Below are 57,671 nucleotides of genomic sequence, written 5' to 3'. Positions count from 1 at the left end.
TGGGGGCGGTCGTCGTGGTCATGCTCGTGGGAGCGGGCGTTCTGCTCCACGCCGCATTCGACCTGAACTCCGGCGGCTCCGTCAAGACGCTCGGGAAGTCCGCGGGGACGATGAAGGTCGCCTGGGCGTTGCCCGTGAATCAGGGCACCGAGGCGATCGAGGGGTTCCACGGCAGTTGGTCCACGCCGAACACGGTGCTTTACGCCCGCGCCGACGGCATCATCGACTACTCACTGAAAAACGGCGCCCAGGTCTGGGGCTGGCAGGTCCCGTCGGGGCAGGTCGGATGCGCGATGAGCGCGAACACGGCCAACGGTGTCGGCGTGCTCGCCTACGGCTCCACGAAGAGCGACTGCGACCAGCTCATCGCCTTCAACGTGGACACGGGCAAGCAGATCTGGTCTCACCCGCTCGACGTGAAGGACCGCACTGAGGACATCCAGCCGTTGGAGGACGACCCCTTCATCTCGCTGGACGGTAACGTCATGGCGGTCGAGACCCCGCAGGCCACGTTCGGGGCGTACGACCTGACGACCGGCAAGCAACTGTGGCACACGCCCGTGAGCACCTCGCTCAGCCAACCGACCTGCATTCCCCAGGGAACGGCGGTTGTCGAGAACACGGTCTATGGGCTGTCCAGCTGTCAACCCGAGAGCGGACCGGAGTACGTCAGCCTCATCGGATACAACGCCCACACGGGCGCCAAGACGTGGACCGGCGACGCCTCAAGTGCCAAGGGCCTGGACGCTGTGATGCTGTGGAGCGATCCCGCCCAAGGGTCTCTCTTCCTGGTCGACTCGGCCTCCGGCGGCCAGAAGACCCTGCTGTCCTACTCCGTGCCCCACGGCTCCGGCCCCACCAAGCCGGTAAGCTTCAAACTCAACGGCTACGACGACGATTCGTTCGACGTCTCGACGGATGCGCAGTATTCGCCGCACGGTTACGCGATCTACGGACACACGCTCTACATCCAGGGAGCCAGCGGCAGGGGCTCGCTCGCCAACAGCCTCAACGCGGTGGATCTGACCACCGGCAACGTGCTGTGGACCCAGTCGATCCCCGACTATTCGATCACGGTCGTCAACGCCGATGCCAGCGGCGTGCACACCATCGTCTCGACCGAGGGGCAGAGCGTGTACCAGTTGGTGACGTTCTCGGCTGCGAGGGGGAGCCGGGCGTACGGCTCCAGCATCAACGATGCCCGGATCTCCTTCCTCGCTCAGGACATGCTCTACCTCCAGGGCGGATACCTGATCAATATGCCGGCGTCGATCGGCGCGGCCAACCCGGAGTTGTTCGTCCTGACGGGCGCCAAAACCTCCTGACCGGCTGGCATCCCCTGAAGCGGCGTTTGCCGCGTGGGCCGGCGGACCTTCGGGTTCGCCGGCCCACGCGCCACACAGAGGTGCGGTGCGCTCGACTGGCCGAGCAACTCGGGGGTCTGGTCGGCTAGCTCGGAGTGCCCGGGCCGGTCGGGGCTTCGGTGAGAAGGTGCATCCTGCCCGCGGCGATGTCGAAGTAGCCGCCCACGAGTTCGAGGTCGCCGCGGCGTACCCGGTCGTCGATCGCGGGCAGCGTGCGCAGGTGGTCGAGTTGTTGCAGGACGTTGGCCTGGCACAGCAGATCCAGCTCGTCGCGGCTGCCAGCGGCGGTGGCACGCATCCGTTCTACGCTGGGCTGGCCGTGGCGCAGCCAGCCGCGCAGGTGAGGCAGGTCGTCCGCGGTGCCGGGGCGTAGCAGCGCGGCCATGGCTCCGCAGCCGGAGTGCCCACACACCGTGATGGTGCGTACCGGCAGCTTGGCCACGGCGTATTCGATGGCCGCGATCGTCGAGTCGGGCTCGGTGGTGCTGGCCGGCACCAGGTTGCCCACGTTGCGCACGGTGAAAAGGTCGCCGGGCCCGCTCGCGGTGATGAGGTTGGGCACCAGACGGGAGTCCGCGCAGGTGAGGAACAGGTGAACCGGGCGCTGCCCGGTTCGGGCGAGCGTGGCCAGCAGTGGCCGTACCTGTGGGGCCAGCCGCCGGTGGAATTCGCGGGTACCGTCCTCCAACAGGCGCCGGGCCGCGATGCGGGCATCACGCGGTCGAGCCGGGTCCGTCGCTGCCGTGGTGGCGGACCACGATTGGGCGAAGGCGAGCTGGGGCACGGGTTTCCGGGCGGGTACGGTCCGACCCGCCATGGCGTCTCCGTACCACTGGTGGTGCAGCTCGTTGATCGTCACCACGCCGCCGGAGCGTTCGCGGTCGGCCCGCCAGTCATCGACCGCGACGATCCCGGAGTGATCCATGTAGTCGATGTTGAGTCGCAGCTCCACCTCGCCTCCGTCGGGGAGCTTGCTGAGGGCGCGGTGCAGTGCGGGAACGCTGAGCAGCGTGAGAGATCCGCCGACCGACACCAGCCATCCGCCTTCCTCGCGCGGCTGCACCTCGACGGTGACGTGCGCGAGCCGGCGTACGGTCAGCGCGAGCGCGAACGCCATGCCGATGAGTACGCCCTGGAACAGGCCCCACCCGATGACGCCGCAGGCCGTCGCCGCGTAGGCGAGCAGTTCGCCGTGGCGTCGGGCGCTGCGCAGGTGCCTCACATTCACCATCTGCAGGCCGATGAACACGAGCACCGCGGCGAGCGCGGCGAGTGGGATCAGCTCGATCGCCGAGGCCGCGACGCCGACCACGAGCAGCACCCACACACCGTGCAGGATCGCGGAGGCGCGGGTGCGGGCGCCCGCGGCGACGTTGGTGCTGCTCCGAACGATGACACCGGCGACGGGCAGGCCGCCGAGCAGACCGGCTACCACGTTCGCGGCGCCCTGGCCGGCCAGTTCCCGGTTGAGGTTGGCGCGGGGACCGCGATGCAGTCGGTCCACCGCGACCGCGCACAGCAGGGATTCGACGCCGGCGACCAGCGCGAGGGAGCCGACCGCGCCCAGTATGCCGAACCAGTCACCCTGCGGCAGCCGCGGGAAGGCGAACGCGTCGAGCGGCGCATCGGGCAGGTCCACCCGCGCGATGTTCGAGTCGAGCACGACCGCGAGCACGGTACCGGCGGCCACGGCCACCAGCGGCGCGGGTACGGTGCGCAGCCGGCGCGGCAGCCGTGGCCAGGAGATCAGTACGGCGACCGTGAGGCCACCGACCACGGCCGAGGGAAGGTGACCGGCCACCAGTTGCCCGGGCAGCTCCAGCAGATTGTCCAGGGCCGAGCTGTGCGGCTGGCCGCCGAGCACAATGTGCAGCTGAGAAAGCGCGATGACCACGCCGACCCCGGCGAGCATGCCGTGGATGACGTTGGGAGACACCGCCAGCGCGGCGCGGGCCACCCGGAACAGCCCGAGTAGCAACTGCAGGACACCGGCCGCGGCGACGATGGTGCAGGTGGCTGCCCAGCCATAGGTCTGCACGAGCCCGGCCACGATGACGGTCAGCCCGGCGGCTGGCCCGCTGACCTGCACCGCCGATCCGCCGAGCGCCCCGGCGACGATGCCGCCCACGATCGCGCTGATGAGACCGGCAATCAGCGGTGCCCCGGAGGCCACCGCGATGCCGAGGGAGAGCGGGACCGCGATCAGCATGACGATCACCGATGCGACCAGGTCGTCGCGCCAGGCGGACGGCCGACGCCGAGCCGGACCGGCGGGTGTTGGTGCGTCGGCGGGTGTTGGTGTTTCTGCGGGCTGAGGTGTTCCGGCGGATCGTCGGGCGTCGGTGTCCGAAGTGGAGTGTGACATTACGAATCGTGGGGAGTACCGCATAGACATGCCTCTCGCGTACGTTCCCTGCGGTGCCGTGGAGAACGCATACGGTAGCAGCGGATTGTTGGAGAACAGCCTTGTACGCCCGAGGATGTCGGCTTATGGACGTAGGGGTGGCAATGAGTCGGATTCGTCTTCATTCGCCGAGGCTGGGATCGCGTCCCGACCTGCCGGTGGGCAGCTTGATTCGGACGGTGGCGCCGTGTCCAGACCCCGGGGATTCCACGGCGATGGAACCGGCGTGCGCGGTGACGATGGCCCGGCTGATGGTCAGGCCGACCCCGGATCCCTGGTCGTCATGTTGGCGTGAGGAGTGCGCCCGATAGAACCGTTCGAACAGGTACGGGAGGTGTTCGGGCGGAATCCCCTCGCCGGTGTCCCGGATCGTGATCTCCGTGGTGGCCGGCCCGGTTGCGGTGTCGATGGCAACCTGGCCGCCCGGTGGGGTGTGCCGCAGGGCGTTGTTCAGCACGTTGATCAGCACCTGGCCGATGCGCGCCGGGTCGGCGTTCACCGGAGTGTCCGGGGCGCCCGCGACGCGCAGGGTGACACCCTTGGCGGAGTAGGCCGGGCGCAGCGATTCGGCGGCGCTCTCGATGATCTCGACGACGGGGGTCGGCCGGATCGCGAGTGCCAGGCGGTGTTCGTCCGCGGCCGAGACGGCGTTGATGTCGTCAGCGAGCCGGACCAGCTTCTGGAGTTGACCGCGCAGGATCGCGATGGTGGGCGCGTCGGCGGTCTCGATGCCGTCGCAGATGGCCTCGAGGTAGCCGTCGATGGCGGCCAGCGGGGTGCGCATCTCATGGGCGAGATCGGTCAGCATGCGGCGACGCGTCGCTTCGGTGTTCTGAATCTTGGTGGCCAGACCGTTGATGGTGCCGGCCAGCGTGTGCACCTCCCTGCTGGCCCGACCGGGTACCAGGCGGGCAGCGTAGTCTCCGTGGGCGAGGCGCGCCGAGGTGGCGGCCATGGCGGTGATCGTTCGGCTGACCGGGCGGGTGATGAGCAGGCTCAGCCCGACCGTCAGGACGGCGGCGATCGCGGTGGCGAGCAGGACCTCGAGCAGGTTGGCGATGTGGAAGGCCTGTTCGGCGCGGTCGAGCAGGCCCGGCGGAAGCGCTTGGTCCTGCTCTATGTGGTCGCGAAACAGTGGCGGGCCGGCGACCGTGGCCACCGTCCAGGTCACGGCGAGCGCGGCGGCGATCAGCACCAGGTTGCCGACAACCAGCCGCGTGCGCAGCGTGGCGGGCGGCTGGCGCGGAGGGGCCGCGGTCATTGCCCGGTCCCGATCCGATAACCGGCACCGCGCACCGTACGAACAAAGCGGGGTGAGGCGGCGTCGTCGCCGAGCTTGCGGCGCAGGTTGCGGATGTGCACGTCGACCATTCGCTCGTCCCCGCCCCAGCCGGTACCCCAGACGGCGTCGATGAGCTGGCGGCGGGACAGGACCGCGCGCGGGTTCGCGGCGAGGGTGGCGATCAGATCGAACTCCGTGGGGGTCAGAGTGACCGGCTGGCCGTCGAGGTGGATCTCGCGGGCGGCCCGGTCCACCCGCAGCGGACCGACGCGCAGGGCATCGTCGTCGTCGGGTCGATCCGGGCGACGCGGCCGGCGCAGCATCGCCCTGACTCTCGCGACGAGTTCCCGGTGGCTGAACGGCTTGGTCAGGTAGTCGTCGGCGCCGACCGCGAGGCCAACGAGCTTGTCGACCTCGTCGTCGCGGGCGGTCAGCATGATGATGTAGCAGTCGCTGAACCGGCGCAACTGCCGGGCGACCTCGAGACCGTCGAGCCTCGGCAGCCCGATGTCCAGGATCACCACGTCGGGCGCGGAGTTGCGGGCCTGCGCCACCGCCTCGACGCCGTCGGGGGCATGCTCCACGGCGAAGTCTTCCCGTTCCAGGTACTTCACGACGAGCCGCGCGAGGAGCGGGTCGTCTTCCACGACCAGTACCCGCGCGGCGCGTTCTCCCCTGTCCATCAGCAGATTGTCGCTGACCCGGGCCAGCCTTCATCGCTTCTTCATGGTTCCTGTCGGCGACCCTGCACGCGGGCGATGCAGAGTTGCCGGTGTACCGGTTGGCAGCGTCGATGACGAGGGAGGTGGTTGATCATGATGCCGGTGGCGGACCACGGGTTCAATCAGGCGTCGATGGCGTGGAACACGGTGGCCCGGTACGACGACTACGCCGCCGCTCAGGCCGCCGTGAACCGGTTGTCCGAGGACGGCGTCCCGGTCGCCGCGCTGAGCATCGTCGGGTCGGAGCTGCAGCTGGTGGAGAAGATCACCGGACGGCTCACGAAGGCCCGAGCGGCCCTGTCCGGGGCCGGTACCGGCGCCTGGTTCGGTCTGTTCGTTGGCATCCTCCTCGACCTGTTCGCGTCCCGACACCGTTGGCTGGCGATGCCGGCGGCCGGTCTGCTCGCGGGCGCCGTGTGGGGCGCGGTGTTCGGGTTCCTGGCACACGCCGTCACCCGGGGCCGCCGCGACTTCTCCGCGGTCCGGTCGCTGGCCGCCGCGCACTACGACGTGATCGCCACCGGCGGCCAGGCCGAACGGGCCCGGATCATGCTCGGTCAGGCCGGGCTCCTCCCCCGCCCCTGACCCCAAAACCAGGATCAGGATCAGGAAGGAGCCGACGTGGACGTAGCGCTGTGGACCTGGGTCGCGGTGCTGGCCGCCATCGTGGCCATGCTGGCCGTCGATCTGCTCGCCCACGGCGGCCCACATCGGGTGGGAGCCCGGGAAGCCGCGGCCTGGAGCGCCCTGTGGGTAGCGCTAGGCCTCGGGTTCGGCCTCGTCGTGTGGGCCTTCTGGGGTGCCGAGCGAGCCGGCGAGTACTTCGCCGGCTACGTGATCGAGAAGAGCCTCTCCGTCGACAACGTCTTCATCTTCGCCCTGATCTTCGCCGTGTTCGCGGTACCCCGGGTCTTCCAGCATCGGGTGCTGTTCCTCGGAGTATTGGCCGCGCTCGTGCTGCGGGCCGGATTCATCGCCGGGGGCGCCGCTCTGGTGGCGGCGTTCCACTGGGTGCTGTACGCCTTCGGCGCGCTGCTCGTCTACTCGGCGTGGACGATGTATCGCGCCCGGCACGAGCAGGCCGACCCGTCAACCAGCCGCAGCTACCGGCTGCTGGCCCGGATCGTGCCCAGCACCGACACGTATCACGGCCAGAAGTTCCTGGTACGCCAGTCCGGCCGGCTGCTCGCCACGCCCCTGCTGCTCGTGCTGCTGCTCGTCGAGATCACCGACCTGATCTTCGCCGCCGACTCGATCCCGGCCGTCTTCGCGGTCACCACCGAACCGTTCCTGGTGTTCACCTCCAACGCGTTCGCGATCCTCGGCCTGCGGGCGCTGTACTTCCTGCTCGCCGACCTCATGCATCGCTTCACCCACCTCAAGACCGGTCTCTCCGCGATCCTCGGCTTCGTCGGGGTGAAGATGCTGCTGGTAGACCTCGTCGAGGTGCCCATCGTGGCGTCGCTGGCCGTCATCGTCACCGTGCTCGCGATCAGCGTGATCGCCAGCATCCGGGCAAGCGGTACCACCCGGCGCGCCACCATCGACCGCGGCTCGACGCCGCGCCTATGAGTCACCCATCACCGCCCGTACCCGAGGAGAAACCGTCATGTCTGGGCAGACAGGCACCTTCTGCGGCGGCACGCCGTCGGCCGCTCAGATTGCCGCGCTGCAGAAGATCCGTGAATATCCGGCCATCTCGGTGCTGGTCACGACGACCCCCGCCGCCGTGCTCGGCGCCGAGGACGCGCTGCGTCTGGACGCCCTCGCCGGTCGCGCCGTGCACCGGGTACGCGGCGAACTGTGCCCCGCGACCGCCGCACCCGCGGTCGAGCGGCTGAACGCTCTCCTCGCCCTGGCCCGGCGCGGGCCCGCCGCCCGCGCCCTGGCCCTGTACGCCTCCGCGTCCACCCAGGCGCTGATCCGACTTCCGATCCCGGTTCACGACCGCGAGGCCGTGGACCCGACGTTCGCCACCCGAGATCTGGTCCGCGCCCGGCAACGCATCCCACCCTACTGTGTACTCGCCCTGAGCCCCTCGCACGCGCGGCTGTTCGAAGCCGTCAACAACATCCTTCTGCCCGCACCCACCTGCGCCTTTCCGATGCACGTCGCACACCGGATCCCCCACCGCGGCTCCGGCCCCGCCGACCGGCCGACCCACACCATCGATCACGACGACTTCTACCGCGACGTCGACGCCGCCCTCTCCGCGTACCTCCGGAGGCACCCGGTCCCGTTCGTGCTCGTCGGCGACGGTCGCGCCGCGGCCGGGTTCCAGCTGGCCTGCACCAACCACAGGCGCCTCGTCGGTACCGTACGGGGCAACCTCAGCTCCACGCCGGCGCGCGAGCTGAGTACCCGGATCCACAGTGCCCTCGACGCCTACCTCAACCGCCGGCAGGCCGAAGCCGTCGCCCTCATCGCGCGCCGCGCGTCCGCCGGCCGGGTTGCCTCCGGCATGCCCGCCGCGTGGCTCGCGGCGCGTACCCGGCGGCCCGAGATGCTCGCCGTCGACGAGTCGCTGTTCTATCCCGCCCGGATCAGCGACGACGGAGACACGCTGATCCCCGCCGTCGACGTCGAGCACCCCGACGTCATCGACGACGCCGTCGACGAACTCATCGAACTCGTCCTCGCCCGTGGCGGCCGGGTCGCCTTCACCACCCCAGGCGCCCTCGCCGAACACCATCACGGGGTGGCCGTCACCATCCGATGACGCGGCAGCAGACGCGTCGTTCCGAACAGAAGGAGCAGGCTGTGGACCTGATCTGCCCGAAGTGTCACGCGACCATGCGGACCTACGAGCGCGGCGGCATCCATATCGACCAGTGCGCCGAATGTCGCGGCGTCTTCCTCGACCGAGGCGAGCTCGACCTTCTCATCGACGCGGAGGCTGGACGGTACCCGACGACCGACTACCCGGCGACCGCCCCACGACCCGGGCCGGGCTACGACACGTACCACCGCCCCGAGCAGTATCGCGAGCGGCATCATGACAAGCACCGTCGCGGGTTCCTGAGCGACCTGTTCGACTGAAGGGCGGTTCAGAATCCGATGGCGTCGCGGCATCGACGACGCCGGCCCGCCCCTCGCTGGGCATCCGGCCCGCGGTGCGCATGGCGGCGAGGCGCGGGCCGACGCTGCTAGCCGGCCAGGTTCGCGAATTCGATGCCGGCTGGATGACCTCCAGGTCAGCTAAATCCTCGATCGTGACGACTGGTCGCTGGGTCAGTGGGTGGGCGCGGTCACCGACGTGAACCAGGTCGTCTGGGCGTTCGCCACCCGCACCCACCCCGAGCACGGCGAGGTTCACTTCCCCGCCGAGCCCACCGCGGCCCTGTCGGTCTACCCCAGCGAGCAGCAAAAACCCACCTACCGCGCCGACAAAGTGCTACAGCTGCCTGCTCGCTGACCGCTTCAGCAAGGAAGACCGTCCCGTCAAGGGCAGCTTCGAAAACGGCTGGCCGGCCCACATCCAAGAGCGCGTCCCGACCAGCTGGCACAACTACGGCTACCGCTAGATCCGGGCGCCCGCTGGCGTGGGACCGTGGCCCGCGCCAGCGGGCGTGGGACCGTGGCCGTCGTTGAGCCATCGCGGACGGCGGCGAATTCGGTGTGGCATCACGGGTTCCAGGTCCAGATGGTGCCGTCCCAGTGGCCGGAGACGACGAGGGCCCGGCCGCCGATCGCGCCGATCGCGCCGACCGCGAGGGATTCGGCACCCTTGTCGGGGCCGGTGAGGCCGTTGCCGTAGGGGCTGCCGGTGGCCAGGTCCCAGATCCTGATGGTGTTGTCGTCGTTGCCGGAGACCGCCACGGTCCTGCCGTTGATCGTGCCGATGGCGACCGTCTTGACCGCGTTGCGGATCCGGCTCAGCGTGGTGCCGGACGGCTTGGACAGGGTCAGGTCCCACACTCGCAGCTCGCCGTCCTCGCTTCCCGACACCGCCAGGGTCCTGCCGCGCACACTGCCGATCGCGACGGTCCCGACGATGTCGGCGTGCATGCCGAGCAGTCGGACGACCCGCCGCGCGTCCAGGTCCCAGAGCCGGACGGTGCCGTCCGCGCTGCCCGAGACCGCGATCGTCGCGCCGTGGAGGACGGCGACGGCTACGCTCTTGACCTCGGCGTCCAGCGGCTCGCCGACGACCCTGCCCGCGAGGTGCGGTGCGGCGGGATCCCAGGTCCGCAGGGTGCGGTCGTCGGCGGCGGACACAGCCACGGTCCGGCCGCCCATGCTGCCGAGCGCCACGCTGTTGATGCCCGCGGACAGTCCCTCCCCCAGCCGGACGCTCATCGGTGGGTCGGCGGTGAGGTCCCACGCCCGCAGCGTGCCGTCGGCACTGGCCGACACCGCGAGGGCAGCGCGCAGGCCGATGGAGTACACGGGCTTGTCGTGACCGGCGAGCGGGCCGCTGCGCGCCTGGCCGGCGACCAGGTCCCACAGTTGCACGGTGCCGTCGCCGCGGCCGACGACCGCGACGGGCGCGCCGTCCAGCACGCCGGTGGCGACGGCCCAGACCGGGTCGTCCACGGCGATCGGCAGGCTGAGCAGTTTTCCCGCGGAGCGGTAGACCCCGGTCGGATCCCCCGTCGCGGGCACGGATCCACGCAGCCAGCGCAGAACCACGACGCCCCCGGCGGCCACGGCCAGCACGGGGGGCGTCGCCATGATGACCCGCCTTCTGGTGAGAATCGGCCTCCGGCGCTCCACCGACTCGTACGCCACCTCGGCGGGACCCGGCTCGGGCAGGGAGACGGTGAGCCTGGGGGTGGGAATGGAGCGGGGCGTGGCGCGGCGTGGATTCTGGTCGAGTCGCTCGCGGAGCTCACGATATGCCCCGTCCCAGGCTTGGCGGTCGCCGAGATCAGGTGGCAACGAAATGTTCTTGTCAGCGGCGACGCGTAGGCAGGTGTCGACGAATACCTCGAAGTTTGCCAACTCCGGCCGGACCGGGCGTTGTTGACTTGTCATTCCGGCGATCGTGGCGCGCTTGAGCCGGATCGGGTCCTCTTTCCGGCGGCGAAGAGTCCGTTCGCTCTCGATCTCAAGCTGTCGGACAGAAAGACCCGTGGCATGCCGCAATGCCTGCAGCCTGCGGGCGAACTCCACACGAGGATCCGTTATCTCGTCCACGTGTCCTCCTGATCTCCCCGGGGGGTGTCCGGCGTCGCCGGACACCCCCGTTCCCCAAATATAGGGCCACTGACCAGCTCTTCCTTCGTCGCGGACGGGAATGCGTCCGGATCGCTTGCCGGACACCGGCCCGGACCGGGACCGTTTCCACGTGATTCCAATCGGCGAAGGAGGCGACAGATGAGAAGGTGAGACAGACGAATGTGTGAAAGTCATCAGAACGATTCATCACGATCGTGGCCGCGACAATCCTGGCGACCATTGCCCTCGTCCACCCGCGGATGCGGCCGAATGGTCTACCTCCGGTTCCCGGCTGGGACCGGCGACCTCGACAACGACGGCAACCAAGACCTCGGGTGGCTCACCACCACGAGCGGCGAGGTCTCGACCTCGCCGATGAGTGCCAGATCGGAAACCAACCAGTGACTCTTTAATCCGAAGGGATCATCATGCGGAAGCGTTTTCTGGGACCTGCCCTCGCTCTGCTCACCGTGGCCGCGACGGTGCTCGCCGGGACCGGCCCGGTAGCCGCGACACCCGGGCCCATCGCCCCACGGGCCGTCACGTACTACGAGGTCCGCGCCCAACATAGCGGCCAGTGTCTGGACGTGAAGGACGCGAATCCCGCCTGGGGAACCCCGGACCAGCAGTGGCCCTGCTGGGGAGGCTCCGGCCAGCTGTGGATGAAGCAGCCGGTGTACTCCAGCGGGGGCCACGTGTTCTACGCGCTCCGGGTGCAGCTCAACGGCCTGTGCCTGGACGTCAGGGACGGCAGCACGGCGGCCGGGGCCATCGTCCAGCAGTGGGACTGCAACTCCAGCCTCGGCCAGCAGTGGGAGGTCTGGGCCGTCGGCGGTAACTACGTCAAGGTCGTCAACCGGAACAGCGGAATGTGTCTCGACGTGAAGGACATCAGCACCTACAACGGTGCGACGATCCAACAGTGGCCCTGCTGGGACAACCCCGGACAGCACTGGTGGTTCGCCTGAGCGGCGCCGGCGTGGCCCTGGGAGCATGCTCCCAGGGCCACTCCCATGCTGACAGGCCACAACATTCTGGTGGTGCCGCACTACGATGACGTGGCAAAGCCGGCACGACCGGATGCGGGCTAGCGTCTAAGAAGGCGCATGTCGGCATCCTCGTGGTGGGCGCCGGCCGGCGGGGGAAGCTGGTCGAGCCGATGAAGCTGCTCGGAGGTCAGCTCGATCCGGTCGGCGGCCAGGTTCTCTTCGAGCCGGGACACCCGCTTGGTACCAGGTATCGGAACGATGTCGTCGCCCTTGGCCAGCAACCAGGCGAGGGCTGTCTGAGCAGGGGTGGTGCCGGCATCGGCGGCCACGGCCGCGACCTCATCGGCGATGCGCAGGTTGTGTCGCAGGTTGTGGCCGGTGAACCGTGGATTGCTCGATCGCCAGTCGGTGGAGTCGAACTGCTCGGTGGAGCGGATCTGTCCGGTGAGGAAGCCGTGGCCGAGAGGCGAGTAGGCGACGAAGCCGATGCCGAGTTCGCGGGTGACGGAGAGGATGCCGTCCTCGGGGTCTCGGGTCCAGAGGGAGTATTCAGACTGGATTGCCGCGATCGGATGGACGGTGTGGGCGCGGCGGATGGTGGCGGGGCCGGCCTCGGACAGGCCGATGTGCCGGACTTTGCCTTCGGCGACGAGATCGGCCAGCGCGCCGACGGTCTCCTCGATCGGCGTGCCGGGGTCGACGCGGTGCTGGAAGTAGAGGTCGACGTGGTCGGTGCCCAGGCGATCGAGGGAACCTTCCAGAGCGGTGCGGATGTTGGCCGCGCTGCTGTCGAGGACCCGGGTACCGCCGCGTGAGTGGGAGAGCCGGCCGAACTTGGTGGCGAGCACGACCTCGTCGCGGTGGCCTTTGATCGCTCGGCCGACGAGTTGCTCGTTGGTGAAAGGGCCGTAGGTCTCGGCGGTGTCGATGAGTGTGATGCCGAGGTCGATGGCACGGCGGATGGTACGGATGGATTCGGCGTCGTCGGTGCCGGCGCCGGTGTAGGCGGCGGACATGCCCATCGCGCCGAGGCCGATCCGGGAGACGTCGAGTGTTCCGAGTCTGACGCGCCGCACGGGTCACGATCCTTCGGGGAAGCTGGTGCCGAGGCTGGTGTGCCGCCAGGCGTCGACGTCGGCGCTGAGTTCTTCGACCGAGCGGTGGAACCAGTCGAGCGCGTCCGGGCCGAGCACCAGGAGCCGGGGAGGGGTGGGGCTGCGCATCGCGGTGATGATGGCCTCGGCTGCCCGCGCCGGGTCGCCCGGTTGCGAGTCGTACTCGGTGAGGTCTTCTTCGCGGCGAACGCCGACGGTGCCGGAGTAGGCGTCGATCGCCTGCCGGACCTGGGCGAGAGAGCGCTTGTAGTTGGTGCGGAACGCGCCGGGCTCGACGGTCATCACGGAGATGCCCAGGGGTTTGAGTTCCTTGCCGAGTGAGGTGGTCAACGCCTCCAGCGCGGCCTTCGTCGCGACGTAGTGGCCGGCTCCGATCGGACAGCTCCGAACGCCGCCGGAGGAGATGGTGACGATCATTCCGGTGCGCCGTTCTCTCATCGACGGAAGTACCTCCCGGATCAGAGCAACCGGGCCGAGGAAGTTGGTCGCGAACAGTTCTTGAACCTGGTCGTCGCTCGCTTCCTCGACGGCGGCCCGGTAACCGTGGCCGGCATTGTTGACGAGGACGTCGATTCCACCGAAACGCTCGACAGCGGAATCGACGGCCTTTCGGCGCTGGGCGTCGTCGGTGACATCCAGGGCGAGCGCGAGCGAGGTGTCGGGATAGGACGCGGCGAGGTCGCCGATCGCGGTCGGGTCGCGTGCTGTCAACACGACCGTCTCGCCGCCGTCGAGGACGGTGCTGGCGAGCGCGCGACCGAGGCCGGTCGAGCAGCCGGTGATGAACCAGGTAGCCATGCGGGCCAGCCTGCCCGCGTTTGTGCCGTTGAGGAAGGACGGGCCGTTCCTAGCAATGGCACTACCAGGCACGCGGGCGCGCCAGGTGCCAGACTGGTCTCGTGACAGCGGTCGGTGGCCTGGGCGATTTCCTGCGGGCCCGGCGCGGCGGGATCAAACCCACCGACGTCGGCCTTCCCGCCGGTACCGGGCTGCGCCGCACGCCCGGTCTACGGCGCGAAGAAATCGCCGCGCTGGCCGGGGTCAGCATCGACTACTACATCCGGTTGGAACAGGGGCGGGAGAACAATCCCAGCTGGGCCGTTCTCGACTCGCTGGCCGACGCGCTGATCCTCGACGAGGAGGAGCGCGCGCACCTGCACGCCCTCGCCCGGCGTACCACCCGGCACTCCAACCCTGGTCCCGAGGCGGTACGGTCCGGCATTCACCAACTTCTGCAGACCGTTCGGCCCTGCCCCGCCTACGTGCTCAACCAGGTCAGCGACCTGCTCGCGGCCAACCCCGAAGGGCTGGCCCTGTTTCACGGTCTGGCCGACTGGCCCGTGCCGCGTCGCAACACCGCGCGCTACACCTTCCTGCACCCCGCCGCGCGTGAGCTCTTCGCGGACTGGCAACACTCGGCCGCCACCACCGTCGCCAACCTGCACGCCGTCGCCGCCGCCCACCCCGACGCGCCCGGGCTGGCCGACCTCATCGAGGAACTCACCGAGCACAGCCCCGAGTTCGCCAAGCTCTGGCAGCGCTACGACATCCGGCGCCGGCGCGGCGAGCTCAAGACGTTCCGGCATCCGCGGGTGGGAACCCTCACTCTCACCTACGAAGTTCTCCAGATCAGCGAAAGCCAGCGCATGTCGATCTACCAAGCCGCTCCCGGCAGTGCGGAACACGACGCGCTCCACCTGCTCGCCATGCTCGACGAGTTCCCGACCGGGCCGGCGATACCCAGAGACTGACCCCGGTCGTACCTGCCGATCCGCACTCAGGCGCCGACGATCAGCCGTGCGGCAGACCTGGTCATCCGGTCGAAGCTGCCCGTCGTGGCGTGCCGCTCCCCGGGCACACGAGAAACCATGGGGGCGTCACGATGCTCGGCGAAGATGCCGAACACGTCGGCGACTGCGTGCTGGATCCATGCGGCGTGGTCGGGATCGGCCGTGGCCAGTGCCGACGCGACTGCCGCACGAAGCTTCCACCAGGACGGTCGGCAAAGACATCCGGCCGGTCAGGAGGGCCTGGGTGCGAGCGCGAGGCAGGTGAGTACGGCGCCGAGCGTGGATAGGACGGCGAGTATGAGACCAAGGGTGTGGATGGCGCCGGTGAAACCCATGGCCAGGGTTGCGTGGTGCGTGGTGGCCACCTGGCCTTGGACGGCTTGCCCTGCGATGCGCGCCGCGTCTTTGGCGGACAGACCGCTGCCGCTGAGCCGAGCGGCGGTCAGGGTGCTGAGAAGCGCCGCGGCTCCGGAGATGGCTACGGACTCTCCGGTGATGCGCATGGTGTTGAAGATGCCTGCGGCGGCCCCGGCGTTTTCGACGGGGACGGTGCTGACGGCCGCGTTGTCCATGACCCCGAACGCCAGCCCGACGCCGGCTCCGAAGGGCAACAGAGGCAGCGCCAAGGCCAGCCAGGATTCTCGACCGTGCACAGTCGTCAAGAGCAGGGCACCCGACACGATCAGCGCGGAGGCACCGGTGAGTACAACGCGGATGGAGCTCGCCGCGGCCAACCGGCCGGCCAACAGTGGCAGGAGGAGGACGGGCGCCGTCATCGGCAGCAGGAGCAGGCCACTGGCCAGGACTGTCCGGCCGCCCACGCCTTGGAGGTAGGCCGGGAGGTAGACCAGCAGCACGACGAAACCGAGGGTGACCGTGAAAGGCTGGCACACTACAGCGAGGAACTCGGGCCTGCGGAACAGGCGAACGTCGAACATCGCGCGTTCGGCCCGGCGGATCTCCACCACGGCGAACAGGACGACCAGTAGGGCCGCGCCGGCGAGCGGCAACAGCGTGTTCGGTGCCGTCCAGCCGGCGGTGGTGGCCTGGACGAGCGAGAACGACAATGCGGCGAGCCCGGCGGTGAAGCAGACCAACCCGGCCAGGTCGAAGCCAGGATGATTGGGATTGCGGGATTCCGGCGCCCGGGTCGCGCACCACCAGGCGGGTACGGACATGACCGTGACGAGAAGGAATACCGCTCGCCAGCCGGCCGTCTCCACCAGCGCGCCGGCGGCCAGCGGTCCGATCGCCAGCCCCGTGCCGAAGCAGGTGCCCAGGATGCCGAAGGCCAACTGTCGGCGCCGTCCGGAGGTGGAATGAGCGAGCACCGCCGCGCCCGAGGCCAGAACAGCCGCGGCCCCGCATCCCTGGATCGTCCTCGCAGCGTCGGCCACGGCCATTGAGGGGGCGAGCGCGACCAGCAGGGACAGGGCGCCGACCAGCGCGATACCGGTGAGCAGAACGCGGCGCCTGCCGATCCGATCGGCGAGGCTGCCGGCCGCGAGCGGGAGTGCGGCGAAGGTGATGTTGAAGGCGCTGAGCATCCACTGGGCGGAGCCGACCGATGAGTCCAGGCGCGCCGCCATGCTGGGCAGCACCATCGCGGCCCCGGTCACCGAGAATGGCAGCATCATGCTGGCACAGCCGACCGCGCTGACCGTGGCCCAGTAGCCGCGCCCGCCGCCGTCCGCGCCGTGGGGTGGGACCCGCGTGGTCGCCGGGCCACTCACCTGGCGCTGATCGCTACGCGGTGAGCCGTCAAGGCGAGGGGAAGTGATCATGCCTTCGATCGTCGGCGGGCACCGATCTCGGATGAAGAGAGTCCTGTTCCCTGGGTATGGCAGGGCCACCTTCCGAACGCGGCACCTCGCGGCCGGGCACGCATACTGGAATGCATGGTCGACGTGTCCACGATCGCTGGCAGTCTCGGCGACTACCTCCGCAGGCGACGGGCCTTGGTGTCGCCCGCCGAGGTAGGGCTGCCGTCGACCGGCCGCCGTCGCGTGCCCGGTTTGCGCCGCGAAGAGGTTGCGGAACTGGTTGGCCTGAGCACCGACTACTATGTCCGCCTCGAGCAGGGGCGCGCGGATCGCCCCTCTGACGAGGTACTCGACGCACTCAGTCGGACGTTGCGGCTCGGTTCCGCTGAGCGGGCGCACCTGTACGATCTGGCCCGCCCGCCCCGCCGTATCGCGGCGAAGGCAGCGGTCGCCGGACGGGAGGAGGTTCTGCGTCCCGCACTGCGCCAGGTCGTGGAGGCGATGCCGAACACCCCGGCTGTGATCATGAACGATCTCAACGACGTCCTGGCGTGGAACCGATTGGCGGCCGTGCTGATCGCGGATTTCCCCCATCTCGCGCCGCGCGAGCGGAACATGGCTCGCCGGATCTTTCTGGACCCGGCCGCCCGGGAGGTTCACCTCGATTGGGACGAAGCCGCACGGACCACTGTCGGCATCCTGCGTATGGCCGCCGGCCGGCGGCCGCGCGACCCGGAACTCATACGTCTGATCGGCGAGCTTTCTCTGGGCAGCGCCGCCTTCCGCAAGCTGTGGGCCAGCCACCACGTGCACGAGAAGACCCACGGGCCCAAGCGATTCCGGCATCCCACCATCGGTGACGTGACACTGCGCTACGAGACCTTCCAGGCCCCCGGCGCCGCGCATCATCTCCTGGTCGTCTACACGGCCGATCCCGGTAGCCCGGCCGAAGAGGCGCTGAACTTCCTCAGTAGCTTCACCGCTGCGGTCGCCGATTGATCATCGAGGCCTGGTCGGGTCACCGCGCGGGCCATGAACTCCGTGGTCACCCTGCTCGAGCAGCGGGGCCTGGTCAGCCGCAGTCCGTCGCCCGACCGCGGCAAGATTCTGCTGATCCGGCTCACCGACACCGGCGCCGCGCTGCTACGCCGCGCCGACCGTGACGCGGTGGCCGTCGAGATGAACCAAGTTGTATTTTTAACTCGGTAACGCTTTAATGGGATCCATGGAAGAGACAGACATCTGCGGCACGGCATCCACGATGGCGAGGCTGTCATGACAGCGGCTGGAGGACCTCCGGTGCTCGTCACCGGGGCGACCGGACGGGTCGGGCGCGCCGTGGTCGACCTGCTGGCCGACGCGGGCGTGCCGGTCCGCGCCCTGGTGCACCGCTCCGAGTCGGCGGCTACGCTGCCGGCGAGGGTCGAGGTCGTCACCGGCGATCTCACCGTGCCCGAATCGCTCGACGCCGGGCTGCACGGAATCGGTACGGCCTTCCTGCTCTGGACCGCCCCGCCCCAGACCGCGGCGGCCGTGGTCGACCGGCTGGCCGCCCAGGTACAGCGGGTCGTCTTCCTGTCCGCACCACACCGGACCCCGCACCCGTTCTTCCAGCAACCGAACCCGATGGCGGCGCTGTACGCCGAGATCGAGCGACTCATCACGGCCGCCGGGCTCGACTCGACGATCATCCGGCCGGGGATGTTCGCGTCGAACGCACTGCTCTGGTGGGCCGCCGCGATCCGTGGCGACCGTGTGGTCCGGTGGCCGTACGGCGGGGCCGAGACAGCCCCGGTCGACGACCGAGACGTGGCCGCGGTCGTCGCGCGGACCCTGTACGAGGACGGACACGCCGGCGGCGACTACGTCCTGACCGGTCCCGAGTCACTCAGTCAGGCCGAGCAGGTGAGCATCATCGGTGACGCCCTGGGCCGCCCGATCACGTTCGAGGAGCTATCGCCGGAGGAGTTCCGGCGCGGGGCCCCGGACGGCGCGCGCCCGGCAATGGACATGCTGCTGGCCGCATGGCACGCCACGCTGGGACAGCCGGCGTACGTCACCTCCACGGTGTCCGACCTCCTCGGATCGCCGCCGCGAACGTTCCGTGAGTGGGCCGCCGACCACGCCACCGCCTTCATCGAGGATTCCCACCCGACGGACTGACGGCACTACGTAGCCGCCGTCCACCGCTAGATTCCCGAGCGACGGCTGAGGTGGGGCGCGCTGGTACGCTGACGCGTCTCGCGCGAGAAGGTGGTCTGCCCGGTGCCCCGAATGGTGCTGCGTAAGTTAGTTCCGGTGATGGCCGTCTGCGCGGTGACCGCATGCGGTTCTTCGACGGCTCATACGACGGATCGATCAGCGGGCAGAGCGGTCCCGTCCACGGCGCAGGCGACGAACTCGCCCACGGCCACGAAGCCGATTCCCCCGGAAGTTCCGGCGACCGGCGGACCCGGCTACTCCGCGACGCTGTCCGCACGCTTGCTGGCCACGGACTCAGTGCCGTCCGGATTCACCGTGGATATCGCGACCGTCATAGCACCGAATGATGATGCCGCACGCCCATCCGCCCACGTGTCCTGTTCGGACAGCATGATCCCCATGTTGTCGGCCACCCAGCTGACCGGAACTCCGTCAGCGATGGCCGCGGCCACGCTGAGCTATGACGCGGGTCCCGACGACTTGTGGGTGGGAACCGAAGTCCTCAGAACCTACACCGGTGACGGTGCACAACAAGCAGTGACCGACCTACGAACCTTCATCGACCGATGCCCCACCGTCGTCGTGTCGTCCAACCCGGGCATCGGCGACAGTTACCACTTCGCAGTGGCACCAGGACCGCCGCTCGGCGATGACAGTACTCAGGTCAGCTGCAGCGCGACGTCCGATTCGGACACGCTGGAATGCGACAGCTTGCTCGTCCGGATCGGGACCACTCTGGTCGTCGTCCAGGAGCAGGGCAACGACCCCGGCGGCGACAAATACCTCACCCCGCTTGCCGAAGCCGCGCTCCACAGGTACCAGGCGACCGGATCCTGACTCGCCTGAGGCACCCGATGAACTCGGCGCCGGGGCGAGGGTGGTGGCGCTGGCGACGCGGTACGCACGAGCCGCGCCGGCCCTGAACAAGGTCTCGGAGACGTTGTACCAGTAACCGACCATCCGAACGATCATTCGCCACACCACCCAACTCTATATTTAAGCAATTGCGCTACAATTCAAGAATTGACGAGATCGCCTTCGCGCTCGGCGACGTCGAGAATTTTCCGGCCCAATGCGATATGCCGCCAGCGACTGTTCTCCGAAGGAGACGTCCTGGCAGAAGCCGTTGACCGCGAAGAATGCCTGTCTCATGCAAAATAGTCATCCACGCATAGCCAGATGTTTACCCAGGCCTATTCACACCCCTGACCTCGGACGCATAGAACTGCGGGTATGGAGATTCCCCGCATGGGTCTACCCGACCACCTCGCCTCCCGGTTGAGCATGGCCGAACAGCACGATTTGCTTCGCAAGCACCGCGTATCGCGCCGTGGCGTACTCGCGGCCGGCGCGGCCGGTGCCGGCGTCGCGGCGGCGGCCGGTCTCGGCACGCCCGCGTTCGCCAAGACTCCTGACTTCTGGCAGCAACCGAGCAAGATGCCCGGCCACCTGGTCGTACCGTTCGGCCGGCACCTCGCCTACGGGGCCAACCCCCGCGGCGAGGTCAGCATCGGCTGGCAGGTACCGGCGGTGGTGGCCAAGCCGTTCGTCCGGTACGGCGACTCCCCATGGAACCTCGGGCACAAGGTGCCGGCCGAGATCCGGGCACTGCACTCCGAGGTACTGGGCGCGATCGCGCCGGTCGACCAGTACTACGTGCACGCCACGCTGCGCAACCTCGACCCCGGCAAGAACTACTACTACGCGGTCGGTCACGACGGGTACGACCCTGCCGACCTGACCGCCTTCGGGCGCATCGACTCGTTCACCACCGCGCCGTCGCGCCGCAGGGTCGCCGACCCGTTCACCTTCACCGCCTTCGGTGACCAGGGCGTCAGCTACCACGCGCTGTCCAACGACGGCATCATCGCCGCCCAGAACCCGGCCTTCCACCTGCACGCCGGCGACATCGCATACGCCGACTCCAGCGGCTCCGGGTCGCCGGTCAGCACCGACGGCCGCGACGGCACCGACGTGTTCGACCCACGGACCTGGGACCAGTTCCTGGCCCAGACCGAGTCGATCGCCGCGTCCGTGCCCTGGATGGTGGCCACCGGCAACCACGACATGGAAGCGCTCTACTCCCCCGACGGGTACGGCGGCGACATCGCCCGCTTCGACTTCCCCGGCAACGGACCGAAGCACTGCCCGAGCGTGTACTCCTACATCTACGGCAACGTCGCGGTCATCTCGCTGGACGCGAACGACGTGTCCTACGAGATCCCGGCCAACCTCGGCTACAGCGGCGGCAACCAGACCTCCTGGCTGCACGACCGGCTGAAGTTCCTGCGCAGCCAGCCGGACGTGGACTTCATAGTGGTGTTCTTCCACCACTGCGCCTACTCGACCACCAACAACCACGCCTCCGAGGGCGGCGTGCGGACCCAGTGGGTGCCGCTGTTCGACCAGTACAAGGTCGACCTGGTCATCAACGGCCACAACCACATCTACGAGCGGGCGGACGCGTTGCGCGGCGGCGTGTCCAAGGTGACACCGATCGGGGCGACCACCCACCCGGACACCGACGGCACCACCTACGTGACGGCCGGTGCCGCCGGGCGCAGCCTGTACAGCTTCCCGGTGCCAGACTCGTACGCCGGCCACGTCAACGACCTCAACTCGGTCCCGTCCTACGTCTGGGCCAACGGTGGCACGAAGGTGACCGAGACGGTGACCTGGTCGCGGGTGCGCTACACGGGGTACTCGTTCCTCGCGGTCGACGTGAGGCCGGCCGACGAGGGGCACAAGACGACGCTGACCCTACGCGCGCTCACCGAGGCCGGCACGGAGATCGACCGGGTCGTGCTGGAGCGGGTCGCCGGACGGTTCAGCGGCTCGGTCCGGCGCAACGCGCTCAACGACAGCGCGTCCTGACCCCACTCGCCGAGGCTCGGCACCGGGGCCGACCAGTTGCCTGGCCGGCCCCGGCCGGAGTTGGCTTACTCCCAAGAAGCAGCAGCACGCCTTGAGAGGCTGGTGTTGCGTGTCTGAAAAGATTGACGGAAAGGTCCGGGCTACCGCCATTGCGCGATGCCGCTGAGTTGCCCGGTGTTGAGGTCCGGTCGTCCCCAGAAGTCGCCGACTCGGGTGGCGAAGGCCGCGACCAGGCCGGTCGGATCGGCGTAGACAGCATAGAAGCCGATGTCCCAGGAGGGCTCGGGCGAGACCTTTGGCGGCCGTAGTCGTGACCGCTCGGTGCCGTCGGGATTGAGGACGACGGCGTTGTCCAGACGAGGATGCAGGTCGTGCTGTGCTTCGACGACGATGATGCTGGGTGGGTCGGGCCAGGCGATGACAGTGTGCGGTGGCGCTGGGTAGTCTCTGCTCGCTTCGACGTTGTCGTACGTCCAGCTGACGACGCTTTGACCCGGCGTCCACCGCAATCGGATGGACGGTAGGCGGGGCGGGGTTGTCATGGTGGCTCCCGCGAGGTCGGGACGGTGGCGTGGGCGGTCGGGTGGCGGGTTCGGCCAGGTTGGTTGCGGGCTGCGGCCTCGCCGAATTATGCAGGGCACTCCTAGCGGACGCGTCGTCACGACCCGGGCCCCGACCAGACGGTTCAGATCCTGAGGAACCGCTTCAGCGCGCGACGTGATGCCGGCAGTCGATGGCCGGCGTCGAATTCCAGTACCGAGATCTCCCGGGTCATCGCTGCCAGCAGTTGCGCCGCCGCTTCGGCGTCGTCCCAGCCCATGGCCTCCAGGTCGGCCACGCCCGCGGCGACGAGGCGCTCGCGGCGCGCTGCCATCGAGTCCTGCACGGCCGGGTCCGAACGGGCCTCAAGTGAGAGGGCCTTGACTCCCCTGTTCGCGAGCGAGACATCGAGGTAAGCCACGAAACCGCGGAAGAGCCGCTCGGCACCGGGCCGCAGTCCCGCGATCGCCTCGCCGGCAGCGGCCTCGACCCGCGCGTGAAAGCGCGCGTGCATGGCATCGACAAACGCTGCGCGGTCCTTGAAGTGCACGTAGAAGGTTCCCTTGGCGACACCTGCCCGCGCGACCACCATGTTCACGCTGATGCCGGCAAGGCCGTGCTCCTCCGCCAGAGCCGCGCCAGCGTCGAGCAGCGCCTCGCGTGTCTGCAGCGCGCCGGCGATTCGAGTTCCTTCTACCACCGCCCGGAGTATATGCCCGTCATCGCCGGGGCGTTGACCTGAGTGACCGACCGGTCGGTCACCGTAGTAAGCTCAGTCCATGATCAGAGTGTCGACATCCGCAGGGACGGTCGCCTACGACTCTCACGGCAGCGGCGATCCGATCGTCCTGCTGCCCAGCGGCGGCCATGACCAACACGATTACGACGAGATCCGCAAGCTGCTGCCCGATGGGCTCCGCAGCATCGCCATCGACTGGCCGGGCCATGGCCGGTCCCCGGCCGGCACGGCGGCGTCCACCGAACTGCGGCTAGCCCAGATCGTCGAGGAACTCCTCGAATCGCTCACGCCCGACGGCGCCGTCCTGGCTGGCAACTCGGTGGGCGGCAACGTCGCCGCCCGGCTGGCCATCAGAAGGCCCGACCTGGTCAAGGCCCTGATGATCATCGACGGCGGTGGCTTCGAGGGCTCCCGGCTCTCGGGCCGTCTGTTCTGCGCGCTGATGAGCCATCCCTGGTTCGTCCGCCGCATCTATCCGCTGTTCTCCCATGCGTACACGCGCCCGCGTACCGCCGCCGACCACCGGGCGCGGGCCCGCGCCATCGCGATCACGCGCACCACCCCGGGAGTGACGGCAGTCACCGAGATCTGGCGCAGCTTCAACCTCCCCGAGCACGACCTCCGTGCCCAGGCCGGGAGGATCACAGCCCCCACCGTGCTGGTCTGGGGGCGACGCGACCCCGTCCTGCCGCTCCGCGCCGCCGAGACGGCCCGAGACCTGATCCGCGGGTCGAGGCTCGTGGTCATCGACAGCGGCCACCTCCCCCACACGACCAGCCCGGCCGCCGTCGCCGCCGAACTCACATCGCTCGCGAACTCCGCGTTCGACGGCGACAGCCAGACGCACGACGCCCAGAACCGCCCACCCGCCACGAAGGAGACGCAGCAATGAAGGCCGCAGTGATCGACACGCTCGGCACCGCACCACGCGTGACCACCCGTCCCGACCCATCGCCGGCCACCGGCAACCTTGTGCTCGTCAAGGTCGAGGCGGCGGCTCTCAACGCGATCGACCTGCATATCGCCTCGGGGCATCACCGGGCCGGGACACCGCAACTCCCATACGTTCCCGTCATCGAGATGGTCGGCACCATCATGTCCGGACCCGACCTGGGGTTACGAGTGCACGCTACCGTCCCCGCGGGCCTGGTCCCGGGTGTCAACGGCGGGATGGCCGAGCTTCTGCTGACCGACCGTGCGACGTGCGTCCCGGTACCGGAGGAACTCGACAGTGTCGCGGCCGCGGCGATCGGCGCCGTCGGCACGAGCGCGGACCTGTCGCTGCGCAAGGCAGGGATACAGGCAGATGACAGCGTCCTGGTGCTGGGCGCCACTGGGCCCCTGGGCACGGCCGCCATCCAGCTCGCGAGGCTGGCCGGCGCCAAGCGCATCATCGCGGCCGGCCGCAATCCCGAGCGCCTCGCGCAGGTCTCCCCCGCCGTGGACGGCGTGGCGCTACTTGGCGAGGAACCGCTATCCGAGCAACTGGCCTCCCTTGGCGGTCCCGTGGACCTGGTCGTCGACCCGGTGTGGGGCCCCTGGGCTCAATCGGCACTAGCATGCCTCAAGCCAGGAGGCCGCTATCTGAACGTCGGCGCGGCGGGCGGCGACGGGACCGCATTCCACGTCGAATGGCTCCGCGCCGCGCAGCTGACGCTCATCGGCTTCAGCGCCACCCGTGCGGACCCGGCCGACATCATCGCCAGCTACCAGCACGTCGCGGCTCTCGCAGCAACGGGCTCGCTGACGCTGCCGACGGCCACCTACTCGCTGGACGAAGCTCCGCAGGCGTGGGAGGCACAGGCCTCCTCACCCGGCAAGAAGATCGTCGTGATCCCCTGACCCGCGACGCCACGGGCCCGGCGCAGGCGGGGCGAAAGCCCCGCCTGCGCGCGAGTCCAGAGGCAGGATTCCCGTACGCACCGCCGTTGCTGAGCAGCCGCCTCAGCCCGCTCACGACCACGCCATCGGTGTTTGAATGAACCGTGACGCAAATCGCTGACCTGACCATCGCCGGGGCCGTCACCGAGGACGCCGGTGAAGTGCTCACCCTCCAGCGGGCCGCATACCTCACCGAGGGCGCCCTGCATGACGACTTCACCCTGCCACCGCTGGTCGAGACGCTCGACGAGATCCGCGCGGCCATCACCGGCGGCGAGGTGCGCAAGGCCGTGCTCGGTACCCGGATCGTCGGTACCGTTCGCGCCCGGCTCGACGGGCAGACCTGTCACATCGGCCGGCTCGCCGTCGCACCCGACCTGCAGGGCCACGGCATCGGCAGCCGACTGATCGCGGACGTCGAGCAGCGCTGGGCCGACCGGGTCGCCCGGTTCGAGCTGTTCACCGGGCCGAAGAGCGAGCCGAACATCCGCCTGTACCGACGGTTGGGCTACCACGACATGCCCACGCCGCACGGGGCCGAGCCGCTCGTCTTCCTCGAGAAGCTCCCCTCACGCGTTGGAGCCGTCGAAGATGGTCTAACCTGAGCCACCACATGATCTTGAGCAGCCATCCAACGGAGGGAAACCCCCATGTTCGCACCGATCAGGGCGACACACGTCGGTAGCCTGCTGCGTCCCCCGGAACTCCTGCGAGCGCGCGAGGACCACACCGCCGGCCGGATCGACGCGGACGCGCTGGCCAGGGTCGAGGACGCCGCGATCCAGGTGATCCTGGGCGTGCAGCGCGACAGCGGCATCGGCCCCTACACCGACGGGGAATACCGCCGCAACGACTTCATGAGCCAGCTCACCGGGCACACGGACGGCTTCGTCAGCCAGGCTCCCGTACTCGACTGGAACGCGTCCGAGGACGAGCGGCACTCCGACGACGCGATCCTCAACCTCATCGGCGGCAAGCTGGCGCACCGGGAACGGTTCACTGACAGGGAGGCGGCGTTCCTGGCCCGGTACGCACCCGGACCGTTCAAAATCACTCTTCCCGAGGTGACGAACTTCGTCGTCGCCAACTGGCAGGCGGGCGTGAGCGGCCACGCCTATCCGACCCGGGCGGACATCATCGACGACCTCGCCGCAGTCGTCCAGACCGAGGTCGACGCGCTGGTCCGCGACGGCGTGCGGCACGTCCAGATCGACGCCCCCTGTTTCACCAGCTTCGTCAACGACAAGCTCATCGCCGTCTTCGAGGCCGAGGGGCTCGACGCGCGGGAACTGCTGCGGCGCTGCGTCGAGGCCGACTCCCGCATCGTCGCCAGCCTCCGCGAGCGCGGGGTCACCGTGGGCATGCACATCTGCCGGGGCAACTACCGTGGCCAGTGGTTCAACGAGGGCACGTACGACGGCATCGCCGAAGACGTCTTCGGGCAGATTCCCGTCGACCACTGGCTGCTGGAGTACGACACCGAGCGGGCCGGCGGCCTCGCGCCCATCCAGCACGTACCCGCGGGCACCACCGTCGTACTCGGCCTGGTCACCACGAAGTCCGGCGAGTTGGAGGACCCCGACGACCTGGCACGCCGGATCGACGAGGCCAGCCGGTACCTGCCGCTGGACGCCCTGGCGATCAGCCCGCAGTGCGGGTTCGCCTCCGAGGTTCAGGGCAACCCGCTGACATGGGACGACCAGCGCCGCAAGCTCGACCTGGTGGTCAGCACCGCCCAGCGGGTCTGGGGCTGACACGACCCGCCGGACTACCGTCCCCGCCACAGTCCCGGCTCCTCGGCGGCTCGCGACCCGGGCACCTCATGTCCGCCTACGCCTTCGCGCGGGTGGGTGTACATGGAAGCAGGCTTGAGTGGACGTCCGCGAGTGCGGCGAACTCGGCGCGTATACACCTCGCTCCGGGCGTCCCGCCGCGACCGGCCCCGCGGCAGGGGCCCGTGCCCGGCCGGTCGTCCCGGTAGTTCAGGATGAGCTCATGAAATGGGCCCGTGCCGTGCATCATGTCGAGTCGTTGTCGCAGATCTGCGCTGACATGGCCACCCGGCCGTCCTCGATCTTCCCGCTGCGGGTGACTCAACTGTGGGCAGTCGGCGACATCCTCGGCTCCATACGAGAACTCGAAACCGTGACGGTCGCGCTGTGCGTCGACCTTCCAGTCGACGACGTTGCCTGGTGCAGCCAGCCGCCCGGCGCGCAACACTGGTCGAACGCCACTCGCCTGGCCACCAGCCCGGTCCTGCCCTGGTGGCGGTCCGCGCATGCCCCAGTATGGAATCACCGCATCGACCGGCCAGCCCTGGTGTGGGACGACGTCGACGGGGTCCGGGAAAACACGCTGGTCGCGCTGCGCGAGGGGCACGGAGACAGCGTCCGTATCGCCGCCCCGACGCTGGCGGACTCGCGCTCGCGCATGCAGGACGAGCTGGCGGTCAGCCTGCGCTCCCTCCGCGCCCACACCCGTACCTACGAGGAGCGGCGCTGGGGTCCCGGCAAACTCGAACCACTCGCGGACGCGCTGTTTCGGGCCAGCGACGGCTATCTGGACGTGCGGGACGCGGTCGCCAGCGAATCGTTGCCCGGCGCGTAGCCGAACGGTCACCGCGTCCTGGACGCGACCGGCGGGACCGGGCTGGGGCCGACGGGGCTCTGAAGGCGGAGGTGAACATGTTCAACAAATCTGGTTCATCACTGGCACCTCACGGGGCGCCCCGCGATCAGTTCCGCGCGGATCAGGACCTGTTCCGCGAACGGCCCGAGGAACTCGCGGCTGCCGGTGAGCCGTCCGGCTGGGGCGTCCAGCGCGACGTCGTCCGCGATGTAGATCATCGCCCGGCCGCGGATCCGGCGGCGCCCCACTCGCATGAACGGACAGCCGGCGTTCGCCTCGCAGTTGGTCGGGGACGGGTTCGAGCGATCCGGCGGGCCGATGGTGCTCACCCTGACCGGCGACCGCCTCAGCGCCATGACCATGTTCCTTCACGACATCTGAGCCGGTGCCCCGGCGACTACTCGACCGCTACGGCTACGGCATCGCCAAAATCCACCGTCCGGGTCTCCGGCCCCGCAAACACCGCGACACCGCGGACCAGGAAGGCGCCGAGCTTGACGGCGTACGGGAGCATGAAGGGATGTGGCGCCCGGGTTCCCAGCTCAGCTGCCTGTCAGCCTCGCTCAGGCTGCTCACAGGGCTGGTCGCAGACCCTGGAGTCGAAGTAGCGCCGCGTGGAGACGGAGTCCCACCGGCGTGAACCTCTGATGGCACGATCGTCCGCACGATGTCCGAGGCACACGCGCGTTACGGGGGTCGCTCGATGGTTGTTTCCTTGCGGGCGGGGCACACATCCGCAGCCACAACGCCGCCAACTCCCCCGTTTCAGCGAAGACTCGGCGTTGCCACTTTCGCCTGGGTCGTGCTGTTCGCAGGCTTCCATGTCTACTGGGAGCTCGGCGGCCAATTCGGCTTCGGGGACGCGAGCGTCACCACGCCTAAGGCCGACAGCTTCGCGGACTGGGCGTTCACCGTCGCCCTAGGCGTCATGTTCATCATCGGCGCGGTCGTACCATTGGCGTTCTCCATGCCATGGGGCGCAAAGCTTCCCGGCTGGACGCTGGTCACCTGCTCCTGGATCGGCGGTGTACTGCTGACCCTCCGCGGCTTGTCCGGGCTGCTCGACACGGCACTGCGCAGCACCGGCCTGGCACACAACGGACTCACCGGAATGACCTACCAGCACACACTGGGAGACGCACATCCCTCCGCGTACACCCTGTGGTCCACCAGCTCCATCGACGCGTACTTCCTCATCGGCGGCATACTTTTCTGCACCGTCGCCGTCGCTGACCGCCGGGCACGCCGGTGAGCGACGGCGAACCATGCCGCGACCTGAAGACTTCGCTCCTTAAACTCAATGCGAGGGACTTAAGGATCGCCGCAGGTCAGAGACCGGGTGTCCCTACAGGAGCTTCGGTGTCCGATCACGCCATGACGGGTCCGCCCGCGCACGTACCTGACCCGCCGGCGTGGCAGCGCCTCGGTCTGGGTGTGCTCACCGAACATGTCCCGACCCAGGTCATCGACGATGTCCTCGCGCGGACAGGTCGGGTCCAGAAGCGGATACGGCGGTTGCCGGCCCGCCTGAGCGTGCTGTTCATCCTGAGCTTGTCGCTGTTCAGCGCGCTGGGCTATCGCGGGGTGTGGCGGGCGTTGACCCACTCCGGTGTGACGGTGGATCACCACCGCAGCCATCGCCCCAGCGGCCGTGCTGGCCACAGCGAGAGCAGCGACTGCAGCAACGCTTAAATCCCCCGGCATTGGCTTTATGGAACAGGGGCGGATTGCGGCATGCCAGGACTCTGCCGTCGGACTGACAGGGGTCGCGGGCGCCCGTATCAGTGCCGTGCGTGGATTCGCACGGTCGCTTCGCGTACCGCACGTGTCATGATGCCACTCGCAAGTGAGCCGTACTTTGACGAGTAAGCGGCGTCGATACGTAGGGCGAGGTCCGCGTCATCGGCGGATTGCTGTGCCTCGAACCGTACTGGCAGGACTACGTTTCCGACTTGGATGGTGCCGCGACCGCGGGCCTGTGTCGCCTGGTACCACACCGAGCGCACGCCTTGGTACGCGCGGACGTACACCCCGTCGTCGATGGTGACCACGCCGACCTCGACTTGAGCCTGAGGTGGGCCGTCCGTCGTTTCGGCAGCGAGCATGATCGACCATGCTTCATGGAGCGTGTGAAGCTCTTCAGGGGTCCACGCCCGAATGCCGTTGTCGGGTAGGTCCACGATTCGCCACTCCTCTCGAGGGTAGACCGTATGGGAGTGTTGGATGGAGCAGCACGGCATCTGCATGTGAACCCGCCGGCACCGGTAGCGGTCATCTCAGGTGTCGGCGGGTACGGTGGGTACCTTAATCTTGAGGTGCCCGGTGAAGAACCCGACGAGTTCCGCTAAGGCTGGTCCGACGTACTCCTCTTTGTCGTAGAGGCCGACGTGGGTGGCGCCGTCGATCCAGTGCAACCGCTTCGGCTCACCGGCGTCGGCGAACGCCTCGGTGTTCATGTGCCTGGTGACCGCCTCGGTGCCGACGATCATCAGCAGCGGGCGCGGCGCGATCATGGAGATGAACCGGAAAGGGTCGAACATCGCGATCCGGTCAATGCTACTCAAGGTAAACTCTTTGGCCGAGCGCGGATGCTGGGCGCGGTCGGTGCAGTAATACTCGAAACCCTCAACCCCGTGCTCTCCACCAGCCGCACGCGCCTCCTCCGCGGTGTTCGGGAAAATCGGGAAGGTGCCGACGCCCGCGCCCCGCGCCTCCGCGGTGCGTGCCGCGGCCGCCGCGTCGAGCATGGCCTGGATGACGGCGGGGTCCTGGGTTCCGTCCGCGCCCTCGCGGAACTGGCGCCCGATGTCGGCGGCGCTGACGGTCGCGACCGCCTTGATCCGGTGGTCGGTGGCGGATGCCGGGACGACGTAGCCGCCGGAGGCGCAGATGCCCAGCGCACCGATCTGCTCCGGGTCGACCTCGGGACGGGTGGTGAGGAACGAGACGGCGGACTTGAGGTCCTCGACGCGGTGCGCGGGGTCCTCGAGACCACGCGGAGATCCGTCGCTCTCGCCCTGATAGGCGGCGTCGAACGCGAGGGCGATGAAGCCCTGCTCGGCCAGACGCCGGGCATACAACCCGGCCGCCTGCTCCTTGACACCGCTGGCCGGATGCCCGACGACGATCGCGGGACGCGGACCCGCCTGATCGTCTGCGGGGATGTAGAGGTGCCCGGCGATCTTCACGCCGGCGCTAACAAACGTCACGTCCGTACGCATGTGTCGGTTTCTCCGATCTGATGTCTGATCCGGAACCTCGGCATCCCGAGCGAGTTCCTGGCGTCCGGTGTCGCACCGGGCCACAAACCCAGATTGGCGCGCCGCGACCGCCGCCAGAAGGGCGGGTTCCTGCCTGGGCAAGCAGGTTCCTGGGAACGAATCAGCCCCCTCAAGTTTCGCGTACCAGCTGGAGATCCGGCGAAGAATGGAGAGCATGGAACCTGGTGGCCGTCACCCGGACGAGCTTGGTGACTTCCTCAAGGCCCGGCGCAGCCAACTGACACCGGGTAGGGTTGGCCTGCCCGAGAGCACCACCCCCGATGGGTGGCTGGACTCAGGCGAGAAGAGGTCGCGCAACTGGCGGCGATCAGCGTCGACTACCTGACCCGCCTCGAGCAGGGACGCGTGCAAGCGTCCGCATCCGTCCTCATCACGCTCGCCGACGCGCTGCGCCTCGACGACAACCAGCGTGCCCTCCACACGGAGCCCCGTCCCACGAGGCACTTCGCATACTGACGGTCTGGACAGCCACCCCAATGACACCGACCACACACGGTTCGGTCACGTCGTCCCCCAGTACTCCCACCACCGAAGGCTGACGCGTATGGGGCGAACGGCAGAGTGATGTCGGCGGCGGGACCGGATGCTGGTGTCGCGGTTAAGTCCGCGGCATTGTCCTTGAACTTCGACCGCCCCGAGGGCCTCGCCGCCTGTCACGCGGCGGCGGGGTGCCGGCCGGAGAAAGCGGCCAGCCGCTTCATCGGGTCGGCATCCGGGGACGGGGCGACCTCGTCTGCGAACGCCGATCAGCGGCGCCAGCCGCGGTTGCGCCACGCGCGGGTGCGGCGGTAGGTGGGCAGCCGGCCCTGGCCCTGCTGCTGCGGATGGATGTCATGGAATTGCAGATCGATGTTGGTCGCGGCGAGCGCGGTGGTCCACCGCTCCGGCAGGTTCGGCTGCCCCTTGCGGCTGGTCTCCAGCCGCTGGTCGAAGATGAGCCGGATGATGCTGGAGCGCGCTGAGGACATGATCATGGTGCGGACCACCTCCATCCGGCGCACCGAGGCCAGCGGGTAGGTGGTGCTGGTGCCGTTGACACGGCGCACGGTGACCTGGACGGGCCGGTCCGCCGGGGTCAGTTCCAGTGCCACCACGTGCCGCCGGTCGCCGATGAACTCCCATGCGGCGAAGGCGCAGGCGCACAGCAGGGGCAGTGCGAGGACCAGCAGGGTGATAGCGGCACCGGGGCCGGTCTTGTTCGCCGCGATGCAGATGCCGAGCAGAAACGGTACCCCGAGCAGGGCGGCGAGCACGCCGCCGCTGTGCTTCAGCGTGTAGTAGGGATCGTCACTGTCCGCGTACCAGACCAGTCCCTCGGTAGGCTCCACGTGACCATTGTGGTCGATGCGTGCAACCGAATGTCCGTTGTGGACGGTCGGCCCCGCGACCTGGTGTTCCGCGTCCACCACGGGCTCGACGAACGGCGGCGGGTCCAGCGCGCGGCGTCAACAACGCCAGCCCCTCCATCGCTACCTCCACCGATCACCGACTCCGACACGATTGCCCACCTCGCGCGCTCAAACCGGCACAGGTGCCGACCGAGAGAGATCTACGTGACTGCCAGTCAGCCTGCCGGGCGGCGGCCAGCCGTACGAGTTCTGACAGCGGGGCCCGAACGTTCAGCTCCCAGGGGCCCTCCTGGAGCTTGACCAGCGCCAGAGGACTCTCACCTGACCCATCGACGGCCGGATGGCGCCGGGAACCTTGCCCGGACCCCACTTCCGGTCCTCATGACGAACCTGCTCCGCATGTCAGTACGGGACGTACACGGGGGCTGTGGAGCGATGGAACGGATCGACGACCACCACCATGTATCCGGTGGGGCGGGGGTTGACGGTGCTGTCGCGCACCACCGTCGTCGCGGCGGTGATCGGTACCGGGGGCAGCGCGACGCTCGGGTAGGGCCCGGACGCGAAGAACCGGTAGACCAGCACCTGGTACGGAGCGACCGCGTACCGGTGGGAAATCGGCGCGTTCATCACGACGATCTGGTTGTACCCCTGCCCCGGCAGGACGGTGGCCCGGGGTACGAGTTGGACCTCGGGGGTGAGCATCGTGTTCGCGGGCGGGGACGCCGGTCCCCAGCCCGAGACCTGTGGGCCCGGCTGGGCGCCCGCGATCGAATGGACCTCGCTGCTGACGGGCAGCGCACCCGCCGGCAGGTACGGTTCGGCCGGGTAGCGCGCCTCGGCCAGCCAGGTCAGCCGGACGTACCCGGGAAAACCGGCGGCCGGGCCGTCGACGACGGTGGCCGACCACGTGCCGTCGGAGCCGCGGACGAGCGGGATGCCGCTCTGCACGACGGGCATGTACTCGGGGTCGCTGTTGGCCAGGCGACCGCGCCGCAGCCGGACCTGTGGCGCCTCGGTGAGCCCGGCGAGCAGGTCGTCGCGAAGCCCGGTGGCGGTGATGGTCACGTCCACCCGGCCGTCGCCGCGTGGTCCCACCCGCACGACCGGCGCGGGCGCACGATCCGGCATGGGCACCGCGATCGGGGTGAGCCCGCACGTCTCGAACGCGGTCTCGACACCTGCACTGGTGACCGGAACCACCCGGACGAACTGCACGTTACGCAGCGACCCGGGCAGCCGGTACCTGAAGCGCACGACCCCGTCCGGCTCGGCCCGCAGCGGCGTCGGGGTGACGAGGGTGAACTTGCTCCGATCGGCTAGCTGGCCGGATCGCGCCCAGACCTCGGCCGCCCGCTCGCACCGCTGACCGGTGCCCGTGCCGCCCAGCCTGCGCTCGTCGCCGAGGTACACCCGGTACCCCCACGCGCCGCCGCTCCACTCGAGGCCGAGCTCGCTGTCGCCCATCGGGTCCTGCGCCGAGGAGAAGAGCAGGGTCGGTGCGACGTGCAGCGAGGCGTAGGCCCGCGGGTCGTGCACCGTGCGTTCGACCGTGGCGGGGTTGGACTGCCGGCCGGCCGTGTCGACCAGCTTCGCGATCACGGGGATCGCCGCGGTGTCGCCGACGCCGAGGTCGCGCACCGCCACGGTCGCGACGACCGAGATGGCGCCGGCCGGCACCGGGATCGTGGGCTGTTGCGCGCCGTCCACCCACAGCAGGGCGGAGGCCACCGGCGCCCCGCCGGGGCTGGTCACGTCCTGGGACGGCAGCTCGCCCGGCAGGGTCTGCCCGGGTACACCGATCCGGACGTGCAGCGCGCCGGGCGAGCGCGGCTGGAGCCCGCCGTCCGGGGTGGCGGGTTGGAACTCGGCCTCCACGCTCGGCGTGGGTGGTCCGGCCACGGCCGGCGCCGACGCGGTGAAAACGGTCCGGTTGCCCCACCGGCCGAACTCGTCGGCGCGCCACAGCGCCCAGGAACTGATCGGGCCGGTCGCCGCGAGGTCGGTGACCGAGCCCGCGTCGTTGTTGTGCATGTCCCAGTGGGCGACCATGGCGCGGGCCCGGTCCACCGATCCGACCCGGATCGTGCCGTGCAACGAGACCGTGGTGGGGATCAGCCTGGCCAGGCCGAGCATGCCACCGGCCGCCGGACCGAGCAGTGGGATCCGCTGGGTCCACAGCGGCTCGCCGGTGGTCACCCGCCAGGTGGCCGGCGGCAGAGCGAGCGTGCGCGGGGCGGCGGGCGGGTCCGGCGTGGCCTTCGCCGCGACCGCGGGCACCATCAGCGGTACGGCGGTCCAGCCGTCCGTGGGGTGCGCCGCACGCAACTGGGTCGCCCGCTGCGTGGCCAGCGCCGACAGCCCGGGGTACCGGCTGTACAGTGCGGACACGACGGTAGCCGGCGGCGGGAAGCCGGTGATCAGCGAGCGCAGCGTACCGCCGTCGTTCGCCCGGTCCAGCGGCAGCAGCCACAGTCCCGCGACCATCCACAGAGTGCAGGCCGACGTGCTGGTCGGCGGGCTCACGCGGGTGGCCAGCCCGAGGTGGCGGGCGATGGCCGGATCGACGGCCGCGGCGAGCAGGGCGTTGAGCGGGGAGATCGTGCCGGAGGCGTCGGCGACCGGGCCACCCGCCAGACTGACCCGAGTGTCCAGCGGCGGCGTCGCGGGGTCGGTGAAGGCGCGTGCCAGCCAGTAGTCGAGGCCGGACGGCGCCCCGGCCAGGGCCTGCACCCGGTTCACCTCGTCGGCCGTGGTCAGCGGGACCACCGTGCCGTCCGGGCGGTCCGGGGGGCCCATGCGTTTGGCCGCGCCCTGCTCCACGCGGGTCCGGGCCGCGGTCACCGGGTCGGTCGCCGGATCCGGGACGTACCAGGGGCCGGAGCCGATCGGCAGTCCGAAGGACACCGCCTGGGCGGGGTCGATCGCGATGTACGGCGACTCGGTGCTGACGATCTCGACCAGGGTGACCGCGCCCACCCCGCTGACACGCAGCAGGGTGATGTCGGTGCCGCCGAACTCGTACGACGGCGCGGTGCGGGTGGCCAGCAGTCTGGGTTCGGCGTCGGGGAGCCCGGCGGCCGAATCCAGCACGTCGACCCGGAAGGTGCTGCCGGCCTGGGTGCTCAGCCGCACGTAGCAGCACCGCATCGCCCGGAACGTCCACTGCCAGCCCTGGATCACGAGGTAGTGCACGTCCCCGGCGCTGGTGTGCGAGATGCCGCCGCCGGTGGCGGCGACGGACAGGTCGGGGTTGAGCCACACGTGCTGCGTCGAGATCTCGAGCTTGTCCACTCGGACGTACACCGGCACCACGTCGACGCGGAACGCGGTGAGCGGATGCAGCGGGAACCCGAGCCGTGGTGAGATGTTCACCCGCAGATGGGTCCCGTCGGGCAACCAGGGGTCGCCCGACGTGGTGATCGCCGAGGCGCGCAGCAGGTTGCTCGGGGCCACCGCCGACTGCCCGGCGGCCGCGGGCTGCGCCGCCGGCGGCTGTGCGGCGGCCGGGCTGGTGGCAACCACCGATGCCACGCCACCGGCCACCGCCCCGCCGAGCAGGCTGCGACGCGAGAATCCCTTGTCCGGCATCAGATCTCCTCGGCGAAGCGGGGGGTGGTGCTGCACGAGCAGAAGAGGGGTGTGCTGGCCGTGGTCGTGCCGCCGGTGGCGGACGGGCGGTTCTCCTCGATGTTCAGCCGGAGCCCGTACGAGGGGATCGCGGGTGCGGTCGTGCGCAGCAGTACGCGGCATCCAGAACTGTCCTGCCAGATCTGGGTGAGGGGGTTCGGGGCGCTCAGCGACGCCAGCCGGACCCGGAACGGCGCGTCCCCGTCGGCGCCCGGCTCCCGGCCCAGGTCCGGCCGTTGCAGCGGCTCCGGTGACTCCAGCAGCACCCCGGACAGCAGCCAGCCGGAGCCACTGCGGATCCACAGCGCGCTCGTCCTGGCTCGGGGCGCCGGGCGCAGATCGAGGCCGAGGCCGGACAGCACGGCGGCGAACACGCCGTCGCCGGCTCCGGGGGCAGGCAGCGTGGTGGGCGCGGACACCGCCAGGTCGCCGGCGATGCCGGCGGTACCGGTACTGATGAAGCCCAAATCCGCGAACTGTTCGAGCGGGGAGGCGTAGCGGGAGGTGGTGAACACCACGCCGGGCAGGCCGACACCCCCCGTGGTCTGCCCGAGTCTGCGGAACCAGGTGGCCAGGTCGTAGGTGGCGCTCGGCTCCAGCGACACCCCCGGTACCAGCGACCCACCGATGGTCGGGCGGCGGCAGGCCCCGCTCGATCCCAGCGCCAGCGCGTGCAGCCGCTGGTCGGGTGGGGCGAGTTGCCAGGCCCCGATCAGCGTGACCAGCCGCGCCGTGACCAGGTCGGGCGGTGGGGTGGCCTCCGGTTGGGTGTCGGTTCGGCGCAGCCGCAGCAGGGTGTCGTACCCGTAGCGTGTCGCCAGCGCGGTGATGTGCTTGCGGCTGAAGCTGGCCGCGACCGGGTCGTCGTGGTACCAGAGCCGGGTGCCGTCGCCGGGCACGTAGCCCAGCAGGTACCGCTCGAGGTAGGTCGGGTCGAACCGGTCGACGGTCCGGAAGATGGGCGCGAAGGCGCTGGCCGCGAACTGCGGCGGCGCGCTTGGCGCACTGGATTCCTGGGCGGTGCGGAAGTAGTAGTCCGTGCTCGGCAGGGGCTTCTCGCCCTCCGGACCGCGTACCACCAGCGTGCTGCTGATCTTGTAAAGTGTGCCGGGCTGCAGCAGGTTGGTCCCGTCGTCCAGCGACCGCTCGGCCTCCGCCCGGGCCGCGGCGGCGGCCTGCGCGCGGCTCGCGCCGACGGTGGCCGCGTCGTTCTGCGCCGTCTGGTTGATCCCGCGGACGCCCAGCACCTCGACCCGGTCGCGCGCGTAGTAGTACAGCTGGAAGCCGCGCTCAATCGTGTTCGAGGGCGGGGTGTAGCAGTAGACGCGGGAGTTGGGGTCCGGGGTGAGCGTCTGCGCGCGGGTCCACTCGGTGGAGGTGCTCAGCGAGTACACCCGGATGGTGTCCTCGGTCGTGGTCATTCGCACCCGCAGCCACACCCTGAACCCGGCGATGGGCTCATCGAAGGTGACCTGTGCGAGGGCGAGCATCGGCGCGCCGGTCACGCCGCGCCATTCGCCTTGCAGCGGATACGGCAAGAGCAGCCCGCCGGAGAACGTCCGGTCGGGGGTGGCGGCGGTGGACTGGTGGGGGCCGCCGGGATTGACGGGGGCCGAAAGGCCCACCGAGGCGAACCATGACGCCCGCAGCGGATCGTCGTCCAGGGTGACCGTCACGTGTGCCGCCAGCCGCCCGCGGAAACGGTCGGCCGGCAGTGCCTCCGCCGGAAGGTCCCAGCCCGACGCGGTACGCCTGGCGTCGACGCCGAGCAGCCAGCCGGGTTGGGCGGCCAGCGCCGGCCCGCACAGGCCGCGCAACGGGACCAGGGGGTCCTCCGGCAGGCCCGCGCCGCCGTCGGCCAGGGTCTGCAGCCACGGGATCGGGTCGGTGGACAGCAGGCTGAGCTGCCGCGCGGTGGTCAGCGGATTGGGTGAGTTCTGGTCGGCGGCCGGGATCCACCAGGTGGCGTCCGGGTTGCCCGGCACCGTGGTTTCGCCGTCATCGGTAACGCTGACCATGGTCAGGTGGGTGAGGACGTACTGGTAGCGCAGCTGCGAGGTGCCCGCCTCACCGGTGCTGGGGTGCGGGTCGACCAGCCGGAACGGGCCGATGTCGGTCGGTGCGCCCTCGGTGCGGGGACCGACGCTGAAGGCCAGCACCGGTACCACGTCCGGCCACACCACCGGCGCGTGGTCGGGATCGGTGGCCGCGTCGGCCACCGTGCGGCCGTTGCGGTCCGACAGCGCGACCCCGGTCAGCGGGCTGACCAGCGGGGTCGGCGGCGGCCCGGGGTCGTCACCGAGGTGGAAGTCCACGCAACCGCCGATGGAGAAGAAGGCCAGGTCCACCTCCCCGCAGACGTGGAAGTCGACCAGGTACCGCACACCCGGCCCCACCTGCACGTTCAGCTTCGTGCTCGCGGACACCGAGACCGGGCCGAGGTCCAGCGAACCGGACAGCTGACCCTCGGCGGCCAGGACCAGCGACTGTCCCTGGTCGTCCGGGTAGGGCATGGTGCCGATCCCGGCGACCACCGACGCGGACATCTCCAGGGCCAGTGGGCCGAAGCGCAGGGCGCGGTGCCAGCCGGCGCCCATGCCCACGGAGAAGCCGGCAAGGTCGCGGCCGTCGTCGAACAGGTCGGGCAGGCCGTTGCCCGCGACCATGAAGAACGCCCAGGCGTGCTCGTCGAGGATGTCCGGCAGGATGCTCAGCAGCACCGGTGCGCCCCGGCCGAACTTGTTGTCGCCGCCCACCCGCAGAAACCAGTCCTTGCCGTGGTTGGGGAAGTTCGCGCCGATCGGCACGGTCAGGTCGAGCAGCACCGGTACGTGGTAGCTGCCGCGCAGCCCGATGGTGAGCCCGCTGTCGCCGTACGCGAGACCACCCAGGTAGGTGATCAGGTCGCCGCCGGGCGCGGTGCCGACCTCGCTGAGCTGAGCCCTCGGCGCGAGCAGGGTGCCCTTCAGGCTGGCATTGATGGCCACGTCCGGCACGCTCAGCGCGAACATCGCCCGGGCGGAGAAGGTGAAACCCAGGTCCGGTACGGTGCCCAGCACGGCGCCGATGCCCAGCGTCGTGCTGCCCGGCTCGAAGCGGGTGTCCCCGGCCCGGCGCGGGTCCCAGGACAGCTGCTGGACGACGATGTCATCGCCCGGTGGCAGCGCGATCGCCGTGTTGGCGCCGAAGACGCCCAGGAAGCCGAACACGCCGAGGCCGGTCGGGCCCAACGGCACCGGCCCGGGCAGGTCGATGGCGAACACGACCAGGATCTGGTTGCCGTCTGGCCCGTGGTCGGCGGTCATCAGGTACGCGTCGGCGGCGAGGTTCAGCGGCGGGATGCTCGCCGCCAGCCGGATGTCGGTGATCGGCCGCCCGGTCGTGGCGTCGGTGAGAATCTTGAGCTGGCCCCGCCCCTCGATGACGTCCAGGCCGCCGCCCGCGCCGGGAAAGGCCAGCGTCACGGCGAGCCCGCGCAGGGTGACGTCGAGGGATCCGTTGCTCACGGTGGCCCGGATGGTGGCGCCTTCGACCCGCACCGGACCAAGGTCCAGCGCGAAGGCCAGATCCACCTCGAACCAGTTCGAGCCCTTGCCGGACCGGGTACCCAGCACGTCGAACAGCGATCCGAAGTGCTCGACCTGCCAGCCGCCGGGGTCCTCGACGTCCACCCCGGCGGATCGGTAGTCGAGGGTATAGCGGTCCAGGCCGCTGGCGTCCAGGTCGACCCGCAGCCGTACGCCGTGGAAGCGCGCCCGCATGGGCCGGGCCGGGTCCATGCTCACGCCGAACCCGTTGCCGCCGCCCACGGTGAGCGGCTTGATCACGATGTCGACGCTGTAGTCGACGGTGAAGTCGAACACCGAGGCCGTGGAGTAGCCGATGGTCACGCCGTGCACGACGACCTGACCCTGCTGGGTGAGCACGGTGCTGAGCCCGACCGCGGCCACGAGCAGGTCGTGCAGGACCGCGCCGCTGCCGTCGTCGCCGGGGCGCGGCGGCGGCTTCGGGGTGTCGGCCATGACCGCCGTGGCCAGCGCCGCGGCGGTGATCACCGCCTTCGGCGCCACGGACGAGTCCGGAGTGGCCCGCACGGTGATCAGGCCTTGGTCGCCATCGGCCTCGAGCGCTGCGGTGAACCCCACGACCACCGGGTTCTGCCGGGGGTCGCGGGCGTAGCGGACCCGCATTCGCGTCGGGGCGCCGCCGCCGACGGTCAACTCCTCCCCCACCGCGGGAACCGTCATGCCGTCGATCGGCAGCAACGCGACGATCTCGATGAGCGTGGGCAGGAGGTCACCGAATCCGGTCGCGGCGGGATCCCGCCACTCGACGACGGCGGTCAGCTCGGGACGGCCGTCCGCCGCCGGCACCCGTACCGTCGCCGACGCGTCCACGCCCGCCGGGCTTGTCAATGACAGACTCGCGGTGACCGTGGTGCCGCCGGCGAGCGGGACGCCGCGCGGCACGTACAGCTTCAGCTCCGGGATCGACAGGCCGCGCCACGCCGGATCCAGGCCGTTGGGCGACATCGTCGAGTTGTCGTCGATCAGGATGACGCCGTCGGTGACGCTGATACCGACGCCGGTCGTGCCGAACAGCATCGCCGACGGGCTGAGCCGCACCGTGATCAGATCATCCTCGGCCAACCCCTTCGGCAGCAGCCGCATCCGCGCCGACTGCCCGGCCACCCCCGTCAGCCGCACGACCACTTCGCCGTCCACCCGCAGCCGCCCGGTCACCGGCTCGAGCCAGTCCTGCCGGCTCGCGCCCGTACCACTCGAATGCGGCTCCGCGGGCACGAGCGCCGACGTGGTCGGGAAGTAGAACAGCGCGCCCGTGCCCAGCAGCGCGAGGTCGATGCTCCAGTTGGCCACGGACCCCTGCAGGGTCACCGCCACGGGATGGCCGGTGGCCATGGTGAAGCTGAGGAAGCCGGGCAGCGGCGGGTTCAGCACGACGACGCCGGTGACCACCGTTGCCGACTGGACTGCCACCTGGTCGACCGATCGCAGCACCGTGTCGATGTCCGGCGGGATCACCACCAGAACCGTGAAACCCCGAGAGTCCAGGTAATCCCGCAAGTTCATTTGAAGAATCCCCATTCGGGTTCACAGTGACATGGTCAGGGCGACGCGGCCGCCGACCATCCATCCCGAACGCACGGATGGGTCAGCGTGGGCGTCACAGTCAGAGGGGGGTCGACAGCCGGACGGGTGCGGTTATCCAAGCTCATCTATGACTCATTGATAACACGACCACGGTGTGAATCTCTACTGGCGCCCGGCCGATCGGACCCGCGCTCCCGCACGTCGCAGTCCGACACCAGGGTTGGGTCACCGCGGCGCGGAGGCCGGCTCCCGGACGACGTCTGCGCAGGCCGCAGTCGCGAACCCGGGCGCCCGCACCCGGGGCGCCGGCCCACAACCGGATGCCCAGGCCGTGCCCGATAACGGGTGAAGCCTCATCAGTTACCCGGGAATGCCGTCGATGTGCGACGTGGCACGACGCGTCGAACGCCCCGCCGCACTCGTCGAGCAACCGACGACATCGTTGGGCCGCAGGCGATTCTTGCCGATAGCCGGTGTATCGGGCCGCGTTCGAGAGCCACGGATGGGCGCTGTCGGTGTTCGGTCAGGGCAGGATCTCGATGTACCCGTCGGTTCCGTGCACCCGGATCCGCTGCCCATCGGAGATCAGCCGGGTAGCGTCCACCACACCGACGACGGCCGGCAAGCCGTACTCCCGCGCGATCACCGCGCCGTGAGTCATCACGCCTCCGACCTCCGTCACCAGACCTGCGATGGCGACGAAGAGGGGCGTCCAGCTGGGGTCCGTATACGCCGTGACGAGGATGTCGCCCGGTTTGAGGTCGGCCTGTGCCATGTCCAGGATGACGCGGGCCCGCCCTTCGACGGTCCCCGCGGAGACCGGTAGGCCGGTCAGCGCGCCGGCCGGCACGTCGTCGCGTCGGTACGCCCCGACGATGGCCTCGCCGTCCGAGGTGAGCACCCGGGGCGGCGTGAGCGCTTGATACGACCGGAACGCGTCCTTGCGCTGGCCGATGAGCTGGTCATCCACGCGGTTCGTGCGCACGGTGTCGTGGAGCTCCTGGAACGTGAGGTAGAAGATGTCCTCGTTCTCGTGAAGTACGTGCGCCCGCACGAGGCGCTCGGCTTCTTCCAACAACGCCTGCTTGTACACGAAGTAGCGGCTGACCATGCCGTACTTCGGATACTCCCGGTACCCGATGAAGGTCCGGACCCGGTCGATCATCCGCTTCGTCTCGTCGGCCCTGCTGTTTCCGTCGGGCAGGGCCCGCAAGCGCTCCAGCAGCTCCTGCTCCTTCTTCCACGCCTCCTGCCGCCCCTGCTCGAAGCGCCGCTCGCCGGCTCCCGGCTCGAAGTTCTCGATGTTGCCGAGGATCACCGGCACGAGCGTGGAGGGGCGTTCACTCCACCGCGGCCGCGTGATGTCGATCTCGCCGACACAGCGCATGCCGTACTTGTCGAGCCACGCCTCGATGGCGGCTCGCGCTTCCCGGCCGCCGGCGAGCTTGGGCAGCTCGTCCAGGAAGCCGTCGTCCTCGACGTGCCGCAGGAACGCCACCACGTCCGGATGGGGGCGAATCACGTCAGCAACGTCGAGCAGCGCCAGCCCCATCTCCGACGTGATGTTGTGGGGCACGGACTGCGTGAGCGTGTCCGCCGCGTTCTTCTCGCCCAGCCACGCCTCCAGCCGCTCGTTGAGCCACCACGTGGCCTCCATCGCAGACATGAACACCTGATGGCTTCGCGGATCGAACAGGATGCGCCTCAGCTCCTGGATGTCCGTCCGGATGAACTCGAACAGCGCCTCTCCGGACTTCGTCCGGATGTCGCGTTGCGAGGCGGCGATGGACGCCTCGCTACGCCCGATCAGCTCGGTGACGATGGCCGGATCGGTCTCGATCGGAGCTGACCCGCTGCCAATCAATGGCCTGGGGGGACCCTCGTCGGGCAGCGGCCGGATGAAGCCGTCGCGCTCGAGGATGGTCCGCACCGCGTCCCCGGTCAGTGGATCAGATTTCCCCATCAGCTCCAGGAGGCCTGCGCGGCTCGCCGGCGAGGCCAGCCTCTGGGTGACGTCGACGAACAGGCGGCCGCCGGCCTCGGCCATGGGCGCGGGGGTCGTCATCTGCCAGAAGGAGAGCCCCAGTGGCTTCATGGGATCGGTCATCATCTGCTGATGGCCCACGGAGAGGTAGACGTGGTTCTCCCGGTCGCCGGTCTCCGGAATGGGAAAGAGCGTAGTGATGGGCCGGCTCTGGACGATCTGGAAGCCGTCGTCGCCCAGGCACCATTCGATGTCCTGGGGGCAGCCGAAGTGCGCTTCGATCCGCCGGCCGAGCCGCACGAGCCGCACGACCTGCGGATCCGTCAGCGCCGGCTGCTCCCGCAGCTTCGGGTCGATCGCCTGTTCCCGCGTCCCACCCCCCGGCGAGGCATGAACCGCACGCTGCTTGGCGCCGATCGCCTTGGCGACGACCCCGCCGTCGCGCACCTGGAAGACGTCGGGGTTCACCAGTCCGGAGACCAGGGCCTCGCCGAGGCCGAAGCTGGCCTCCACGGAGGCGACCTTCCGGTTGCCCGTGACGGGGTCGGCCGTGAACAGGATGCCGGCCGCCTGCGGGAAGACCATCTCCTGCACGACGACGGCCATCTGGACCGCACGGTGGTCGATGCCGTTGCGCTGGCGGTAGGTCACGGCCCGCTCGGTGAACAGCGACGCCCAGCACCGGCTGACGTGCTGAAGGATCGCCGCCGGACCCACGACGTTCAGGTACGTGTCCTGCTGGCCAGCGAAGGAGGCCGCCGGCAGGTCCTCTGCCGTCGCACTGGATCGAACGGCGTACGCGGCTTGGTCGCCGAGCTGAGCGAGCGCGCGGGCGATCACTGCCGCGAGATCGCTCGGGATGGCGATCCCTTCGATGGTCCGCCGGATCTCGGCGCTCAGCGTGCGGATCGCCTCCCGGTCGTCCGGCTTCAGCCGCGACAGCTGATCGAGCCGACCGTCGATCGACCGCGCCTCCGCCATGACCCGCCGGAAGGCGTCCGTCGTCACGCAAAAGCCGACCGGGACGTGGATCCCGTCGATCCGCGACAACTCCCCCAGGTGCGCACCCTTGCCGCCGACGACCGCGATCTGCGTCTTGTCGATCTCTTGGAGGCCCGTCACGTACTGCGTGCTCATCGCGATACCTCCGAGGTAGCCGTGCTCTCTCTTACACCCGCACGTCCCGCGCCGAGCGCCCGCAACCGTACCGCCGGTCCCACCAGCGGTCCGACGTCACCGCGTCCCTCATAGGTCGATAACAACACACGCACGCAGTGTCCCCGTGTCTTCGTCCGTTCTTGGTCCGGCCGACGATTCTGCAGCACAACCGGGGTCTTGCGGCAAGCCCCCCAGCCTGCTATATGTTAGAAGTGGCAGGGAGAGAGATCTCTTTGCCTTCCTTTTTTGTCGTCCGCTGCGGGCTGACGTCCCTCTCGTGAGGCGGCGGCGCGCTCCGTACGGCTCCCGGCGCCGACCAGATCCTCGACTTTGTGCGCCTCTCACAGCGGCCGGCGCGTCGACGCCTGGCAACGCCGCTGAAGGGGCAGCTCGCCCGCGCGCTGGCACCGCCGGAAGAAGCTACGGGCTCTTCGAGTGGAAGATCAACATAACGATCAGCTGGCGCCAGTCAGCCGTCCACTCGCCCCATCCGCGCCGGGCGGCGGCAGCGGTGGCGCTCGCCGGATCCCGCCGGCGGGCGCCACCATTGTGGCTGGCATCAGCAGCTCGAGCACCTGGTTCACCGTACGCCGCCTGAGGGTACACAGCAGACAGCACCCATGGAAGCGTGCGCGACCGGGCCGACACGCAACGCGTCAGTGTCGCTCGTGGGCATCTGCGATACCTCCCCCGAGCGGCGAACTGGTCAGGACTTGAAACCGAGCGGCAGGTACGTGTCGACGTTGGACTTGGTGATGGTCTCCGAGGTGAGCACGATCTGTTTGGGCACCTGGAGTTCGACGAGGTCACTCATGCCCTTGCCCTGTACGATGAGCCGCGCCAGCGAGATGGCCGAGGAGGCCATCGTCGGTGGGTAGGTGACGGTCGCCTCCAATGGCGTGTCGCCGTTCTTGATGTGTTCCATCGCGTCAAGCGAGCCGGCACCGCCGACCATGAAGAATTCCTTGCGGGCGGCTTGTTTGATGGCCGCGAGTACACCGACGCCCTGGTCGTCGTCGTGGTTCCAGATCGCGTCGATGTGCTGCGCCGCCTGGAGTAGGTTGGCGGTGACGTCCTGTCCACTCTGGACGGTGAACTGGGCGGCCACGCGGTTGCTCACCTTGAGCCCGTACTGCGCCAGGCCATCCTTGAAGCCCCGAGAACGGTCCTGGGTCAGCGGTAGGTTATCGATGCCGGCGATCTCCGCGACGACCGGGTTGGCATGACCTTTGAGCTTCGCTCCGATGTACTGCCCGGCGGCCAGTCCCATGCCGTAGTTGTCGCCCTTGATCAGCAGTCGGGCGGCGCCGGCGTCGGAGAATTCGCGATCCAGGTTGACGACCTGAATTCCGGCTGCCATGGCGGCCTTGCCGGTCGCGGTCAGTTGGGCACCGTCCTGGGGCAGCAGCACGATGACGTCGGGCTTCTGCTGGATCAGGGTCTGCAGCGCGGCTATCTGGGCGGGCGCGTCGGCGCCGGCGTCGACCTGGCTGAACTTGACGTCTTTGTAGAGGGCGGCCTGCTTCTTGGCGTTGTCGGTGATGGCCCGGATCCAGCCATGGTCGGCGGCCGGGGCGGAGAAGCCGATGGTGACGGTCTTACCGGCGGCGGCGTTGTCTCCCCCGGTCACCTTGGTCTGCCCTGTGTCGTTGTTGGTGCTGTTGTCCGCGTTCGAGGTGCACCCGGCCAGCAGTGCGCCGGCGCCTGCCGCCGCGCCACCGATCAGTAGTGAGCGCCGGGATGTCCCGTCCGGGAAACGCTTCATGATGAACTCCTGGAATGGTTGGACGGTCTGCGGAAATGGCGGCCTGGACATCCGTCGCAGATGACGGGTGCCAGGGTTGGTAGGCAGCTGTGATGTAGGTCAGGCGCCGGGAGGCACCGGCCGCCGCAGCGCGGCGACCCGGAACTGCTGAATGATGACCGCGGCGACAATGATGACGCCCTGCGCGATCTGCTGGTACTCGGTCTGCAGGTTCTTCACGATGAAGAGGTTGTAGATCTGGGTGAACACGAGCACGCCGAGCACCGAGCCCACGATCGTGCCTCGTCCGCCCGTCAACGCCGTACCGCCGATGATGGCCGCGGCGATCGCGTTGAGCTCGTACAAGTTGCCGTGGTCGGACGAGCCCGCGGTGGCCTGCGCGGTCACCATCACCGCCGCGACCCCGCAACACAATCCGGACAGGGTGTAGACCAGCAGGGTGTGCCGGCGAATGTTGATACCGGCCAGCCGAGCCGCTTCGGCGTTGCCGCCGATCGCCACCGTGCGGCGACCGAACGTGGTCCGGTTGAGCAGCACCCACGCCAGCACCGCGACCACCACGAAGATGATGACCAGCAATGGGATGCCCAACGGCCGCCACTCGGCGATCCGATTGAACGAGGCCACTTTTACGATCTGGGTCAGCTTTCCGGAGATCTTCTGCGCCAGCCCGCGCGCCGCCACCATGGTGGCCAGCGTGGCGATGAACGGCACCATCCGCCCGTACGAGATGAGGATCCCGTTGACGAGGCCGGAGACCGCGCCGACCACCAGCGCGGCGAGGATCATCACGCCCGGCCCGTAGCTTTGGGTCGCGACCGTCGTGGACCACACGCTGGCCAGCGCCAACAGCGCCCCAACCGACAGGTCGATGCCGCCACTGATCATCACGAAGGTCATGCCGATGGTGATGACACCGATGCTGGACGCCTGGGTCAGGACGGTCAGCTCGTTGGACCACAACCGGCCGCCGTGCAGGAAGATGTCCGGCCGGGCCAGCGCACCGACCAGGTAGAGCAGGACGAGCACCCCGACCAGGCCGAGATTGCGCCGCACCGGCTCGCCGCCGTCCCCGCGCCACCAACCGGTGTCCTTCGCCGACGCTGCCGCGGGCGACGCCACATCGATCACGAGAGGTCTCCTTCCACCTGCGCTCCGGAAAGCAGCGATCCCGCCATGACGAGATCGAGAACGGCGTGCTCGTCCAGCTCCGACGCCGCCGCCTCGTGGATCACACGGCCCTCCCGCATGACCAGTACCCGGTCGGCCAGACCGAGCACCTCGGGCACCTCGCTGGAGACCAGCAGCACCCCGACCCCGTCATCGGCTAGTCGGCGGATGACCCCGTACAGCTCGGCCCGGGCGCCGACGTCCACGCCTCGGGTCGGCTCGTCCAACAGCAGCAGCCGGGTTCCGGAGCGCCGGCCGGTGCCGCCGCGCAGCAACCACCGGGCCAGCACCACCTTCTGCTGGTTGCCACCGGACAGCGTGCGCACCGGCCGGCGAACGTCGGGTGGCACCAACCGGAGTTCGCCGGTGACCCGGGCCGCTTCGGCCCGCTCCCGAGCCGCGTCGGTGAAGCCCGCCCGGGCCAACCGCCCGAACGCGGCCAGCGTCACGTTGCGGTACACCGGCTCGCTCAACAACAACGCCTGGCTCTTGCGCTCCTCCGGCGCCATGCCAACCCCGGCGCGCACCGCCGCCCGCACGCTTCCGGCCCGCACCGCGTGACCGTCGATGCGCACCGTACCGGTGTGTGCGCGGCGCGCGCCATAGACGGTCTCCAGCAACTCGGAGCGGCCGGACCCGACCAGCCCGGCGATGCCCACGATCTCTCCGGCGTGGACGGTCAGGGAGATATCGGAGAACTCGCCGGGCCGGCTGAGCGCGGAGACTTCCAGCAGCGCCGAGGCTGCCGCGACGGGCGGGCGCTGCGGCCTGGGCGGGAACACGTATTCGATCGCCCGGCCGGTCATGTGTCCGACCAGCTCTCGGGTCGAGGTGGTCGCGGCCGGAAGGTTCGCCGCCGAGGTGCGCCCGTCCTTGAGTACGGTGACCCGGTCACCGATCTCTCGGATCTCCTCCAACCGGTGGGAGATGTATACCACCGCGATCCCCCGGGCCGTCAGACCGCGAATGACCCGGAACAGGTTGGCCACCTCGTCGTGTGCCAGCACCGCGCTGGGCTCATCCATCACCAGCAGTCGGGCCTGGTGCGACAGCGCCCGCCCCATACTGACGATCTGCTTCGCCGCCGCCGGCAGGCTGCCGACCAACCGACCCGGCGGGATCTCCGGATGGCCCAACTGCGCGAGGATCGAACGCGTTCGTCGCTGCCCGGGGCCGCGATGTACGAACCCCGCGGTACGCGGTTCATGGCCCAGAAACACGTTCTCCGCCACCGTCAGATCGTCGACCAGGTCCAGCTCCTGGTAGATGGTCGCGATCCCGGTTCGCATCGACGCCTGCGGACTGGGGAACGCCACCGGCTGGCCGTCCCAGACGATCGCACCGGCGTCCGGGCGGTGCACCCCGGCCAACACCTTGATCAGGGTGGACTTTCCGGCCCCGTTCTGCCCGAGCAGGCAGTGCACCTCCCCCGCCACGACCTCGAGGTCCACGCCGTCCAACGCTCGAACCCCCGGGAATGTCTTCACTACTCCCGTCAGACGAAGCAGGGGTGTCGTCTCGTCCGCCGAGCGGACGGGCGCCGAACCCGCCGGGGCATCACTCATCATCACTCCAGACCGCCGTAGGCCAACTCGCTGGCCAACACCGCCGCGCCGACCACCCCGGCCCGCGGCCCCAGTTCCGACATCACGATCGGCAGGTTGCCCGTGGCCAGCGGAAGCGAACGCCGGTACACCACGCTGCGGATCTCGGCGAGCAACGCATGACCCAACCCGCACAGCCCGCCACCGATCACAATCATCGACGGGTTGATGAAGCTGACCAGACCCGCCAACGCGGTACCGACCAGATGCCCACCATCGCGAATCAAGCGCACACACGTCGAATCACCGGCGGCGGCGCCGTCGGCGACATCCCGCGCGTCCACCGAGCCGTTGCTGTTCAACCGCTGCGCCAGGGCCGGCGACGTACCGGACCGCGCCACCGCCAACGCGTCCCGGGCCAACGCGTTGCCGCTGAACACTGCCTCCAGGCACCCGAGATTGCCGCAGGAGCACACCTGGCCGTGCCCGTCCATTTGCATGTGCCCGATGTCCCCGGCACACCCGTCGGTCCCGCGGTACACCTCACCGCCGAGGTAGATCCCGCAGCCGATACCCGTACCGAGCTTCAGGAACAGCAGGTTACCCACGGATCGCGCCACGCCGCCGTACCGCTCACCGATGGCCATGATGTTCACGTCGTTGTCCACCACTACCGGACAACCGTGCTCCCGGCTGAGCAGGTCCCGCACCGGATACCGGTCCCAGCCCGGCATGATGGGCGGAGACACCGGAACCCCGTCACGGAAGCTGACCGGCCCCGGCACCCCGATGCCGATCGCTTGCAGCCGCTGGTACGCACCCTGCGCCTGCAGCTTCTCCAGGATCTCGTTCACCCGGTGGAGCACGACCTTCGGGCCCGATCGAATGTCAGCCGGCTCCGCATGGGCCGCGACCGGCTCCAACCGGCCGTCGGTGATCTCCACATCGATCGATGACGCGCCCAGGTCGATGGCCGCCAGCCGGATGTCCGGGGACAGTTCGACCAGTGTGGACCTTCGACCTCCGCGCGATGCCGCGGGCCCTGCCTCTCGTACCAGGCCGCCGGAGACCAACGCCGAGATCTCCGCCATCACCCGTGCTCGCGGCTCGGCCAACCGGTCTGCCAACTCGGCACGCGACAAGGCCCCGCGATCGCGCAGCAGGCTCAGTAGCCGAAGCGGCAACAGGTTCGGCACTAGCGGCAGATCAGAGAGGACCATCCGCAGCTCCAACATTGAAGTTACGGCGGACTCTAGGAAATCATTGCCAGCATGTAAAGACCTTTGCATGATTCAATTTGAACTTTTACGAATATGAACGAAAGTAGGACCGATGGGCGGCAATCTGGGGCCCGCGCGTACCCCAGAAGCTGGGGCAAACGGCACGCCCCTTGCTCGGCGCCGCCGACGGCCAGCCTCTCGGGGCGGCGATTCCTCGAAGACGAAGCCTGCCGATGACCCGGCGAGGTCAGCTATGACCGGGAGCCAGGGGCGATGATATTGGTCAATGCTTTGCGCACATGAAGCAACCCCGGGACGGGTTCACATCTGATTGATGACTGCGAATTACCCGCTATTCGGGGAGCGGACGGTCGGCGACGACATGCTTCATCACGAGCGTGGAGGTCAGACGCTCGACTCCCGGCAACCTGGCCCTTCACAGTTGAGGGCGTGGTCGCTGTTGGATGGTGGCTGGCGCGCCGGTCCACCTGGCGGTGGGTGCGCGACGACCAGGAGGCAGCGACTAACCGGACACGGATGACGAACTGACCTGTTCACGCCTCGAACGCCCGGCGCGCGCACGCGGATGCCGCTTCGGTGCCAGGCCGCCGTACGACGCTGACGGGCGGTCCGGCCGTGATGAAGGGCACTTCGCCCCGAGATCGTTGACAGCGCAACAATTAGCCATGATTCTTGACTCGGCAAATAAATTTGCCGAGTCGGGCGGGGCGGACACCCTCGGGTGGCCGGCACCTCCACCCGATCCCTCACCAGTACCTGGAGTGTTGTTTTGAGCGGCACGAAGCTCACCATCATCTACTACTCGTCCACCGGCACAGTGCACGCGATGGCGCAGCGGCTGGCCGCGGCCGGCGAGAAGGCCGGCGCCGAGGTGCGCCTGCGCCAGGTCGCCGAGCTCGCCCCGGCCGAGGCCATCGCCTCGAACGCGGCGTGGAGCCAGCACTTCGACACCACCAAGAACGAGCTGAAGGCGACCGCCGACGACGTCGTATGGGCCGACGCCGTGCTGTTCGGCTCGCCGACCCGTTACGGCAACATCACCAGCCAGCTCAAGCAGTTCATCGACACCCTCGGCCCGCAGTGGGCCCAGGGCCTGCTGGCCAACAAGGCGTACGCCGGTTTCACCTCCACCTCGACGGCGCACGGCGGCCAGGAGTCCACGCTGCTCGCGCTCTACAACACCATTTACCACTTCGGTGGCATCCTGGTCCCGCCGGGCTACACCGACCCGTCGAAGTTCGTGGACGGCAACCCCTACGGTGTCTCCCACGTCACCGGCGGTGCCGGCGAGTTCCCGCTGACCGACGTGCAGTTCACCGCCCTGGACCACCTGGCGACCCGGCTGGTCACCATCGCCGGGCAGCTCAAGGCTGGCGCCAACGCCTGACCGGCGCGGCCGCAGTAGGCGGGGCCGCCCGACCGACCGGTCGGGTGGCCCCGCCGTTTTTTCGCCCCGTGCCGCCGCAGCGACGCCTGGTACCGGCACGTCACCCTTGCCATGTCGACGCATGCTTCTCCGGCCGTGACCGCGCAATCAGCAACACCGCGGCCGGCCCGATCGAGTTGCTCTCATCCCCCGCGCTCTCGGCGAGGTTCGACGTCTCGTGATGATGGATGTGGAGGTCGCGGGCGGGGGCGGGATCGACGCTCGTCACGACGAACTGGACTTGCTGCTGGCACCGTTCCGCCAGGCGTCCAACGACGCGCGGCGGCTTCTGGGCGAGCTGCGCTTCGACGCCGGCCCCCGCTACCGGGTCGCGAGGGGCTCGACCACTGGTTCCGGTGGCGTCCGACAGATGAGGCCGCCGTGGGTGTTTTGACGACTGGTGTGTGTTCATTGCCAGTTCCTCTGGAGGTCACCGTCAGGTGCGGGCCTTGACGTCAGGGGCCGAGAGAGTCGTGATCATGAACCATCATTTGCTGCGGTGGGGCATCGCTGCGACGGTACTCACGGGCGGGTTGACCGGCCTGGGGTTCACCGTTGGCAGATCCGCTTCCGCCGCCCCGGACAACGTGGGTGCGACGGTGGACGCCGTGGTAACGCAACCCGCGACAGGGACGCTGACCCAGGTGTCGAGTGACTTCGCCGCTCCAGTCGGGGTGTCCGCCTTCAACGGCACCGTGTACATGTCGAACACCAGCGAAAACCAGGTGACGGAGCTTAATTCCCAGACGGGGGTGTCCAATCCGTTCGCGGGGCTGTTCACGGGGGTCGGCGAGAGCGGGGACGGCGGTCCGGCGAGCGCGGCCACGTTGAACCAGCCGATGGGCACCGCTGAGGACGCGGCAGGCAACGTCTACATCGCCGATACCCGGGACAACGTGATCCGCGAGGTCGACGCGTCTACCGGAATCATCGCCCGCTTCGCCGGCTCCGGAAAGGCCGGGGACAAGAAGCCCAGCGGTAAGGGGGTCAAGGCCCAGTTCTACGCCCCGCAGGCCGTCGCGGTCGACGCCGCCGGGGATGTGTTCGTCGCCGACACCGGCAACAACCGGGTGGACGAGGTACTGCCCAACGGTAAAATCGTCGGCTTCGCCGGCACTGGTAAGCCCGGTTACGCCGGGGACCGCGGCAAGGCCACCAAGGCGAAGTTGAACCAGCCGACCGGGTTGGCCATCGACGGTGCCGGCGACGTTTACATCGCCGATGCGGGCAACGACGTCATCCGCCGGGTCGACGCCAAGACCGGCAAGATCTCCACAGTGGCCGGCGATTTCGAAGCCGACCAGGCCGACGACGGCGTGGGTGGTTTCAGCGGTGACGGCGGCCCGGCTACCTCGGCCCGGCTGTACGACCCCGAAGGCGTGGCGTTGGACTCGGCGGGCGACCTGTTCATAGCCGACCGGTTGAACAACGCCATTCGCGAGGTCACCCCCGACGGGAACATCTTCACCGTGGTCAACCAGGCGGCCACCGCGGGTGCGGCTCCGGCCGCCGGCAAAGAGACCAACGGGCCGGCGACGAACTCCAAGCTCAACGGCCCCACCGCGGTCGCCGTCGACAACTCCAACGGCACCCTCTGGATCGCCGACACCTCCAACGGCCGGATCTCGAAGGTGACCGGACTGGCCCAGTCCGGCACCGGCGCCGGCCCGGTCGCTCCGTGACCTCTGCCGGTCACCGACCGCTAGGACAACAAGAGACAAAGGATCATTCCGTGACGGAAGAACGCAACGAATCGTTCGCTTCCAAGCCGTGGCATGCGAAGATCTCCCGCCGCGGGTTCATCGGTACCGGGCTCGCCCTCGCCGGTGCCGCCGGCTTCAACGGGTACCTGCCCGACAGCCTTCTGCAGGCTGCCTCAGCCTCGGCTGCCACCAAGAAGGGCAGCTTCGATCTGAGCCAGGTCAAGCACGTGGTGTTCTTGATGCAGGAGAACCGCAGCTTCGACCACTACTTCGGGGCCTACCCCGGCGTGGCCGGCTTCTCCGACCGGCACGCCATCCGTCTGCCGAATGGCAATTCGGTGTTCCAGCAGCCCGACCCGGCTAATCCCGACGGCTACCTGGAACCGTTCCACCTCGACACGGTCAACACCGGGGCTACCACCGTGCACTCGCTCGACCATGGTTGGGAAGCCCAGCACGCTTCGTGGAACTTCGGGGCGATGGACGGCTGGCTGGCCGCCCACATGGCGCAGGACGGCCCGATCAATGGGCAGTACACGATGGGCTATTACACCCGGGACGACCTCCCCTTCCACTGGGCGCTGGCCGATACGTTCACCCTTGGTGACCACTACCACTGCTCGGTGCTCGGTCCCACCACCAGCAACAGGATCTTCTGGCAGAACGGCACCATCGACCCCCAGGGCCTCGGTGGTGGACCCATCCTCGATACGACCACCAGTCCGGTCCAGACGTACGAGAGCGGCGCGGCGACGCTGTTCAAGGCCGGGATCAGTTTCAAGTTCTATGCCGTGCCCGAGAACGGCAACAACACCTGGGGACGTTTCGCGGACGTCCAGAACGGTCCGGCCGCCCTGACGCTTCCCGCGACCGGGATCGGGACCCTGTTCGGGGACGGCACCCCGGGGGGTATCGGCGACCCTGCCAATCCCACGCCGGCAACCGACCCCGCGCATCCTTTCGAGGAGGACTGCGCCAACGGCGTCCTGCCCGACGTGTCGTTCCTCCACCCGGGCCTGCGGCAGGAGCACCCGTCGAACACGCCGCCCCAGGCCGCCCTCGGCGCTCAGCAGATCGCCGAGAAACTCGACGCCCTGGCGTCCAACGAGGAACTGTGGAACACGACGGTGTTCGTTCTCGTCTACGACGAGAACGACGGCTTCTTCGACCATGTCCCACCGCCCGTCCCGAACAAGGCCGAATTCCCCGAGGAATTCGTGACCAAGGTGTCTTCGCAGGGCACCGGCACCATCGGCGGAGGCTGGCCGGTCGGCGGCGGGTTCCGGGTACCGTGCACCATCATTTCCCCGTGGACCATCGGCGGGAACATCTTCTCCGGCATCTCGGACCACACGTCGTGCCTGCAGTTCATCGAGGCAGTCGCCGCTGCCGGAGGCCTGTCCGGTCGAGGGCCGATCACGTTCCCCAACATCAGTCCGTGGCGGCGCCAAACCTTCGGCGACCTCACCGGCGCCCTGATCCCGGGCAGTCCTCGACCGGCACCGACCAGCCCCGAGTTCGACCCGGCCAACCGGGCGGCGTTCGTCTCGGCCCGCACCGCATCGGCCAAACTGCCGCTGCCCCCGCTCCCCGGACAGCACCAGAGCATGCCGAAACAGCCGAAGAAGTAGCCGCCCCGGGCTCCCGGCGGGACGCCGTGTCACACGGCGTCCCGCCGGGACCGCGCGTGGACACGGCCGGCATGTCTTCGGCGTTCAGGTCCCGCGCCCGCATCGACGGGTCCGCCGCCCCGGCCGTGGCGGGCCGGACAGCGGCGGACCCTGCCCTCAGCCGATGATGGTGATCTTCTCGGTGACCGCCGTGGTGTTTCCGGCGCTGTCGGTCGCGGTGGCCAGCAGCGTGTGTGCGCCCGCGGCCCAGGCCGTCGCGTTCAGCCGGAAGGTCAGCATCCCTGGTTGGGGCTGGGACTGATGCTGCAGCACGGTGGCGTCGAGTTGCAGGTCGTAGGTTTGCAGGCCCTGACCCGACAGTGACACCGAGATCGGAATGATTCCGCCCAAGGTCAGTCCATTGGACGGCGCCACGAACCTCACCACCGGCGGATTGTTGACGGTGATCCGCTCGGTGATCGTTGTCTTGTACCCGGCGCTGTTGGTCGCGGTGGCCAGCAGCGTGTGTACGCCGTTGGTCAACGTGGTCGTGTTCAACTCGAACGACTGCGTGCCGGGCTGGGGCAGGTAGGCGTACTGCAGACCGGCGCCATCGATGCGCAGGTTGTACGCCTGCAGGTTCGGCCCACCGAGCTGGACCGAGACGGGTACGGTGCCGGAGACCTTCGCCTCGGAGCCGGGCGCGGCGAACGACAGGGCGGGGCCGTTGCCAATGGTGAAACTGATGGTCCGCTCCGTCGTGGCTCCGCCCACCGCCACAGCGTCGATCTTCAGGTTGTACGTCCCGTTCGGATACCTGGCGGTGTCCAGCACGAGGGTGGGCGACGCCCCGTTGTTGGTGCTGCCCCCCGCCACGGTGTTGTCGGTCAACCAGGTCCCGTCCCGGTTCAGCTCCAGATAGGTGTAGGAGAGCCGGCTGCTCGCGTTGTCGGCTCCGGCAACCACCGTCGCGGATACTGTGATGTCGCCCGAGACCGTGTCGCCCGGGGCGATGGACACCGACGAGATGGTCGGCTCGACCGAGACCGGCGGCACCGGCTCGGGCGCGATCGAGTCGAGGGTGGGCACGACGGGCTTGATGGTCCCGTCCGCGTTGAACTCCAGCCTGTCGATGGTCGTCTCGCGGTGGTACCCGTCGCCGTCCGGGATGGCGAAGCGATGGTAGGCGACGTACCAGTCGTCGGTGCCAGGGACGTTCACGACCGAGTCGTGGCCGGTGCCGAGGATGCCCTGGGTGACGTCCTTCCGCAGGATGACACCGCGGTAGGTCCAGGGTCCCAGGGGCGAGGTGCTGGTGGCGTAGTCCACCTGGTAGTCCACCGACCGGGTGTCATTCTGTGACCACATGAGGTAGTAGGTGCCGCCGCGCTTGAAGGCGAAGCTGCCCTCGCCGTACCCCGTCGGCTTGTAGTCGTGGATCGCGGACGTGTCGAACGAAATCATGTCGTCGTTGAGCCGCACGACGTGTCCGGTGCCGTTGCCCCAGTAGAGGTAGCTGCTGCCGTCGGTGTCGGTGAACACGTCCGGGTCGATCGCCGATCCCGCGAACTGCCCGGCGGCGATCAGCGGCCTGCCCAGCGCGTCCGTGAACGGTCCGGTGGGCGAGTCGCCCACCGCGACCCCGATGTTGTTGCTCGCGACGAAGTAGAAGTAGAACTTGCCGTTGCGCTGCGCTAGGGTCGGCGCCCACGCGTTCGCGGTCGCCCACGTCACGTCCGTGCCCAGGCGCAGGATCGTCCCGTCGTCGGTCCAGTGCACCAGGTCCTTGGATGAGAAGGCGTGGAAGCTGGTGCTGCCCCAGTTCGCGATGCCATCGGTGGTCGGGTAGATGTAGTAGGTGTCGCCGAACACCACGATGTTCGGGTCGGCGTTGTAGCCGGGCAGCAGCGGAGTCTTCAGCGCGACCGCCTTCACGCTCCACTTCTTGGTACTTCCGTCCGAGCCGGTCACGGTATAGATCACCGGGCTGGTGAAATCCTGGGTGCTGCCGCTCGGCGGCGAGATCGACGATCCGGCCGCCAAGGTGAACTCGGGAGCCAGCCTCGTCGGATCGGTGCCGGGGGCGACGGGCAGCACGACCGTGCCGGAGGCGGCAGTGATGATCGCCGGAACCTTCAGCTGCGTGAGCGTCACCGCGCTGATCAGCGTCGTGTTGCCCGCGAGGACGGCCACCTCGCCCGCAGTCAGGGCACGGTCGTAGATTTCAAAGTCGGCGATGGAACCCTGGAAGTACGGATCGGGGCTGTAGAAGGACTTGCCGATGTACCCTGCCACCGCGGAGGCCGCCGCGTACACGTCGTTCGGGGAGGTCACCACGGTGGACGCCGTACCGATGACCGCGCCATTGAGGTAGAAGGCCTCATTGCCCGTCGCGGAATCGATGGTGAAGGTCAGCTGCTGCCAACTGCCGACCGGCAGGGTGGCGGTCGCCGGGACGCCGGTCTCGTTCTGGTAGGAGCCGGTGGTGATGGCGGCGTACAGCTTGCCGCTGCCGTTGCCGGGCGTCGCGAACAGATACTTCTGGTTGTCGGTACCCAACCCGAAGAGCCATTGGTTCACCCGTGAGGCCGAGCCCCACTTGACCCAGGCCGACACGGTCAGCGCGGTGCGGCCCTGCAGGATGTTGTTCGGGATCGACACGTAGGTGGGGTTGGCCGTGGTGGACGGTCCGCCGGGAAAGACCAGGGCGCTGCCCTCGCCGTTGGGGCCGGCCTCGTAGGCGGCGGTTCCGTGGATGGTGCCGTCGTTGCCGTTGCCGGAGGAGTCGGGGATGGCGCTGCCGTTCGCGTTCTCGAAGTCGTAGTCCAGCAGCAGCCCGCTGCTCGGCTGAGCATCGCCCACGGCGGCCGGGCTGGCCGCGATGTCATTCGCTGTCGCCGTCGACGTGGTCGGCGCCGAGGCCTTCGACGAATCATTCGCGACGACGGCGACCGGCGCGGCGGATCCGGCGGACGTGGCGGCGAACGTGGGGCCGGCGGTCGCGGCCGAGCCGATCGCGACCATCAGCGTCAGCACACCAGCGATCAGTGATCGTCGTCTAGCGGGAGGTGGGACAGATGCCATATGGGACGTCTCCTTCGACATGCGTGGTCAACCGCGCCCATCACGGCGCGAGGTCTCGGCGGGCCGCGCGTGCTGGATATGCGTTCAATGCCGGGGATCCAGCCGACCAAGATATTGTTAGCGCTCACATTAACGCCGTCAAGCAACCGGTTGCCCTCCACC

The 57,671-nt window shown here is 69.1% G+C and carries 50 protein-coding genes (1 of these 50 cut by a window edge); 27 read left to right on the top strand and 23 right to left on the bottom strand.

What is annotated here, in order from left to right:
• A protein-coding gene (locus ABEA87_RS06530; RefSeq protein ID WP_345627004.1) for an outer membrane protein assembly factor BamB family protein crosses the window boundary here: on the top strand, positions 1-1,325 show its 3' portion. The gene continues 358 nt to the left of window position 1, outside the view; the window shows 1,325 of its 1,683 coding nt (coding positions 359-1,683); the start codon falls outside the window, past its left edge; it ends in the stop codon at positions 1,323-1,325.
• Positions 1,326-1,449: 124 nt separating this feature from the next.
• Here ABEA87_RS06530 and ABEA87_RS06525 read toward each other — a convergent pair whose 3' ends face one another.
• From ABEA87_RS06525 to ABEA87_RS06515, 3 genes are all read right to left on the bottom strand, one after another.
• A complete protein-coding gene (locus ABEA87_RS06525) occupies positions 1,450-3,729 on the bottom strand; it encodes a bifunctional SulP family inorganic anion transporter/carbonic anhydrase (protein WP_345627002.1) in 2,280 nt (759 codons plus the stop codon).
• Between the two features lie 160 nt (positions 3,730-3,889).
• Positions 3,890-5,029, bottom strand: coding sequence for a sensor histidine kinase (locus ABEA87_RS06520; protein WP_345627000.1), 1,140 nt, complete (start codon positions 5,027-5,029; stop codon positions 3,890-3,892).
• A complete protein-coding gene (locus ABEA87_RS06515) occupies positions 5,026-5,733 on the bottom strand; it encodes a response regulator transcription factor (RefSeq protein ID WP_345626998.1) in 708 nt (235 codons plus the stop codon). The genes ABEA87_RS06520 and ABEA87_RS06515 overlap by 4 nt, the downstream gene beginning before the upstream one ends.
• Before the next feature lie 132 nt (positions 5,734-5,865).
• Between ABEA87_RS06515 and ABEA87_RS06510 the strand changes: the two genes are divergently transcribed.
• The 5 genes from ABEA87_RS06510 to ABEA87_RS06490 all read left to right on the top strand — a co-directional run bounded on the left by ABEA87_RS06510 (position 5,866) and on the right by ABEA87_RS06490 (position 9,187).
• Positions 5,866-6,357: a YflT domain-containing protein gene (locus tag ABEA87_RS06510; protein ID WP_345626996.1), complete on the top strand. Its 492-nt coding sequence runs from the start codon at positions 5,866-5,868 to the stop codon at positions 6,355-6,357.
• Between the two features lie 36 nt (positions 6,358-6,393).
• The gene (locus ABEA87_RS06505; protein ID WP_345626994.1) at positions 6,394-7,344 is read left to right on the top strand and encodes a TerC family protein; all 951 of its coding nucleotides are present in this window, start codon (positions 6,394-6,396) and stop codon (positions 7,342-7,344) included.
• A gap of 37 nt (positions 7,345-7,381) precedes the next feature.
• Positions 7,382-8,491: a baeRF3 domain-containing protein gene (locus tag ABEA87_RS06500; protein ID WP_345626992.1), complete on the top strand. Its 1,110-nt coding sequence runs from the start codon at positions 7,382-7,384 to the stop codon at positions 8,489-8,491.
• Complete coding sequence (locus ABEA87_RS42575) at positions 8,488-8,811, top strand: TFIIB-type zinc ribbon-containing protein (RefSeq protein WP_425570779.1); 324 nt, start codon at positions 8,488-8,490, stop codon at positions 8,809-8,811. The genes ABEA87_RS06500 and ABEA87_RS42575 overlap by 4 nt, the downstream gene beginning before the upstream one ends.
• 199 nt (positions 8,812-9,010) lie before the next feature.
• Complete coding sequence (locus tag ABEA87_RS06490) at positions 9,011-9,187, top strand: hypothetical protein (RefSeq protein WP_345626990.1); 177 nt, start codon at positions 9,011-9,013, stop codon at positions 9,185-9,187.
• 209 nt (positions 9,188-9,396) lie between these two features.
• Here ABEA87_RS06490 and ABEA87_RS06485 read toward each other — a convergent pair whose 3' ends face one another.
• Positions 9,397-10,749 (bottom strand): WD40 repeat domain-containing protein, encoded by a 1,353-nt coding sequence (locus ABEA87_RS06485; RefSeq protein WP_345626988.1) that lies wholly within the window; start codon positions 10,747-10,749, stop codon positions 9,397-9,399.
• A gap of 453 nt (positions 10,750-11,202) precedes the next feature.
• On the opposite strand from ABEA87_RS06485, the gene ABEA87_RS06480 reads away from it, so the two are divergent.
• Both ABEA87_RS06480 and ABEA87_RS06475 read left to right on the top strand, forming a co-directional pair.
• The gene (locus ABEA87_RS06480) at positions 11,203-11,337 is read left to right on the top strand and encodes a hypothetical protein (protein WP_345626987.1); all 135 of its coding nucleotides are present in this window, start codon (positions 11,203-11,205) and stop codon (positions 11,335-11,337) included.
• Positions 11,338-11,360: 23 nt separating this feature from the next.
• Positions 11,361-11,900: an RICIN domain-containing protein gene (locus tag ABEA87_RS06475; protein ID WP_345626985.1), complete on the top strand. Its 540-nt coding sequence runs from the start codon at positions 11,361-11,363 to the stop codon at positions 11,898-11,900.
• 119 nt (positions 11,901-12,019) lie between these two features.
• Here ABEA87_RS06475 and ABEA87_RS06470 read toward each other — a convergent pair whose 3' ends face one another.
• On the bottom strand, positions 12,020-12,997 hold the full coding sequence (locus ABEA87_RS06470; RefSeq protein WP_345626983.1) for an aldo/keto reductase: 978 nt from the start codon (positions 12,995-12,997) through the stop codon (positions 12,020-12,022).
• Positions 12,998-13,000: 3 nt separating this feature from the next.
• Complete coding sequence (locus ABEA87_RS06465) at positions 13,001-13,906, bottom strand: oxidoreductase (protein ID WP_345626981.1); 906 nt, start codon at positions 13,904-13,906, stop codon at positions 13,001-13,003.
• 29 nt (positions 13,907-13,935) lie between these two features.
• On the opposite strand from ABEA87_RS06465, the gene ABEA87_RS06460 reads away from it, so the two are divergent.
• A complete protein-coding gene (locus tag ABEA87_RS06460) occupies positions 13,936-14,787 on the top strand; it encodes a helix-turn-helix transcriptional regulator (protein ID WP_345626979.1) in 852 nt (283 codons plus the stop codon).
• Positions 14,788-14,813: 26 nt separating this feature from the next.
• On the opposite strand, the gene ABEA87_RS06455 is transcribed toward ABEA87_RS06460, so the two are convergent.
• Together ABEA87_RS06455 and ABEA87_RS06450 are read right to left on the bottom strand one after the other, a co-directional pair.
• The gene (locus tag ABEA87_RS06455) at positions 14,814-14,942 is read right to left on the bottom strand and encodes a hypothetical protein (RefSeq protein WP_345626977.1); all 129 of its coding nucleotides are present in this window, start codon (positions 14,940-14,942) and stop codon (positions 14,814-14,816) included.
• A 114-nt stretch (positions 14,943-15,056) separates the two neighbouring features.
• Positions 15,057-16,415, bottom strand: a complete 1,359-nt coding sequence (locus tag ABEA87_RS06450) for an MFS transporter (RefSeq protein ID WP_345627360.1) — start codon at positions 16,413-16,415, stop codon at positions 15,057-15,059.
• Here ABEA87_RS06450 and ABEA87_RS06445 point away from each other — a divergent pair.
• The 6 genes from ABEA87_RS06445 (at position 16,354) to ABEA87_RS06420 (ending at position 21,665) form a co-directional block, all read left to right on the top strand.
• Positions 16,354-16,500, top strand: coding sequence for a hypothetical protein (locus tag ABEA87_RS06445; RefSeq protein ID WP_345627385.1), 147 nt, complete (start codon positions 16,354-16,356; stop codon positions 16,498-16,500). The genes ABEA87_RS06450 and ABEA87_RS06445 overlap by 62 nt on opposite strands.
• Positions 16,501-16,724: 224 nt before the next feature.
• Positions 16,725-17,588 (top strand): helix-turn-helix transcriptional regulator, encoded by an 864-nt coding sequence (locus ABEA87_RS06440; RefSeq protein ID WP_345626975.1) that lies wholly within the window; start codon positions 16,725-16,727, stop codon positions 17,586-17,588.
• A gap of 33 nt (positions 17,589-17,621) precedes the next feature.
• Complete coding sequence (locus ABEA87_RS06435) at positions 17,622-17,798, top strand: hypothetical protein (RefSeq protein WP_345626973.1); 177 nt, start codon at positions 17,622-17,624, stop codon at positions 17,796-17,798.
• Between the two features lie 66 nt (positions 17,799-17,864).
• On the top strand, positions 17,865-18,752 hold the full coding sequence (locus tag ABEA87_RS06430) for an NAD(P)H-binding protein (RefSeq protein ID WP_345626971.1): 888 nt from the start codon (positions 17,865-17,867) through the stop codon (positions 18,750-18,752).
• A 354-nt stretch (positions 18,753-19,106) separates the two neighbouring features.
• Positions 19,107-19,628 carry a hypothetical protein gene (locus ABEA87_RS06425; protein ID WP_345626969.1) on the top strand — a complete coding sequence of 174 codons (522 nt, stop codon included), beginning with the start codon at positions 19,107-19,109 and terminating at the stop codon, positions 19,626-19,628.
• A gap of 396 nt (positions 19,629-20,024) precedes the next feature.
• Positions 20,025-21,665, top strand: coding sequence for a purple acid phosphatase family protein (locus ABEA87_RS06420; RefSeq protein ID WP_345626967.1), 1,641 nt, complete (start codon positions 20,025-20,027; stop codon positions 21,663-21,665).
• A 140-nt stretch (positions 21,666-21,805) separates the two neighbouring features.
• On the opposite strand, the gene ABEA87_RS06415 is transcribed toward ABEA87_RS06420, so the two are convergent.
• Both ABEA87_RS06415 and ABEA87_RS06410 read right to left on the bottom strand, forming a co-directional pair.
• On the bottom strand, positions 21,806-22,207 hold the full coding sequence (locus ABEA87_RS06415) for a hypothetical protein (protein ID WP_345626966.1): 402 nt from the start codon (positions 22,205-22,207) through the stop codon (positions 21,806-21,808).
• Between the two features lie 143 nt (positions 22,208-22,350).
• On the bottom strand, positions 22,351-22,905 hold the full coding sequence (locus ABEA87_RS06410) for a TetR/AcrR family transcriptional regulator (protein WP_345626965.1): 555 nt from the start codon (positions 22,903-22,905) through the stop codon (positions 22,351-22,353).
• A 79-nt stretch (positions 22,906-22,984) separates the two neighbouring features.
• Between ABEA87_RS06410 and ABEA87_RS06405 the strand changes: the two genes are divergently transcribed.
• The 5 genes from ABEA87_RS06405 (at position 22,985) to ABEA87_RS06385 (ending at position 27,432) form a co-directional block, all read left to right on the top strand.
• Positions 22,985-23,836: an alpha/beta fold hydrolase gene (locus tag ABEA87_RS06405; protein WP_345626963.1), complete on the top strand. Its 852-nt coding sequence runs from the start codon at positions 22,985-22,987 to the stop codon at positions 23,834-23,836.
• Positions 23,833-24,786, top strand: a complete 954-nt coding sequence (locus ABEA87_RS06400) for a quinone oxidoreductase family protein (protein ID WP_345626961.1) — start codon at positions 23,833-23,835, stop codon at positions 24,784-24,786. Before ABEA87_RS06405 ends, ABEA87_RS06400 begins: the two co-directional genes overlap by 4 nt.
• Before the next feature lie 152 nt (positions 24,787-24,938).
• Positions 24,939-25,430, top strand: coding sequence for a GNAT family N-acetyltransferase (locus tag ABEA87_RS06395; RefSeq protein WP_345627359.1), 492 nt, complete (start codon positions 24,939-24,941; stop codon positions 25,428-25,430).
• Positions 25,431-25,475: 45 nt separating this feature from the next.
• Complete coding sequence (locus ABEA87_RS06390; RefSeq protein WP_345626960.1) at positions 25,476-26,579, top strand: cobalamin-independent methionine synthase II family protein; 1,104 nt, start codon at positions 25,476-25,478, stop codon at positions 26,577-26,579.
• A gap of 241 nt (positions 26,580-26,820) precedes the next feature.
• Complete coding sequence (locus ABEA87_RS06385) at positions 26,821-27,432, top strand: DUF7711 family protein (RefSeq protein ID WP_345626958.1); 612 nt, start codon at positions 26,821-26,823, stop codon at positions 27,430-27,432.
• Positions 27,433-27,530: 98 nt separating this feature from the next.
• Here ABEA87_RS06385 and ABEA87_RS06380 read toward each other — a convergent pair whose 3' ends face one another.
• Complete coding sequence (locus ABEA87_RS06380) at positions 27,531-27,707, bottom strand: hypothetical protein (RefSeq protein ID WP_345626956.1); 177 nt, start codon at positions 27,705-27,707, stop codon at positions 27,531-27,533.
• Here ABEA87_RS06380 and ABEA87_RS06375 point away from each other — a divergent pair.
• From ABEA87_RS06375 to ABEA87_RS06365, 3 genes are all read left to right on the top strand, one after another.
• Positions 27,706-27,834, top strand: coding sequence for a hypothetical protein (locus tag ABEA87_RS06375; protein WP_345626954.1), 129 nt, complete (start codon positions 27,706-27,708; stop codon positions 27,832-27,834). The genes ABEA87_RS06380 and ABEA87_RS06375 overlap by 2 nt on opposite strands.
• 421 nt (positions 27,835-28,255) lie before the next feature.
• A complete protein-coding gene (locus tag ABEA87_RS06370; RefSeq protein WP_345626952.1) occupies positions 28,256-28,705 on the top strand; it encodes a DUF3995 domain-containing protein in 450 nt (149 codons plus the stop codon).
• Positions 28,706-28,812: 107 nt separating this feature from the next.
• Positions 28,813-29,145: a transposase domain-containing protein gene (locus ABEA87_RS06365; RefSeq protein ID WP_345626950.1), complete on the top strand. Its 333-nt coding sequence runs from the start codon at positions 28,813-28,815 to the stop codon at positions 29,143-29,145.
• 89 nt (positions 29,146-29,234) lie between these two features.
• On the opposite strand, the gene ABEA87_RS06360 is transcribed toward ABEA87_RS06365, so the two are convergent.
• Positions 29,235-29,633 (bottom strand): DUF2255 family protein, encoded by a 399-nt coding sequence (locus tag ABEA87_RS06360; RefSeq protein ID WP_345626948.1) that lies wholly within the window; start codon positions 29,631-29,633, stop codon positions 29,235-29,237.
• 96 nt (positions 29,634-29,729) lie between these two features.
• The gene (locus ABEA87_RS06355) at positions 29,730-30,890 is read right to left on the bottom strand and encodes an alpha/beta hydrolase (protein WP_345626946.1); all 1,161 of its coding nucleotides are present in this window, start codon (positions 30,888-30,890) and stop codon (positions 29,730-29,732) included.
• A gap of 108 nt (positions 30,891-30,998) precedes the next feature.
• On the opposite strand from ABEA87_RS06355, the gene ABEA87_RS06350 reads away from it, so the two are divergent.
• Complete coding sequence (locus tag ABEA87_RS06350) at positions 30,999-31,190, top strand: helix-turn-helix domain-containing protein (protein ID WP_345626944.1); 192 nt, start codon at positions 30,999-31,001, stop codon at positions 31,188-31,190.
• Between the two features lie 290 nt (positions 31,191-31,480).
• On the opposite strand, the gene ABEA87_RS06345 is transcribed toward ABEA87_RS06350, so the two are convergent.
• The 8 genes from ABEA87_RS06345 to ABEA87_RS06310 form a co-directional block, all read right to left on the bottom strand.
• Positions 31,481-32,062, bottom strand: coding sequence for a hypothetical protein (locus ABEA87_RS06345; protein ID WP_345626942.1), 582 nt, complete (start codon positions 32,060-32,062; stop codon positions 31,481-31,483).
• Between the two features lie 423 nt (positions 32,063-32,485).
• Complete coding sequence (locus tag ABEA87_RS06340) at positions 32,486-35,674, bottom strand: hypothetical protein (protein WP_345626940.1); 3,189 nt, start codon at positions 35,672-35,674, stop codon at positions 32,486-32,488.
• Positions 35,674-40,803, bottom strand: coding sequence for a hypothetical protein (locus ABEA87_RS06335; RefSeq protein WP_345626938.1), 5,130 nt, complete (start codon positions 40,801-40,803; stop codon positions 35,674-35,676). The genes ABEA87_RS06340 and ABEA87_RS06335 overlap by 1 nt, the downstream gene beginning before the upstream one ends.
• Positions 40,804-41,347: 544 nt before the next feature.
• A complete protein-coding gene (gene rph / locus ABEA87_RS06330; protein ID WP_345626936.1) occupies positions 41,348-43,945 on the bottom strand; it encodes a rifamycin-inactivating phosphotransferase in 2,598 nt (865 codons plus the stop codon).
• A gap of 727 nt (positions 43,946-44,672) precedes the next feature.
• A complete protein-coding gene (locus ABEA87_RS06325; protein ID WP_345626935.1) occupies positions 44,673-45,731 on the bottom strand; it encodes a substrate-binding domain-containing protein in 1,059 nt (352 codons plus the stop codon).
• Between the two features lie 99 nt (positions 45,732-45,830).
• Positions 45,831-46,862: an ABC transporter permease gene (locus ABEA87_RS06320; protein WP_345626933.1), complete on the bottom strand. Its 1,032-nt coding sequence runs from the start codon at positions 46,860-46,862 to the stop codon at positions 45,831-45,833.
• The gene (locus tag ABEA87_RS06315; RefSeq protein ID WP_345626931.1) at positions 46,859-48,466 is read right to left on the bottom strand and encodes a sugar ABC transporter ATP-binding protein; all 1,608 of its coding nucleotides are present in this window, start codon (positions 48,464-48,466) and stop codon (positions 46,859-46,861) included. The genes ABEA87_RS06320 and ABEA87_RS06315 overlap by 4 nt, the downstream gene beginning before the upstream one ends.
• A gap of 2 nt (positions 48,467-48,468) precedes the next feature.
• The gene (locus ABEA87_RS06310; protein ID WP_345626929.1) at positions 48,469-49,665 is read right to left on the bottom strand and encodes an ROK family protein; all 1,197 of its coding nucleotides are present in this window, start codon (positions 49,663-49,665) and stop codon (positions 48,469-48,471) included.
• A gap of 790 nt (positions 49,666-50,455) precedes the next feature.
• Between ABEA87_RS06310 and wrbA the strand changes: the two genes are divergently transcribed.
• Positions 50,456-51,073, top strand: coding sequence for an NAD(P)H:quinone oxidoreductase (gene wrbA / locus ABEA87_RS06305; RefSeq protein WP_345626927.1), 618 nt, complete (start codon positions 50,456-50,458; stop codon positions 51,071-51,073).
• A gap of 100 nt (positions 51,074-51,173) precedes the next feature.
• Here wrbA and ABEA87_RS06300 read toward each other — a convergent pair whose 3' ends face one another.
• Positions 51,174-51,524 carry a hypothetical protein gene (locus ABEA87_RS06300; protein WP_345626925.1) on the bottom strand — a complete coding sequence of 117 codons (351 nt, stop codon included), beginning with the start codon at positions 51,522-51,524 and terminating at the stop codon, positions 51,174-51,176.
• A gap of 67 nt (positions 51,525-51,591) precedes the next feature.
• Here ABEA87_RS06300 and ABEA87_RS06295 point away from each other — a divergent pair, with 67 nt between their 5' ends.
• Positions 51,592-52,794, top strand: coding sequence for an NHL domain-containing protein (locus ABEA87_RS06295; protein ID WP_345626923.1), 1,203 nt, complete (start codon positions 51,592-51,594; stop codon positions 52,792-52,794).
• 50 nt (positions 52,795-52,844) lie between these two features.
• The gene (locus ABEA87_RS06290; protein WP_345626921.1) at positions 52,845-54,446 is read left to right on the top strand and encodes an alkaline phosphatase family protein; all 1,602 of its coding nucleotides are present in this window, start codon (positions 52,845-52,847) and stop codon (positions 54,444-54,446) included.
• A 156-nt stretch (positions 54,447-54,602) separates the two neighbouring features.
• Here ABEA87_RS06290 and ABEA87_RS06285 read toward each other — a convergent pair whose 3' ends face one another.
• Positions 54,603-57,509, bottom strand: a complete 2,907-nt coding sequence (locus ABEA87_RS06285; protein ID WP_345626919.1) for a family 43 glycosylhydrolase — start codon at positions 57,507-57,509, stop codon at positions 54,603-54,605.
• Between the last annotated feature and the right edge of the window lie 162 nt (positions 57,510-57,671).

This window comes from Rugosimonospora acidiphila (genome assembly GCF_039543385.1).
Classification (GTDB): Bacteria; Actinomycetota; Actinomycetes; order Mycobacteriales; family Micromonosporaceae; genus Rugosimonospora; species Rugosimonospora acidiphila.
This window is presented reverse-complemented; position numbering and strand designations above follow the sequence as displayed.

What these genes read in the sequence shown, in the direction of transcription:
- ABEA87_RS06300 (WP_345626925.1), bottom strand. Translation starts at nt 51,524, where the DNA reads ATGAACACACACCAGTCGTCAAAACACCCACGGCGGCCTCATCTGTCG.
- ABEA87_RS06400 (WP_345626961.1), top strand. Translation starts at nt 23,833, where the DNA reads ATGAAGGCCGCAGTGATCGACACGCTCGGCACCGCACCACGCGTGACC.
- ABEA87_RS06420 (WP_345626967.1), top strand. Translation starts at nt 20,025, where the DNA reads ATGGAGATTCCCCGCATGGGTCTACCCGACCACCTCGCCTCCCGGTTG.
- ABEA87_RS06385 (WP_345626958.1), top strand. Translation starts at nt 26,821, where the DNA reads ATGAAATGGGCCCGTGCCGTGCATCATGTCGAGTCGTTGTCGCAGATC.
- ABEA87_RS06325 (WP_345626935.1), bottom strand. Translation starts at nt 45,731, where the DNA reads ATGAAGCGTTTCCCGGACGGGACATCCCGGCGCTCACTACTGATCGGT.
- ABEA87_RS06430 (WP_345626971.1), top strand. Translation starts at nt 17,865, where the DNA reads ATGACAGCGGCTGGAGGACCTCCGGTGCTCGTCACCGGGGCGACCGGA.
- ABEA87_RS06515 (WP_345626998.1), bottom strand. Translation starts at nt 5,733, where the DNA reads ATGGACAGGGGAGAACGCGCCGCGCGGGTACTGGTCGTGGAAGACGAC.
- ABEA87_RS06310 (WP_345626929.1), bottom strand. Translation starts at nt 49,665, where the DNA reads ATGGTCCTCTCTGATCTGCCGCTAGTGCCGAACCTGTTGCCGCTTCGG.
- ABEA87_RS06480 (WP_345626987.1), top strand. Translation starts at nt 11,203, where the DNA reads ATGGTCTACCTCCGGTTCCCGGCTGGGACCGGCGACCTCGACAACGAC.
- ABEA87_RS06525 (WP_345627002.1), bottom strand. Translation starts at nt 3,729, where the DNA reads ATGTCACACTCCACTTCGGACACCGACGCCCGACGATCCGCCGGAACA.
- ABEA87_RS42575 (WP_425570779.1), top strand. Translation starts at nt 8,488, where the DNA reads ATGACGCGGCAGCAGACGCGTCGTTCCGAACAGAAGGAGCAGGCTGTG.
- ABEA87_RS06390 (WP_345626960.1), top strand. Translation starts at nt 25,476, where the DNA reads ATGTTCGCACCGATCAGGGCGACACACGTCGGTAGCCTGCTGCGTCCC.
- ABEA87_RS06475 (WP_345626985.1), top strand. Translation starts at nt 11,361, where the DNA reads ATGCGGAAGCGTTTTCTGGGACCTGCCCTCGCTCTGCTCACCGTGGCC.
- ABEA87_RS06500 (WP_345626992.1), top strand. Translation starts at nt 7,382, where the DNA reads ATGTCTGGGCAGACAGGCACCTTCTGCGGCGGCACGCCGTCGGCCGCT.
- rph (WP_345626936.1), bottom strand. Translation starts at nt 43,945, where the DNA reads ATGAGCACGCAGTACGTGACGGGCCTCCAAGAGATCGACAAGACGCAG.
- ABEA87_RS06285 (WP_345626919.1), bottom strand. Translation starts at nt 57,509, where the DNA reads ATGGCATCTGTCCCACCTCCCGCTAGACGACGATCACTGATCGCTGGT.
- ABEA87_RS06435 (WP_345626973.1), top strand. Translation starts at nt 17,622, where the DNA reads ATGAACTCCGTGGTCACCCTGCTCGAGCAGCGGGGCCTGGTCAGCCGC.
- ABEA87_RS06405 (WP_345626963.1), top strand. Translation starts at nt 22,985, where the DNA reads ATGATCAGAGTGTCGACATCCGCAGGGACGGTCGCCTACGACTCTCAC.
- ABEA87_RS06440 (WP_345626975.1), top strand. Translation starts at nt 16,725, where the DNA reads ATGGTCGACGTGTCCACGATCGCTGGCAGTCTCGGCGACTACCTCCGC.
- ABEA87_RS06415 (WP_345626966.1), bottom strand. Translation starts at nt 22,207, where the DNA reads ATGACAACCCCGCCCCGCCTACCGTCCATCCGATTGCGGTGGACGCCG.
- ABEA87_RS06485 (WP_345626988.1), bottom strand. Translation starts at nt 10,749, where the DNA reads ATGACAAGTCAACAACGCCCGGTCCGGCCGGAGTTGGCAAACTTCGAG.
- ABEA87_RS06520 (WP_345627000.1), bottom strand. Translation starts at nt 5,029, where the DNA reads ATGACCGCGGCCCCTCCGCGCCAGCCGCCCGCCACGCTGCGCACGCGG.
- ABEA87_RS06315 (WP_345626931.1), bottom strand. Translation starts at nt 48,466, where the DNA reads ATGAGTGATGCCCCGGCGGGTTCGGCGCCCGTCCGCTCGGCGGACGAG.
- ABEA87_RS06375 (WP_345626954.1), top strand. Translation starts at nt 27,706, where the DNA reads ATGAACGGACAGCCGGCGTTCGCCTCGCAGTTGGTCGGGGACGGGTTC.
- ABEA87_RS06445 (WP_345627385.1), top strand. Translation starts at nt 16,354, where the DNA reads ATGTTGAAGGCGCTGAGCATCCACTGGGCGGAGCCGACCGATGAGTCC.
- ABEA87_RS06335 (WP_345626938.1), bottom strand. Translation starts at nt 40,803, where the DNA reads ATGAACTTGCGGGATTACCTGGACTCTCGGGGTTTCACGGTTCTGGTG.
- ABEA87_RS06450 (WP_345627360.1), bottom strand. Translation starts at nt 16,415, where the DNA reads ATGGCGGCGCGCCTGGACTCATCGGTCGGCTCCGCCCAGTGGATGCTC.
- ABEA87_RS06510 (WP_345626996.1), top strand. Translation starts at nt 5,866, where the DNA reads ATGATGCCGGTGGCGGACCACGGGTTCAATCAGGCGTCGATGGCGTGG.
- ABEA87_RS06340 (WP_345626940.1), bottom strand. Translation starts at nt 35,674, where the DNA reads ATGCCGGACAAGGGATTCTCGCGTCGCAGCCTGCTCGGCGGGGCGGTG.
- ABEA87_RS06380 (WP_345626956.1), bottom strand. Translation starts at nt 27,707, where the DNA reads ATGCGAGTGGGGCGCCGCCGGATCCGCGGCCGGGCGATGATCTACATC.
- ABEA87_RS06355 (WP_345626946.1), bottom strand. Translation starts at nt 30,890, where the DNA reads ATGCTCTCCATTCTTCGCCGGATCTCCAGCTGGTACGCGAAACTTGAG.
- ABEA87_RS06295 (WP_345626923.1), top strand. Translation starts at nt 51,592, where the DNA reads ATGAACCATCATTTGCTGCGGTGGGGCATCGCTGCGACGGTACTCACG.